This window comes from Streptomyces sp. NPDC107559, from assembly GCF_055657365.1.
The window spans coordinates 56,057-107,866 of sequence record NZ_JBVKBD010000024.1 but is presented as its reverse complement, the minus strand read 5'-3'; the positions used below and the strand labels follow the sequence as shown (position 1 = coordinate 107,866).

General features: G+C 71.6%; 48 protein-coding genes and 1 pseudogene (1 of these 49 running past the window's edge). 27 read left to right on the top strand and 22 right to left on the bottom strand.

What is annotated here, in order from left to right:
* From ACZ7OY_RS40030 to glgB, 7 genes are all read left to right on the top strand, one after another.
* The coding region (locus tag ACZ7OY_RS40030) for an alpha-glucosidase C-terminal domain-containing protein (RefSeq protein ID WP_472250472.1) at positions 1–385 on the top strand (385 nt) is incomplete at its 5' end.
* Between the two features lie 644 nt (positions 386–1,029).
* Positions 1,030–1,632, top strand: a complete 603-nt coding sequence (locus ACZ7OY_RS40025; protein WP_472250471.1) for a signal peptidase I — start codon at positions 1,030–1,032, stop codon at positions 1,630–1,632.
* A 132-nt stretch (positions 1,633–1,764) separates the two neighbouring features.
* A complete protein-coding gene (locus ACZ7OY_RS40020) occupies positions 1,765–2,313 on the top strand; it encodes a hypothetical protein (RefSeq protein WP_472250470.1) in 549 nt (182 codons plus the stop codon).
* A gap of 213 nt (positions 2,314–2,526) precedes the next feature.
* Positions 2,527–3,024, top strand: a complete 498-nt coding sequence (locus ACZ7OY_RS40015; protein ID WP_472250469.1) for a hypothetical protein — start codon at positions 2,527–2,529, stop codon at positions 3,022–3,024.
* A 150-nt stretch (positions 3,025–3,174) separates the two neighbouring features.
* Positions 3,175–3,828 carry a hypothetical protein gene (locus ACZ7OY_RS40010; protein ID WP_472250468.1) on the top strand — a complete coding sequence of 218 codons (654 nt, stop codon included), beginning with the start codon at positions 3,175–3,177 and terminating at the stop codon, positions 3,826–3,828.
* A 205-nt stretch (positions 3,829–4,033) separates the two neighbouring features.
* The gene (locus tag ACZ7OY_RS40005) at positions 4,034–5,464 is read left to right on the top strand and encodes a maltokinase N-terminal cap-like domain-containing protein (RefSeq protein ID WP_472250467.1); all 1,431 of its coding nucleotides are present in this window, start codon (positions 4,034–4,036) and stop codon (positions 5,462–5,464) included.
* 28 nt (positions 5,465–5,492) lie between these two features.
* Complete coding sequence (glgB, locus tag ACZ7OY_RS40000) at positions 5,493–8,012, top strand: 1,4-alpha-glucan branching enzyme (protein WP_472250466.1); 2,520 nt, start codon at positions 5,493–5,495, stop codon at positions 8,010–8,012.
* 102 nt (positions 8,013–8,114) lie between these two features.
* Here the strand turns inward: glgB and ACZ7OY_RS39995 are convergent, their stop codons facing one another.
* The 4 genes from ACZ7OY_RS39995 to ACZ7OY_RS39980 all read right to left on the bottom strand — a co-directional run bounded on the left by ACZ7OY_RS39995 (position 8,115) and on the right by ACZ7OY_RS39980 (position 11,837).
* Complete coding sequence (locus ACZ7OY_RS39995) at positions 8,115–10,337, bottom strand: HelD family protein (RefSeq protein WP_472250479.1); 2,223 nt, start codon at positions 10,335–10,337, stop codon at positions 8,115–8,117.
* 181 nt (positions 10,338–10,518) lie between these two features.
* Positions 10,519–10,833 (bottom strand): thioredoxin family protein, encoded by a 315-nt coding sequence (locus ACZ7OY_RS39990; protein WP_472250478.1) that lies wholly within the window; start codon positions 10,831–10,833, stop codon positions 10,519–10,521.
* A 14-nt stretch (positions 10,834–10,847) separates the two neighbouring features.
* Positions 10,848–11,276, bottom strand: coding sequence for a MerR family transcriptional regulator (locus ACZ7OY_RS39985; RefSeq protein ID WP_472250465.1), 429 nt, complete (start codon positions 11,274–11,276; stop codon positions 10,848–10,850).
* A gap of 45 nt (positions 11,277–11,321) precedes the next feature.
* A complete protein-coding gene (locus ACZ7OY_RS39980) occupies positions 11,322–11,837 on the bottom strand; it encodes an Lrp/AsnC family transcriptional regulator (protein WP_472250464.1) in 516 nt (171 codons plus the stop codon).
* Positions 11,838–11,972: 135 nt separating this feature from the next.
* Here ACZ7OY_RS39980 and ACZ7OY_RS39975 point away from each other — a divergent pair, with 135 nt between their 5' ends.
* Both ACZ7OY_RS39975 and ACZ7OY_RS39970 read left to right on the top strand, forming a co-directional pair.
* Positions 11,973–12,863, top strand: coding sequence for an NAD-dependent epimerase/dehydratase family protein (locus ACZ7OY_RS39975; protein WP_472250463.1), 891 nt, complete (start codon positions 11,973–11,975; stop codon positions 12,861–12,863).
* Between the two features lies 1 nt (position 12,864).
* A complete protein-coding gene (locus ACZ7OY_RS39970) occupies positions 12,865–13,806 on the top strand; it encodes an aldo/keto reductase (RefSeq protein ID WP_472250462.1) in 942 nt (313 codons plus the stop codon).
* Here the strand turns inward: ACZ7OY_RS39970 and ACZ7OY_RS39965 are convergent.
* Together ACZ7OY_RS39965 and ACZ7OY_RS39960 are read right to left on the bottom strand one after the other, a co-directional pair.
* The gene (locus tag ACZ7OY_RS39965; RefSeq protein ID WP_472250461.1) at positions 13,803–14,567 is read right to left on the bottom strand and encodes a DUF2127 domain-containing protein; all 765 of its coding nucleotides are present in this window, start codon (positions 14,565–14,567) and stop codon (positions 13,803–13,805) included. The two genes, ACZ7OY_RS39970 and ACZ7OY_RS39965, sit on opposite strands and share 4 nt — an antisense overlap.
* Positions 14,568–14,652: 85 nt before the next feature.
* Positions 14,653–16,464 (bottom strand): MFS transporter, encoded by a 1,812-nt coding sequence (locus ACZ7OY_RS39960; protein WP_472250460.1) that lies wholly within the window; start codon positions 16,462–16,464, stop codon positions 14,653–14,655.
* A 119-nt stretch (positions 16,465–16,583) separates the two neighbouring features.
* Here ACZ7OY_RS39960 and ACZ7OY_RS39955 point away from each other — a divergent pair, with 119 nt between their 5' ends.
* Entirely contained in the window at positions 16,584–17,222 is a 639-nt protein-coding gene (locus ACZ7OY_RS39955; protein WP_472250459.1) for a TetR/AcrR family transcriptional regulator, read from the top strand.
* A gap of 158 nt (positions 17,223–17,380) precedes the next feature.
* Here the strand turns inward: ACZ7OY_RS39955 and ACZ7OY_RS39950 are convergent, their stop codons facing one another.
* Positions 17,381–18,805 (bottom strand): cation:dicarboxylate symporter family transporter, encoded by a 1,425-nt coding sequence (locus ACZ7OY_RS39950; protein ID WP_472250477.1) that lies wholly within the window; start codon positions 18,803–18,805, stop codon positions 17,381–17,383.
* Positions 18,806–18,974: 169 nt separating this feature from the next.
* Between ACZ7OY_RS39950 and ACZ7OY_RS39945 the strand changes: the two genes are divergently transcribed.
* Complete coding sequence (locus ACZ7OY_RS39945; protein WP_472250458.1) at positions 18,975–20,621, top strand: sensor histidine kinase; 1,647 nt, start codon at positions 18,975–18,977, stop codon at positions 20,619–20,621.
* A 65-nt stretch (positions 20,622–20,686) separates the two neighbouring features.
* Positions 20,687–21,316 carry a response regulator gene (locus ACZ7OY_RS39940; RefSeq protein WP_472250476.1) on the top strand — a complete coding sequence of 210 codons (630 nt, stop codon included), beginning with the start codon at positions 20,687–20,689 and terminating at the stop codon, positions 21,314–21,316.
* Between the two features lie 317 nt (positions 21,317–21,633).
* Here the strand turns inward: ACZ7OY_RS39940 and ACZ7OY_RS39935 are convergent.
* Positions 21,634–22,170, bottom strand: a pseudogene (locus tag ACZ7OY_RS39935) (hypothetical protein); the annotation flags it as partial.
* Between the two features lie 63 nt (positions 22,171–22,233).
* Here ACZ7OY_RS39935 and ACZ7OY_RS39930 point away from each other — a divergent pair.
* Positions 22,234–23,091, top strand: coding sequence for a 5'-methylthioadenosine/S-adenosylhomocysteine nucleosidase (locus tag ACZ7OY_RS39930; RefSeq protein ID WP_472250457.1), 858 nt, complete (start codon positions 22,234–22,236; stop codon positions 23,089–23,091).
* Between the two features lie 290 nt (positions 23,092–23,381).
* Positions 23,382–24,134 (top strand): XRE family transcriptional regulator, encoded by a 753-nt coding sequence (locus tag ACZ7OY_RS39925; RefSeq protein ID WP_472250456.1) that lies wholly within the window; start codon positions 23,382–23,384, stop codon positions 24,132–24,134.
* On the opposite strand, the gene ACZ7OY_RS39920 is transcribed toward ACZ7OY_RS39925, so the two are convergent.
* Positions 24,131–25,156: an ATP-dependent 6-phosphofructokinase gene (locus ACZ7OY_RS39920; protein WP_472250455.1), complete on the bottom strand. Its 1,026-nt coding sequence runs from the start codon at positions 25,154–25,156 to the stop codon at positions 24,131–24,133. The genes ACZ7OY_RS39925 and ACZ7OY_RS39920 overlap by 4 nt on opposite strands.
* Before the next feature lie 283 nt (positions 25,157–25,439).
* On the opposite strand from ACZ7OY_RS39920, the gene pta reads away from it, so the two are divergent.
* From pta to pyk, 3 genes are all read left to right on the top strand, one after another.
* A complete protein-coding gene (gene pta, locus ACZ7OY_RS39915; RefSeq protein ID WP_472250454.1) occupies positions 25,440–27,572 on the top strand; it encodes a phosphate acetyltransferase in 2,133 nt (710 codons plus the stop codon).
* Positions 27,569–28,795 (top strand): acetate kinase, encoded by a 1,227-nt coding sequence (locus ACZ7OY_RS39910; protein WP_472250453.1) that lies wholly within the window; start codon positions 27,569–27,571, stop codon positions 28,793–28,795. Before pta ends, ACZ7OY_RS39910 begins: the two co-directional genes overlap by 4 nt.
* 84 nt (positions 28,796–28,879) lie before the next feature.
* Complete coding sequence (gene pyk, locus ACZ7OY_RS39905) at positions 28,880–30,304, top strand: pyruvate kinase (protein WP_472250452.1); 1,425 nt, start codon at positions 28,880–28,882, stop codon at positions 30,302–30,304.
* Positions 30,305–30,389: 85 nt separating this feature from the next.
* Here pyk and ACZ7OY_RS39900 read toward each other — a convergent pair whose 3' ends face one another.
* The 4 genes from ACZ7OY_RS39900 to ACZ7OY_RS39885 all read right to left on the bottom strand — a co-directional run bounded on the left by ACZ7OY_RS39900 (position 30,390) and on the right by ACZ7OY_RS39885 (position 34,751).
* Complete coding sequence (locus ACZ7OY_RS39900) at positions 30,390–31,730, bottom strand: hypothetical protein (RefSeq protein WP_472250451.1); 1,341 nt, start codon at positions 31,728–31,730, stop codon at positions 30,390–30,392.
* Positions 31,720–32,334, bottom strand: a complete 615-nt coding sequence (locus ACZ7OY_RS39895; RefSeq protein WP_472250450.1) for a DUF6114 domain-containing protein — start codon at positions 32,332–32,334, stop codon at positions 31,720–31,722. The genes ACZ7OY_RS39900 and ACZ7OY_RS39895 overlap by 11 nt, the downstream gene beginning before the upstream one ends.
* A gap of 114 nt (positions 32,335–32,448) precedes the next feature.
* Complete coding sequence (locus ACZ7OY_RS39890; RefSeq protein ID WP_472250449.1) at positions 32,449–33,111, bottom strand: DUF6230 family protein; 663 nt, start codon at positions 33,109–33,111, stop codon at positions 32,449–32,451.
* Positions 33,112–33,779: 668 nt separating this feature from the next.
* Complete coding sequence (locus tag ACZ7OY_RS39885) at positions 33,780–34,751, bottom strand: tetratricopeptide repeat protein (RefSeq protein WP_472250448.1); 972 nt, start codon at positions 34,749–34,751, stop codon at positions 33,780–33,782.
* A 232-nt stretch (positions 34,752–34,983) separates the two neighbouring features.
* Between ACZ7OY_RS39885 and ACZ7OY_RS39880 the strand changes: the two genes are divergently transcribed.
* A complete protein-coding gene (locus ACZ7OY_RS39880; protein WP_472250447.1) occupies positions 34,984–35,631 on the top strand; it encodes a TetR/AcrR family transcriptional regulator in 648 nt (215 codons plus the stop codon).
* Positions 35,632–35,737: 106 nt separating this feature from the next.
* Here ACZ7OY_RS39880 and ACZ7OY_RS39875 read toward each other — a convergent pair whose 3' ends face one another.
* From ACZ7OY_RS39875 to ACZ7OY_RS39860, 4 genes are all read right to left on the bottom strand, one after another.
* Positions 35,738–37,438, bottom strand: a complete 1,701-nt coding sequence (locus ACZ7OY_RS39875) for an acyl-CoA mutase large subunit family protein (protein WP_472250446.1) — start codon at positions 37,436–37,438, stop codon at positions 35,738–35,740.
* A 76-nt stretch (positions 37,439–37,514) separates the two neighbouring features.
* On the bottom strand, positions 37,515–37,853 hold the full coding sequence (locus tag ACZ7OY_RS39870; protein ID WP_472250445.1) for a DUF3817 domain-containing protein: 339 nt from the start codon (positions 37,851–37,853) through the stop codon (positions 37,515–37,517).
* An 89-nt stretch (positions 37,854–37,942) separates the two neighbouring features.
* The gene (locus ACZ7OY_RS39865) at positions 37,943–38,452 is read right to left on the bottom strand and encodes a MarR family winged helix-turn-helix transcriptional regulator (protein WP_351610536.1); all 510 of its coding nucleotides are present in this window, start codon (positions 38,450–38,452) and stop codon (positions 37,943–37,945) included.
* A gap of 11 nt (positions 38,453–38,463) precedes the next feature.
* A complete protein-coding gene (locus ACZ7OY_RS39860) occupies positions 38,464–39,765 on the bottom strand; it encodes an MFS transporter (RefSeq protein ID WP_472250444.1) in 1,302 nt (433 codons plus the stop codon).
* Positions 39,766–39,853: 88 nt separating this feature from the next.
* Here ACZ7OY_RS39860 and ACZ7OY_RS39855 point away from each other — a divergent pair, with 88 nt between their 5' ends.
* Complete coding sequence (locus tag ACZ7OY_RS39855; protein WP_472250443.1) at positions 39,854–40,834, top strand: ArsR/SmtB family transcription factor; 981 nt, start codon at positions 39,854–39,856, stop codon at positions 40,832–40,834.
* Between the two features lie 187 nt (positions 40,835–41,021).
* On the opposite strand, the gene ACZ7OY_RS39850 is transcribed toward ACZ7OY_RS39855, so the two are convergent.
* Positions 41,022–42,665 carry an FAD-dependent oxidoreductase gene (locus ACZ7OY_RS39850; RefSeq protein ID WP_472250442.1) on the bottom strand — a complete coding sequence of 548 codons (1,644 nt, stop codon included), beginning with the start codon at positions 42,663–42,665 and terminating at the stop codon, positions 41,022–41,024.
* A gap of 304 nt (positions 42,666–42,969) precedes the next feature.
* Here ACZ7OY_RS39850 and ACZ7OY_RS39845 point away from each other — a divergent pair, with 304 nt between their 5' ends.
* The 7 genes from ACZ7OY_RS39845 (at position 42,970) to ACZ7OY_RS39815 (ending at position 48,341) form a co-directional block, all read left to right on the top strand.
* Positions 42,970–44,124 carry a SchA/CurD-like domain-containing protein gene (locus tag ACZ7OY_RS39845; protein WP_472250441.1) on the top strand — a complete coding sequence of 385 codons (1,155 nt, stop codon included), beginning with the start codon at positions 42,970–42,972 and terminating at the stop codon, positions 44,122–44,124.
* 90 nt (positions 44,125–44,214) lie between these two features.
* Positions 44,215–44,658, top strand: a complete 444-nt coding sequence (locus ACZ7OY_RS39840) for a cupin domain-containing protein (protein WP_351610550.1) — start codon at positions 44,215–44,217, stop codon at positions 44,656–44,658.
* A complete protein-coding gene (locus tag ACZ7OY_RS39835) occupies positions 44,655–45,923 on the top strand; it encodes a beta-ketoacyl-[acyl-carrier-protein] synthase family protein (RefSeq protein WP_472250440.1) in 1,269 nt (422 codons plus the stop codon). The genes ACZ7OY_RS39840 and ACZ7OY_RS39835 overlap by 4 nt, the downstream gene beginning before the upstream one ends.
* Positions 45,920–47,167, top strand: coding sequence for a ketosynthase chain-length factor (locus tag ACZ7OY_RS39830; protein WP_472250439.1), 1,248 nt, complete (start codon positions 45,920–45,922; stop codon positions 47,165–47,167). Before ACZ7OY_RS39835 ends, ACZ7OY_RS39830 begins: the two co-directional genes overlap by 4 nt.
* Positions 47,168–47,183: 16 nt before the next feature.
* The gene (locus ACZ7OY_RS39825) at positions 47,184–47,441 is read left to right on the top strand and encodes an acyl carrier protein (RefSeq protein WP_351610558.1); all 258 of its coding nucleotides are present in this window, start codon (positions 47,184–47,186) and stop codon (positions 47,439–47,441) included.
* A 1-nt stretch (position 47,442) separates the two neighbouring features.
* Positions 47,443–47,922 carry an SRPBCC family protein gene (locus ACZ7OY_RS39820; protein ID WP_472250438.1) on the top strand — a complete coding sequence of 160 codons (480 nt, stop codon included), beginning with the start codon at positions 47,443–47,445 and terminating at the stop codon, positions 47,920–47,922.
* A gap of 86 nt (positions 47,923–48,008) precedes the next feature.
* Positions 48,009–48,341, top strand: coding sequence for a TcmI family type II polyketide cyclase (locus tag ACZ7OY_RS39815; RefSeq protein WP_351610564.1), 333 nt, complete (start codon positions 48,009–48,011; stop codon positions 48,339–48,341).
* Positions 48,342–48,406: 65 nt separating this feature from the next.
* Here ACZ7OY_RS39815 and ACZ7OY_RS39810 read toward each other — a convergent pair whose 3' ends face one another.
* From ACZ7OY_RS39810 to ACZ7OY_RS39795, 4 genes are all read right to left on the bottom strand, one after another.
* Positions 48,407–49,486: a methyltransferase gene (locus ACZ7OY_RS39810; RefSeq protein WP_351610567.1), complete on the bottom strand. Its 1,080-nt coding sequence runs from the start codon at positions 49,484–49,486 to the stop codon at positions 48,407–48,409.
* A gap of 55 nt (positions 49,487–49,541) precedes the next feature.
* Positions 49,542–50,609, bottom strand: coding sequence for a right-handed parallel beta-helix repeat-containing protein (locus ACZ7OY_RS39805; protein WP_472250437.1), 1,068 nt, complete (start codon positions 50,607–50,609; stop codon positions 49,542–49,544).
* Positions 50,610–50,840: 231 nt separating this feature from the next.
* Positions 50,841–51,134, bottom strand: coding sequence for an MTH1187 family thiamine-binding protein (locus ACZ7OY_RS39800; RefSeq protein WP_351610576.1), 294 nt, complete (start codon positions 51,132–51,134; stop codon positions 50,841–50,843).
* On the bottom strand, positions 51,131–51,475 hold the full coding sequence (locus ACZ7OY_RS39795) for a DUF3817 domain-containing protein (protein WP_351610579.1): 345 nt from the start codon (positions 51,473–51,475) through the stop codon (positions 51,131–51,133). Before ACZ7OY_RS39795 ends, ACZ7OY_RS39800 begins: the two co-directional genes overlap by 4 nt.
* A gap of 191 nt (positions 51,476–51,666) precedes the next feature.
* On the opposite strand from ACZ7OY_RS39795, the gene ACZ7OY_RS39790 reads away from it, so the two are divergent.
* Positions 51,667–51,810: the beginning of an AIM24 family protein gene (locus ACZ7OY_RS39790; RefSeq protein WP_472250475.1), read on the top strand. The gene runs 489 nt beyond the window's last position; the window shows 144 of its 633 coding nt (coding positions 1–144); it begins with the start codon at positions 51,667–51,669; its stop codon lies beyond the right edge, outside the window.

Below are 51,810 nucleotides of genomic sequence, written 5' to 3'. Positions count from 1 at the left end.
CTCGCCGTCGTCCCTGCTGCACTGGACCCGCCGCATGATCGAGATCCGCAAGCAGAATCCTGCCTTCGGACTGGGGTCCTACACCGAGCTCCAGTCGTCCAACCCGGCCGTCCTCGCCTTCCTGCGCGAGGCGCCCGCGGCCGAGGGCCAGGGGGACGACGTGGTGCTGTGCGTGCACAACTTCTCCCGCTTCGCCCAGCCGACCGAGCTGGACCTGCGCAAGTTCGGCGGACGGCATCCGGTCGAGCTCTTCGGCGGGGTGCGCTTCCCCGCCATCGGCGAACTGCCCTACCTGCTCACCCTCAGCGGGCACGGCTTCTACTGGTTCCGGCTGCGCAAGGACACCGTCCAGATCCCCAACCAAGGTGTCGAAAAAGCGCGTTGACAACCGTGCGCGGCGGACCCGGCGACTCGCCCGGTCCGCCGCGCCCCGGCGCCCTCACGCCCGGCCGGATCCCGACACATCGCCCGGAAGCCGCAATAGCGACCGTCTCGCCATCTTTAAACACTTGAAGTATTACGTTTCCATAACGCGACCTCCACACTTCTTCCACATCCTTCCCAGCATGCCCACACACCCCTAATCTGATCTTGGCCACCTCGACCTGGGGGCCACTCCCGGGGGGGAGTACAAGGCGTGCACACAGCATGGGGGTGGATGAGATTGGCCAGGCCAGGAGGCGCTTTATCAGCCGCCCAGCGGCTCGGCGGACCGGCACCCCGCACCTGCGGGTGACCTCCGCGGCCGATCGCACGCGAGCCGACTCCGTGTGCATCCTGTGAAGACACGGCGGCGGGACGACCCGGGAAACCCGCTCTGCTCCCGGGTACAGAGCCCGTCCCGCCGCCCTCGCCTCTCCGACGCTCGCTCGGACACGGCAATTCCGCAGACCTCGCGGCCCCTCCCCCAAGACCGGCGCAGGGGAATTCGTCAACCCCCGAACGGGTTCCCCTGCGTCACCTCGGTGACGCGCCGCCCATGGGGCCCGCAAGGCCCGTAAGACCGCCAATCGCCCGCAGGAGAAGACAGTGCAGCTGGCCGTACGCAAGGCGACGACGTCTCCCGACGAGACGCCGGCCGCCCCGCAGCCGCCCAAGCACCCTCACTGGACCCGCCGGGTTGTCTCAGCTCTGCTGAGCCTCCTGGTCGTCCTGCTCGCCGCCGGCTTCGCGGTGGCGGCGTACGCGGTCAAGTCCGGCAAGTGGGAGGCCAGTTCGGTCCTCAGCGGCAGCATGGAACCGAAACTGCCGACCGGAAGCGTCGTGATCGCCCAGCGGGAGCCGGTCAAGGCGCTGAAGGTCGGTGACGTCGTCATCTTCCACCGCCCGGACGAGCCGGAACGCCAGGTCGTCCACCGGATCGTGACGATCACGCCCTCCGCGCAGGGACCGGTCCTGGAGACCAAGGGCGACGCCAACGAGACCAAGGACCCCTGGCATGTCCGCCCCGACGGCGACACCGCCTGGATCGTCCGCCACGACGTGCCGTACGTCGGCTACGTCGTCACCTCGATCCACACCGAAACGGGCTTCCGGGTGCTGCTCGGCGCCGGCGCGCTGCTGATCGTGGGCGGCACGGTCGTCCTGCTGTGGCGCCCGAGGAAGCCCACCCCACAGACCACCACTCCATAGGGGCAACGGGATTCCTTCCCGTTCCGGGACACGACGCCGGGCGGTACCCAGCCAGTGGGCCGCCGGGGGGAGCCGTGTCCTGCCCGGGCGCAAGCCCGAACCTTCACCCATCCAACAGAAAGGCCCACCTCAGTGGCCATCTCCAACAAGAAGAAGGCGGTCGCGGCCGCCGCGATCGCCGTCGGCGGCATCGCCCTCATCGGCGCCGGCGCCGGCGCCACCTTCACCGACACGGTCACCGCGCAGACGGACGTGCGTTCCGGCCACGCCGACCTCAACATCGTCAAGACGGAGGGCACCACCTCGGCGTACGACGGTGTCGCCCCGCACGCCACCTACACCTGGGGTGGCACGTCCGCGTGGAACATCGTCAACGGCAACTACGCCGTCCTGAAGGGCGAGCAGCTCCTGGGCTCCTCCACCAGCCGTCTGGTCACCAACTTCACCGTCGAGAACGACGGCACCGCCGGTGCCGGTGTCGCGTTCGACATCGTGAAGAGCGGCGACCTCGGTGGCGCGCTGAACGTCAAGGTGACGCGCACCGACGTCACCACCGACTCGGCGTGGCTGAACAAGGGCGCCAAGGCCACCTACAAGGTGGAGATCGAGGTCAAGAACCTCGACAACTCCTGGCAGAACCTGACCGGTTCGGTTGCCGTCAAGGTCACCGCCTCCTCCTGATCCACCTCCGCGTGAGTGGGCCGGGGATCCGATCGCTTCCATCGACCGGATACCACGGCCCACCCCGCACACGCCCTGGTCCAGGGACCGCTCACCCGCCGCAGGATTGCCGTCCTGCGGCGGGTACGGGCGCTGCGGCCACCCTACGGGCGCACCGGCCGAGTCAGGCCGACACCCCCGCACATCGGAGCACCGCTCCGGAAAGGTCTTCACATGGCCATCTCCAACAAGACGAAGGCGATCGCCGCCGCCGCGATCCTGGCCGGCAGCATCGGTCTCGTGAGCATCGGCAGCAGCGCCCTGTTCACCGACACCGTGACCGCCGAGTCCACCTTCAAGGCCGGCACGGCCAAGATCGAGATCCAGGCCGACGGCTGGACGATCAGCGACAACGGCCACACGGCCACCCTCGCGGACACGCAGCTGATCAAGGCGTCGACGGCCGAGCTCGCCGTCCCGCTGAACAACTCGAACCTCACCGTCTGGAACAAGGGCGACATCCCCGTCACCTTCGCTCCGACCGTGGAGCGCACCGGCGACCTCAACCTCGACGTGTCGTACGTCCGCACCGGTGGCGACAACGGCGGCGGCAACGTGGTCGAGCCCGGCCAGTACGTCCAGTACCGCGTCGTCGTCAAGGCCACGAACCTCGGCAACGAGTCCTCCGGCAAGACGGCCCAGGTCACCTTCAAGGTCAACGCCAGCGCCTGAGCATCGCGCGTTCCAGGCAAGCCCCCAGCCCACCCGGCCCGGTCCGACCTCGTGTCGGCCGGGCCCGGTGGGCCACGGCGTTCACCGCCATGGCGCCCCTCCCACGGGGCGTAGACCCGACCCCAGCACAATCAGAAGGGCGCTACACCAATGGCCATCTCCGACCGGAGAAAGATCGCGGCGGCACTCGTGCTGGCCGCGGGCGGCATTGGCCTTGTCGGCGTGAGCAGCGGCGCCACGTTCTCCAGCACCGTGACAGGGTCCTTCACGGTGCAGGCGGACTTCCCTCCCACCCCGACGGCGACGGCCACGGCCACGGCCACCACCGAGCCGACTCCCGGGAAGTCCGACGACCCGGGGACGGAGAGCCCGAAACCCACGGACTCCGCGACCGCCAGTCCCACGCCGACGACCACGCTCACGCCCAAGTCCGTCAAGCTGAAGATCGAACCCGACGACAACAGCAACTGGTCCACGGACGAAACGGTCTGCGCGTACAAGAACGAGATCAAGGTCACCAATCTCACCGCCAAGAAGCTCGGGGTCTTCACGGCGTCCAACACCGGTGATGCCGATCTGACGGTCGCGGCGACCGTCACCCTGCCGTCCACGCTCAGCGGGAAGGTCACGGCAGAGATCAGGCTGGTCAAGGGAACGGCCGCGCTGAAGGGCGACCCGAAGGGCAAGGGCAAGGGCGACTCCGCGACGTACGAGTTCTGGCTCACGCCCAAGACGTCGGGCTACACCATCTCCAAGGACGAAGCGAAGAACATCAAGGTCACCTTCGTCGCCACCGCCGTCTGACCCGGACCCGCCGCTCGGTCCCACACGCGAGGGTGTCCCACGTCCGGTTGCCCGACCGGACGTGGGACACCCTTGTGTCATGTCCGCAGGAAATCCGCCGGACCGGCTCGGCTGAAAGGTCCCGGGTCGACGCGGTTTCCACCGCTCCGCCCGGGGCACGCATCAGTAACCGCCTCCCCTCGCCCCCGGGGAAAGGACGCGACCCATGTCGGAAGCCGTCACACGCACCGCGACCACTGGTCCCGGCCTCCTGGCGTCCCTGGACCCCTTGCTGCGCACCTGGTTGCCACGGCAGCGCTGGTTCGCCGGAAAGGGACGCCCGATCACCGGGTTCTCGCTGGTCAGCGCCACCGAGCTGCTGCCGTCCCACAGCCAGCTGGGCCTGCACCACCTGCTGGTACGCACCCACCAGCCACCCGTGCCGGGCGCCCGGACCGCTCCCGGCGACTGCTATCAGCTCCTGATAGGCGCCCGCGAGGCACTGCCGCCCCGGCTGGCACCGGCCCTGATCGGACACATGACCGCGGGGCCGCTGGCCGGCCGGACCGCGTACGAGGCCCTGTACGATCCCCAGCCCGCCGGTGTGCTCCTGGAGGCCCTGCGCTCCCGGGCCCGCATCGGCGGACTGCGTTTCGAGCGGGACCCCGGCCAGGAGATACGGACCGGCCTGGTGCCGCGGATGATGACCGCCGAGCAGTCCAACTCGTCGGTGGTCTACGGAGATACGTTCATCCTCAAGTTACTGCGCCGGGTCGTGCCGGGGGTCAACCCCGACCTCGAACTGCCGCTGGCCCTGGCCCGCGAGGGCTGCTCGCGGGTTCCGGCGCCCACGGCCTGGCTGCGGGCGGAGCTGTCCGGCGAGCCGTACGTCCTGGCGGTGCTCCAGCCCTTCGTGCAGGGCGCGTCGGACGGCTGGGAACTGGCGCTGCGCGAGCTCGCCAAGGGTGAGGACTTCGCCGCCGAGGCGCGGGCGTTGGGGCGCGCCACCGCCGAGGTGCACACGGCACTGGCCCGCGCGCTGCCCACGGTGACCCTGGGCCACACCCAGGTGCGGGCGCTGGCCGACGGCATGATCGAGCGGCTGGACGCGGCCGCGCAGGCGGTGCCCGCGCTGCGTCCGTACGTGTCCGGGCTGCGCGTCGCCTTCGAGGCACCGGCCGTTCTGGCGGCGGAGGGCCGGACCTGGACCGCCCAGCGCATCCACGGCGATCTGCACCTCGGGCAGTGCCTGCGCTCGCCCTCCCACGGCCCGGGCCACGGCGGCGCCCACCCGGCCGACGGCGGCGGGACGTGGTCCCTGATCGACTTCGAGGGCGAGCCGGCCAGGCCGCTGGCCGAGCGGCGGATGCCGCAACCCACGGTGCGGGACGTCGCGGGGATGCTGCGCTCCTTCGACTACGCCGAGCACTCCGTGAACCCGACCGTGCCGGGGTGGGCGGACGTCTGCCGGGCCGCCTACTGCACGGGGTACGCCGAGGGCGGCGCCCGTGACCCGCGCACCGATCCCGTACTGCTTCGGGCCTACGAGACGGACAAGGCCGTCTACGAGGTCCTCTACGAGGCCCGGCAGCGGCCCGACTGGCTTCCGGTCCCGCTGTCCGCGATACGCCGCCTCGCCGCACCCGACCCGTCCTGACCGCAACCTCGCCCAGGAGGCTCTGTCCGTGACCCCCAGCCCCCCGTCCAGCGGTTCACATCCGAAGAAGACGGCCGAGGAGCAGCCGACAGCGAAGAAGACGACGAAGGCGACCGCGAAGAAGACGACCGCGAAGGCGACGGCCAAGAAGGCGGCAGCGAAGAAGGCGACGGCGAAGAAGGCGGCGACCGCGACCGCGAAGAAGGCTGCGGCAGCCAAGAAGACGGCGGCGAAGAAGGCCGTCGCGAAACAGGCGGCCGTCCGGAAGGCCGCCACCGGGAAGGCCGCGGCCGTGCGCCAGGACGCCGCGCGAGAACCCGCCCCGCGGCCCGTCCCGGAGCCCGGTCCGCTCCCCCTGGCGTACTCCCCCGCCGTGGACGCGGGTGACCGCGAGCGTCTCCTGCACGGCACCCATCACGCCCCGCACTCCGTCCTGGGCGCCCACCCGGTGCCCGGCGGTGTCGCCTTCCGCGCCTTCCGGCCGTACGCGCTGAACGTGACGGTCGTGGCCGGGAACCTGCGCGCCGAACTGCACGACGACGGCGACGGGTTCTTCTCGGGCCTGCTCCCGCTCACCGAGATCCCGCGCTACCGCCTGCTGGTGGCGTACGAGGGGACGGTCCAGGACACCGAGGACGCCTACCGCTTCCTGCCCACGCTGGGCGAGCTGGACCTGCACCTGATAGGCGAGGGCCGGCACGAGCAGCTGTGGACCGCGCTCGGCGCCGAGCCGGTCACCCACCAGGACGTGACCGGGACCCGCTTCACGGTGTGGGCGCCGAACGCGCTCGGGGTACGGGTGACGGGCGGCTTCAACTTCTGGGACGGCACGGGACATCCGATGCGCTCGCTGGGCTCCTCGGGTGTCTGGGAGCTGTTCGTGCCGGGCATCGGCGAGGGCGAGCTGTACAAGTTCGAGATCACCCGCCCGGACGGGTCGCGGACCCTGCGGGCCGATCCGATGGCCCGCCGCACCCAGGTGCCGCCCGAGACCGCCTCGATCGTGACCGCCTCGCACTACGAGTGGGGCGACGCCGACTGGCTGGCGCACCGCGGGGACACTCCCCCGCACCGGGCCCCGCTGTCCGTCTACGAGGTGCATCTCGCCTCCTGGCGACCCGGCCTGACCTACCGTCAGCTCGCCGAGCAGCTGCCCGCGTACGTCCGGGACCTGGGCTTCACCCATGTGGAGCTGATGCCGGTGGCCGAGCACCCCTTCGGCGGCTCCTGGGGCTACCAGGTCACCGGTTTCTACGCGCCCACGGCCCGGCTGGGCACCCCGGACGACTTCCGGCACCTGGTGGACGCCCTGCACCGGGCGGGAATTGGTGTCCTGATGGACTGGGTGCCTGCCCACTTCCCGCGCGACGACTGGGCACTGGCCGAGTTCGACGGCCGCCCGCTCTACGAGCACGAGGACCCGCTGCGCTCCGCGCACCCCGACTGGGGAACGCTGGAGTTCGACTTCGGGCGCCGCGAGGTGCGCAACTTCCTGGTCGCCAACGCGGTGTACTGGTGCGAGGAGTTCCACATCGACGGGCTGCGGGTGGACGCGGTCGCCTCGATGCTCTACCTCGACTACTCGCGCGAGCCGGGCCAGTGGGTCCCGAACGAGCACGGCGGCCGGGAGAACCTGGACGCGGTGGCGTTCCTCCAGGAGATGAACGCGACGGTGTACCGGCGGGCGCCGGGGGTCGTCACCGTCGCGGAGGAGTCCACCGCCTGGGACGGGGTCACCCGCGCCACCCATCAGAAGGGGCCGGGCGGCTTCGGGGGCCTCGGCTTCGGGCTGAAGTGGAACATGGGGTGGATGCACGACTCGCTGGCGTACATGAGCCACGAGCCGGTGCACCGCAAGTACCACCACAACGAGATGACCTTCTCGATGGTGTACGCCTACAGCGAGAACTACGTCCTGCCCATCTCGCACGACGAGGTGGTGCACGGCAAGCGCTCACTGGTGTCGAAGATGCCGGGCGACTGGTGGCAGCAGCGCGCGAACCACCGCGCCTACCTCGGTTTCATGTGGGCCCATCCCGGCAAGCAACTGCTCTTCATGGGGCAGGAGTTCGCGCAGGGAGCGGAGTGGTCGGAGGCGCACGGCCCGGACTGGTGGCTGCTGGACCCGGCCTACGGGGCGGGGGCCGACCACCGCGGTGTGCGCGATCTGGTGCGTGATCTCAACACCGTCTACCGGGACACCCCGGCGCTGTGGCAGTGCGACACCGAACCGGCCGGGTTCCGGTGGATCGTCGGCGACGCGTCCGAGGACAACGTGGTCGCGTTCGTGCGCTACGACGCCGAGGGCGTCCCCCTGCTCGCGGTCTCCCACTTCTCCCCGGTGGTCCGCCACGACTACCGCCTCGGCGTCCCCGAGGACGTGCCCGCCTGGCACGAGGTCCTCAACACCGACGCGGCCCGGTACGGCGGGGGCGAGGTCGTCAACCCCGATCCGGTGAAGCCGGAGCCGCAGCCCTGGCACGGCCACCGGGCCAGCATCCGGCTGACCCTGCCGCCGCTCGCCACGGTGTGGCTGCGCCCGGCCTGAACGCCGCCGCGCACAGCCTCGTACGAGGGCCGCCGAGGGCCGGCCGGCGCGGTCGTGGACGGTGGGCGGCGCCCACCGCACACGTACCGCGCCGGCCGTGCCTCAGGCGGTGGCGCCGGCCAGCGCCTTCGGCAGCCGGCCCGTGTGCAGCACGCCCAGCCGCTGGGTGGCCCGCGTCAGTGCCACGTACAGGTCGCTCGTGCCGTACAGCGCCGGTTCCACCACCAGCACCGAGTCGAACTCGAGCCCCTTGGACTGCCTCGGGTCGAGCAGGACGACGGTCCGGGTCAGGTCCGGCTCCGCGCCTGCCGTCACCCCGTCCAGCCGGGCGGCCAGCCTGCGGTGCAGATGGCGCGGCGCGATCACCGCGAGCCGCCCCTCGGCCGGGATCAGCTCCGCCACCGCCTCGGCCACGGCGCCGGGCAGGTCGTCGGTGGCGCGCACCCAGGGCCGTACTCCTGTCGACCGCACCGAGCTCGGCGGCTCGAAGTCGGGCCGCTCGGCGCGCACCACGGCCGCCGCGAGCTCCATGATCTCGGCGGGGGTGCGGTAGTTGACGCCGAGCCGGGTGTGCTCCCAGCGGTCCTCGACGTACGGCTGGAGGATCTTCGACCAGGAACCGACACCGGCCGCCTCCGCGGTCTGAGCCGGGTCGCCGACCAGCGTCATCGACCGGGTGGGACAGCGCCGCATCAGCAGTCGCCATGCCATCGGCGACAGCTCCTGTGCCTCGTCGACGATGATGTGCCCGAACGCCCAGGTCCGGTCGGCCGCCGCGCGCTCGGCGGCGCTGCGGTGGTCGTCCTCCTCCTGCCGCTCGGCGAACCGCTCGGCGTCGATGATGTCGTGCGCGGACAGGACCTCGGAGTCCTCCTCGTCGATGTCCTCGAACTCGTAGGTGCGCGAGGCGTACGAGACGTCCAGCACGCCCTGCGCGTAGGCGACCTGCGTCTCCCGCTCGCGCTCGGCCCGCGCCCGCGCCACCCGCTCGTCCACGCCGAGCAGTTCGGCCGCCTCGTCGAGCAGCGGCACGTCCGCGACGGTCCACGCCCGCGTCACCGGGCGGCGGATCGCGTGGGCGTCCTCGTCGCTGACGTAGCCCACCGGGTCGGCGAGGAAGTCGGCTACCAGGCGCTGCGGGGTCAGCCGCGGCCACAGCTGGTCGATCGCGGCCCACACCTCGGGGTTCCCGGCGAGCTCGTCGCGGATCTGGGTGATGTCGGAGGCGTCCAGCAGGCTGCTGCCGTCGTACGGGTCGGTGCCCACGCGCTCGGCGTACAGCTCGGTCAGCGTGTTGAGGATGTGGCCCTCGAAGTGCTCGCGCGCCACGTTGTGCGGCAGCGCGGCGGACCGGGTGCGCTCGCGGGCGACCTTCACCAGGCCGTCGTCGAGCATCAGGACCTCGCGGTCGTGCCCGATCGCGATCACCGGGTCGGGCAGTGCCTGCCAGTCGCGCACGACCTCGGCGAGGACGTCCGCCATGTCCGCGCGGCCCTTCACCGCGGCCGCCTCCCGGGTGTCGCCGGCCGTCGCCCGTACCCCGGGGAACAGCTCGCCGACCGTGGCCAGCAGCACGCCGGTCTCGCCCAGCGCGGGCAGCACCTCGCCGATGTAGCCGAGGAAGGCCGGGTTGGGTCCGACGATCAGCACCGCACGCTTGGCGAGCAGCTCCCGGTGCTCGTAGAGCAGGTACGCGGCCCGGTGCAGCGCGACGGCCGTCTTGCCCGTGCCGGGCCCGCCCTCCACCACCAGCACACCGCGGTGCGGGGCCCGGATGATCTCGTCCTGTTCGGCCTGGATGGTCTGCACGATGTCGCCCATGCGGCCGGTGCGGGCCGCGCCCAGCGCCGCGAGGAGGACGGCGTCGCCGGCCGGGTCCTCGTGGCCGGTGCGGGTGGCGTCGCCGAGGTCGAGGATCTCGTCGTGCAGGGCGGTGACCCGGCGGCCGTCGGTGCTGATGTGCCGGCGGCGGCGCAGGCCCATCGGGGTGTGGCCGGTGGCCAGGTAGAAGGGGCGGGCGACGTCGGCCCGCCAGTCGATGAGGACCGGTGTGCGCTCGGCGTCGTCGGCGCGCAGACCGATCCGGCCGATGTGGTGGCGGACGCCGGAGGCCAGGTCGATCCGGCCGAAGCAGAGGGAGCCGTCCACGGCGTTCAGGGCGGCCAGCAGGCCCGAGCGCTCGGTGACCAGGATGTCCCGCTCCAGCCGGGCCTGCATGGGGGTGTTGCCCTGCGCGAGGGCGTCCGTGACGGAGGTCTCGGTGTCGCCGCGCAGCGCGTCGACCCGCGCGTACAGCCCGTCGATGAATTCCTGCTCGTGCTGCAATTCATCGTCCGGAAATTCGGTGTTTGACAATTCCGCTCCCGCCCGGATATACTGTGTCCAGTGAACTTCTCCGCGACTTGTTCATGCGAAGTCGCGAATCATCGAATATACACAAAGAAATCCCCCGGTGACAATTGCCCGGGGGATTTCTGCTGTGTGGGGGGATGTGATGCGGGGCGGGTCAGAGCACGTCGGCGAGCTCCTCCAGCAGCCGCCGCTTCGGCCGCGCGCCCACCATCGCCTTCACTGGCTCACCGCCGCGGAAGACCATGAAGGTCGGCATCGACAGGACCTTGTAGTGGTTGGTCGTCTCCGGGTTGTGGTCCACGTTGAGCTGCACCACCCGCAGCCGCTCCCCCTCCTCCGCGGCGAGCGCGCGCAGCACCGGCGCCATCTGTCGGCAGGGCGGGCACCAGTCGGCGGTGAACTCCACCAGCACCGGCAGGTCAGCGCCGAGCACCTCCGTCCCGAAATCCTCGTCCGTCACCTCGGGCACCTCGGCCGTCATGGTCACCGTCCTCGTCCTCCCAGCTCGCACACGGGCTCCGGACCCCCCGGAACCTGCGCCTCGGCGTCCAGCTCGGCCCGCGCCCGCTCGGCCCGCTCGAGCTGCCCTGCGACCTTCTCCCGCACCGCCCGCAGCTCCCCGACGAGCTCGTCCAGCTCCGCCAGCTTGCGCCGGTACACCGCGAGCGACGCCGGGCACGAGTCTCCCTCGGGATGGCCGGCCCGCAGACAGTCCACGAAGGGCCGGGTCTCCTCCAGCTCGAACCCGAAGTCCCGCAGCGTCCTGATCTGCCGCAGCAGCTTCAGGTCGCGGTCGTCGTAGGAGCGGTGCCCGTGGTCGTCGCGCCGCGCGGTCAGCAGGCCCCGCGACTCGTAGTACCGCAGCGTCCGCGTGGTGGTTCCGGCCCGTGCGGCCAGCTCGCCGATTCGCATACCGACGAACGTACGCCTTGACGCCGACGTCAAGGCAAGCGCGCGTCACGCGGGCGGCAGCAGCGGCTTCCGCCGCACCGGCGAGGAGAGCACGATCGAGGTCGTGGTGCGGCCCAGCGCGGAGGTCAGTTCGAGGATCTCCTCCAGGTGGACGGTGTCCCGGACGGCGGCCTTGAGGATCCAGCAGTCCTCCCCCACGACGTGATGGACCTCGGTGATCTCGGGGCGGTCCATCAGCTCCAGGGTGCGGGGGTGCTTGAGGGTGTAGCCGCCGTGCGGGTTGACCCGGATGAAGGCCTGGATGCCGTAGCCGAGCCGGGCCGGCACCACATGGGCGCCGTACCCGGTGACGGCGCCCGCCGCCTCCAGCCGCCGCACCCGCTCGGTGACCGCCGCCGGGCTCAGCCGCACCCGGCGGCCCAGCTCGCTGAGCTTGATCCGGCCGTCGGTCTGCAGGAGCAGCAGGATCTGCCGGTCCAGCTCGTCGAAGGCCGCCGACGTTTCGACGGCGGCGACCCGCGCATTCCGTGGTTCTTTCGGTACGGCCGCCCGATCTCCCACAACTCCCCCTTCAGCACCCGGCACTGCGCCAGCAGAATTATGGCCGTCGGGTTCCCGCGGACGGAACCGGTGACGGAACCGGTGGCGACAGCGGTGACGAAAACGACTGTGAGACGGTGTTTCGGGAGGGGTGTCATGCGTGACGTACTGGTCATCGGGGGGAACCGGTATTTCGGGAAGCGGCTGATCGACCGGCTGCTCGCCGCCGGGGACCGGGTCACGGTCCTCAACCGCGGTTCGGCCCCGCCACCCACCGGGGCGGTCCACCTGGTCGCCGACCGCGACGACGAGCGCGCGCTGGCCGAGGCGCTCGACGGGCGCGTGTTCGACGCCGTCGTCGACCAGGTCTGCTACACCCCGCGCCAGGCGGCGATCGCCCGCCGGGTCCTCTCCGGCCGCACCCGGCGCTATGTGATGACGTCGACGGTGGAGGTCTACGAACACCAGGACTCACCCACCGCCGTGACCGAGGACGCGGTCGATCCGCGCGAGGTCGTCGTGGATCCGGAACTACCCTGGGACGACCCGGAGTTCCTGGACGCGCACTACGGCGAGGGCAAGCGGCAGGCGGAGGCGGTCCTCGCGGCGGCGCCCGCCTTCCCGTACACGGCCGTCCGGGTGGCCCATGTGCTGGGCGGCGACGACGACTTCACCGGGCGCCTCGCCCACTACGCCGACCGGCTGCGCACCGGCGAGCCGATCGCCGTGCCGGCCACCAACCACCCGGCGACGTACATCCATGTCGAGGAGATCGCCGACTTCCTGTTCTGGGCGGTGGGCCAGGACTTCACCGGCCCGGTCAACGCGGCCTCGCACGGCACGCTCACCACCGACGAGATCGTGGCCCACATCCCGGGCGGCCCGGCCCGCTTCCGAAAGGTCGAGGCCGGCGAGGTCTCCCCGTTCTCCTTCTTCCGCTCCTACGGCATGGACAACTCCCGCGCCACCCGGCTCGGTTTCGCCTTCACCGACGCCAGGCAGTGGCTGCCCCAGGCCGTCGCGGAGACCCTCGGAAAGGACCACTGACATGCTTAGGCGCAGGCTCGGCGATCTCTCGGTGAGCGCGATCGGTCTCGGTGCGATGCCGCTGTCCATCGAGGGCCGCCCCGACGAGCGCCGCGCGTTGGCCACCGTGCACGCGGCGCTGGACGCGGGCGTCACCCTGCTGGACACCGCCGACTCCTACACCCTGCCGGACGCCGAACCCGGCCACAACGAGCTTCTGGTGGCCCGCGCACTCGCCGCGTACGGCGGTGACACCGCGGACGTGCTGGTGGCCACGAAGGGCGGCCGGGGCCGGACCCCCGACGGCGGCTGGACGGTGAACGGCACTCCGCGCCATCTGAAGGCGGCCGCCGAGGCCTCCCTCAAGCGCCTCGGCGTCGACGTGATCGGCCTCTACCAGCTGCACAAGCCCGACCCGGCCGTGCCCTTCGAGGAGTCCGTCGGCGCGCTGCGCGACCTGCTCGACGAGGGCAAGATCCGGCTGGCCGGGATCTCCAACACGGACGCGGACCAGATCCGCCGGGCGCGGGGGATCCTCGGCGACCGGCTGGTGTCGGTGCAGAACCGCTACTCCCCCGCCGTCCGCGACAGCGAGCCCGAACTGCGGCTGTGCGCGGAACTGGGCCTGGCGTTCCTGCCGTGGAGCCCGCTGGGCGGGATCTCCCGCAGCTCCCTGGACGGACCCCTACCGCGGGAGGGCGCGGACCCCGGCGCCGGGCGGGACCGTTTCGCCGCCTTCCACACGGTCGCCGCGGAGCGCGGGGTGACTCCCCAGCAGGTCTGCCTGGCCTGGCTCCTGACCCGGTCGCCCACCGTGCTCCCGATCCCGGGCGCGAGCCGTCCGGAGACGATCCGGGCGTCGGCGGCCGCGGCGGACCTGACGCTGACCGCCGAGGAGACGGCACGGCTGGACGCGGCGGTGGGAGCACCGGGACCGACCGACCACGTGGGAAGCGCCGTCTAGACCGGCACGCCCGCCGACTCCTCCACCTCCAGCAGCGAGGCGCTGCGGCGCTCCTCCTCGAACGCCCGGCGCCCGCCGCGCAGCCCGAACAGCCGCTTGGCGACGGCGATGTAGAGGACGGCGAGGATGTTGAGGACAAGCGTGGCGATCTTCAGCCAGCTGACGTGCTCGGTGAGTTCGTAGATCTCCAGCGGGAGGAAGGCGGCCGTGGCGACCACGGTCAGGTACTCCGCCCAGCGCTTGGCGTACCAGAGGCCGACCGCCTCGACGAGCTCGACCAGCGCGTAGACCAGCAGCAGCGCGGCCACCAGCAGCAGGGTGGACTGCTTGTAGCCGAACGTCTTCTGGATGGTGCCGACCACGGGCGAGTGGTCGAGGTCGTAGTGGAAGTGCCGGAAGACCGGCCGGAAGACGTCGAGGTACTCGTCGAAGAGCCGGCGCACCGCGTACCGGCTGTTGCTGAACTTCCACACGGCCGCGGCGACCAGCACGATGAACACCCCGCGCACGGCCCGCTCGATCGCGAGGAAGCGCAGGATGAACAGGTCGCGCAGCACCTTGCCGCGCGGGACGAGGGGCGCCTGGTCCGCGGAGCCCGAGCCGTGCGGCTCGCCGAGCACGAAGTCGCCGCAGCGCAGGCAGCGCCAGACCTCGCCGAGGGCGGTGTCCGCGCGCAGCCGCACCCGCAGCCGGGGGTCCTCCGGCGCGTACGTCACATGGCCGCGCCGAGCGCAGGTCCGCCGGTCCCAGTCGATCTTCATCCCCCGTGCCTCCACAGAACGTGCCGCGCCAGTCGGTCGGCGCGGCACGCTAGTGTAAGCGGTCAAGAAGAAGGTAAGAATCGGGTCAACGCGCCCCGGCGGCCGCGCGCTTCGGCTCCTTCTCCGCGTCGGTCCGCTCGGGCTTCTCCGCCATCGCTTCCTCCGCCTCCGCGTCGGCGTTCGCTGCGGTCTCGTCCGCCTGTTCCCCGCGGGTCTCCGCCGCCTGCTCCGTGCCGGTCGCGGCCGTCCGGGCCGTGTGCTCCGCCGTGGCCGACGCCTGCTTCGTCCGGCCCGGCAGCAGCGCGGCCACCAGGAGCGTGCCGACCCCGAGGACCACGGCGCCGATCAGACTGGTGTGAGCCACCGCGTCGGAGAAGGACGAGCCGACCGCGTCGGCCATCCGCCCGGCGCCCTGGGCGAGTTGCTCCGCCTGCGCCTTCAACTGGGCCGCCTGCTGCGGATCACCGGCCTGCGCCGCCTGGGCGGCGAGGGCACGGGCCTTGTCACCGATGCCCTGCGCGACCGCGTACCCCGCGCCCACCGAGTCCTGGGCGGTGGCGAGGGCGGACGCCGGGAGCCCGGCACCGGCCGTGGCGTCCGCGAGGTGGTCCGAGTACGAGGTGGCCAGCAGCGAACCGAGGATGGCGATGCCGAGCGAGCCGCCGAGCTCCAGCGAGGTGTCGTTCACGGCGCCGCCGACGCCCAGTTCGGACTCCGGGAAGGCACCCATGATCGCGTCCGTGCAGGGCGAGAGGGCGAGCCCGATCGCCAGGCCGAGGACGACGAGCGGGGCGACGAAGTCGCCGTAGCCGGAGCCCGCGTCCACCCGCGTGAGCAGGGCGAGGGCAGCCGTGCCGCCGACCATGCCCGCGCTCACCGTCCACTTCATGCCGACCCGCGGGGTGAGGTAGCCGGTCAGCGCCGAACCGACGAACACGGCACCGGCGAGCGGCAGCATGCGCGTGCCGGTCTCCAGGGCGTCGTAGCCGAGGACGAACTGGAGGTGCTGGGTGAGGTAGTAGAAGGCGCCGAAGACGGCCAGGAAGAACAGGGCCACCGCGAGGTTCGAGCCCGCGAAGCGGCGGTCGGCGAAGCGCCGCACGTCCAGGACCGGGCGCGGGTGGCGCAGCTCCCACAGGACGAAGGCGAGCAGGCCCGCACCGGCCGCCACCGCGGCCGTGACCGCCTTGACGCCCCAGCCGAAGTGCGGCCCCTGGATGATCATGTAGACGAGGGAGCCGATCCACACCACCGACAGCAGACCGCCGACGTAGTCGATGCGGCTGTGGTGCGCGGCCTTCGACGGCGGTACGAGGACCAAGGCGCCGACGATCGCCACGGCGGCGATCGGCACGTTGATCAGGAACGTGGAGGACCAGCCGTGGTCCGCCAGCAGCGCCCCGGCGACCAGCGGGCCGGCCGCGATGGCGAGACCCGCGGTGGCGGTCCACAGGGTGATCGCCTTGGCGCGTTCGGCGCGCGGGAAGGTCGCGGCGAGCAGGGACAGCGTGGCGGGCATGATCAGTGCCGCGCCGACGCCCATCACCGCACGGGCCGCGATGACCCCGGCGGCACTGCCGACGAGCGATCCCGCGACGGCGCCGCCGCCGAAGACGAGGAGACCGAGGACGAGCGCCCCGCGCCGGCTGTATTTGTCGCCGATCGCCCCGAGCAGCAGCATCAGCGCGGCGTACGGGACGGTGTAGCCGTCGATGACCCACTGGAGGTCGGCGCTGGACAGGCCGAGGTCCTGGGTCATGTCGGGCGCGGCGACGGTGAGGGCGGTGTTAGCCATCACGATGATCAGCAGGCTGAGGCAGAGCACGAGAAGCGCCCACCAGCGCCGGCGGTAGGGGCCCGCCATCCTTTCGACCGGTTCGGTCATGACGAGTCGCATGGGCGGGGTCGCCTTCCTCTTCCACTACGCGGCATCGAATTGCACAGCAGAGTGCAATTGCACAACGATGTGCAATCTACGACGTTGCACACCCCTGTGCAAGTCGACGGGAGTGCAGAATGGCTGACATGACCACGGGTAACACCAGTCGCGCCGACGCCAACCGCCGCCGCATCCTCGATGTCGCGCTGGCCGAGCTGCTGCGCGACCCCGACGCGTCCATGGACCAGATCGCGCGCGCCGCGGGCGTCGTACGACGGACGGTGTACGGGCACTTCCCCAGCCGTGAGGCGCTGATCAGCACGCTGGTCGACGGTGCCGTGGAGGCGGTGGAGGCCGCCTTCGCGGCCGGCCGCGACGGTGCCGACGACCCGGTGCAGGCACTGGCCCGCTCGACCCTCGTGGTCTGGGAGGTCGCCGACCGCTACCGCATCCTGGTCGCGCTGGCCCAGCGCAGCGTCACCGTGCAGGGCATCCGCGAACGGCTCGCCCCGGTCCGCGAGTCCTGTGCCGAGGTGCTCCGGCACGGGCTGGACCAGGGGGTCTTCAGCTCCCCGCTGCCGCCGGCGGCCCTGGCCTACGTACACGAGCAGATGCTGTTCGCGCTGATGGAGGCCGTGAACGACGGCCTGCTGAGAACGGAGGAGGCGGGCCGCTCCGCCGCGGTCACGATCCTGACCACGGCGGGCGTACCCGCCTCTCTTGCCACCGCACTGGTGACGGGGCTGAGCAAGGATCCCGGCGCCCGGAAGGGGTGATCCGGCCCGGTGGTCCGGACCCCCAGGTTCCGGACCCCCGGGGCCGGTGACCCGGAGGTCCGGCCGGTTCAGGCCGGGCCGGACCTCCGGAGTGCGTGTCCCCGGACACCGGTCGGGGGGATCAGGACCTGCGTCCGCCGGGGCGCCGTTTGGGGGGATCAGGCCGTGGCCGGCTCCCGCTCGCCGTCCCCGCGCTGCTCGGGCATGTCCGCCCCGGCCGGGGCGGTGCCGTGCTCGTCCAGCAGCGTCCGCTCGTCGAACGGCAGATCACCGGCGAGCACCCGCTGGACGCGGTCCCGGTCGATCTCCTTCGTCCAGGTGCCGACCAGCACGGTGGCGACGGCGTTGCCCGCGAAGTTCGTCAGCGCCCGGGCCTCGCTCATGAAGCGGTCGATGCCGACGATCAGGCCGACCCCGTCCACCAGCGCGGGCTTGTGCGACTGGAGGCCGCCGGCCAGCGTGGCCAGCCCGGCGCCGCTGACGCCCGCCGCACCCTTGGAGGCGAGCAGCAGGAACAGCAGCAGCGGGATCTGCTCGCCGATCGACATCGGCGTACCCAGGGCGTCGGCGATGTACAGCGACGCCATGGTCATGTAGATCATCGTGCCGTCGAGGTTGAACGAGTAGCCGGTCGGGACCGTGATGCCGACCACCGGCTTGCTGACGCCCAGGTGCTCCATCTTCGCGATCAGCCGCGGCAGCGCGGACTCGGAGGAGGAGGTGGACAGGATCAGCAGGAACTCCCGCGCCAGGTACTTGAACAGGCTGAGGACGTTCAGACCGGCGACGGCCCGCAGCAGCGCGCCGAGCACCACGAAGACGAACAGGAAGCAGGTGACGTAGAAGCCGAGCATCAGCACGGCGAGGCTCTTGAGCGCGTCCAGGCCCGCCGAGCCGACCACCGCGGCGATGGCGCCGAAGGCACCGATCGGCGCCGCCCACATCACCATGGCGAGGATCCGGAAGACGAGCCGCTGGATGTGCTCGACACCGCGCAGCACCGGCCGCCCGGCGGCGCCCATCGTCTGGAGCGCGAAACCGGCGAGCAGGGCGACCAGGAGCGTCTGGAGCACCTGGCCCTCGGTGAAGGCGGAGACGAAGGTGACCGGGATGATCGACAGGACGAACTCGACCGGCGGCAGCGCCTCGTCGGACACCTGACCGTGCCCGCTCGCCTTGATCGCGTCCGTCAGGTGCAGCCCGTCCCCCGGGTGCAGGACGTTGCCGACGAGCAGGCCGATGGCCAGCGCGACCAGCGACATCACCAGGAAGTAGCCGAGCGCGATACCGCCGACGGCACCGACCTTCGCGGCCTTGCGCACCGAGCCGATGCCCAGCACGATCGTGCAGAAGATGATCGGCGAGATCATCATCTTGATCAGGTTCACGAAGCCCGTGCCCAGCGGCTTGAGCTCGACCGCGAAGTCGGGGGCGGCCAGGCCCACGACGATGCCGAGGGCGACCGCGGCGATCACCGCGAGGTAGAGATAGTGGGTGCGGTCCCGCCTCGCGGCGGGTGCGGCAGGTGCCGTATCGGGGGTGCTGGCGGCCACGGCTGCCCTCCTTGACGTCTTCGTCGGCATCACCGGCGTGCGGCTCACGTCCGGTCGATCCCCGCAGCGGTGCGCTCCCGGGGGATCGGGGGCGCTTTTCGGGAGATCGGGGGAATGCCGTGACTATCCACCGGCCTGTGACGGCGGTCACCCTTCCGTTCATTGAGTTCACGCTCGGCGTGGCAGGCACACTGGCGGGATGCGCATATCCCTCCCGCGGCCCCGCAGCCTGGCCGGCCAGCTCCTCGCGATGCAGGCCGTGCTGATCGCGGTCGTCGTCGCCGGGTACGCGCTGTTCACCTGGATCAGCGACCGCGGCCAGGCCGAGGAGGCGGCGGGACGCCAGGCCACGGCGGTGGCCCGGTCGGTCGCCGACGCGCCCTCGGTGCGCGCGGCCGTCCTCGGCCCCGACCCCAGGGCGCAGCTCCAGCCGTACGCGCTGCGGGTCATGCGCGACACCGGGGTGGACTTCGTGACGATCATGGACCCGCGGGGCATCCGCTGGACCCACCCCGACGAGGAACAGATAGGCCGGCGCTTCCGCGGCAACACCGCCCCCGCGCTGAAGGGCGAGTCCTTCACCGAGACCTACACCGGCACCCTCGGCCCCTCGGTCCGCGCGGTCACCCCCATCGAGGACGACGACAAGCGGATCGTCGGACTGGTCAGCGCGGGGATCAAGGTCGAGGCGATCAGCGCCCGGGTCCAGGACCAGGTCACCGCGCTGCTCGGGGTCGCCGCGGGCGCGCTCGCGCTCGGCGCGATCGGTACGTACGTCATCAACGGCCGGCTGCGCCGCCACACCCACGGCATGAACGCGGCCGAGCTCAGCCGGATGCACGACTACCACCAGGCCGCCCTGCACGCCGTGCGCGAGGGCCTGCTGATGCTGGACGGGGCGTACCGGGTGGCGCTGATCAACGACGGCGGGCAGGAGCTGCTCGGCGTGCCGGGCGAGGCGGTGGGCCGGTCGGTGGCCGACCTGGGCCTGCCCGCGCCGCTGACCGGGGCGCTGCTGGCGTCGGAGCCGAGGGTGGACGAGGTGCATCTGACCGCGCGCCGGGTGCTGGTGGTCAACACCTCGCCGGTGTCCGGCGGCGAGCGTCGCGGGACGGTGGTCACCCTGCGCGATGTCACCGAACTCCAGTCCCTGATGGGCGAGCTGGACTCCGAGCGCGGCTTCAGCCAGGCGCTGCGCTCGCAGGCGCACGAGGCGGCCAACCGGCTGCACACGGTCGTGTCCCTCATCGAACTGGGCCGGGCGCAGGAGGCCGTGGAGTTCGCGACCGCCGAACTGGAACTGGCCCAGGCACTCACCGACCAGGTCGTGGCGGCGGTGAGCGAACCGGTGCTGGCGGCGCTGCTGCTGGGCAAGACCGCGCAGGCGAACGAGCGGGGCGTGGAACTGGTGGTGTCGCGGGACGGCGGCCTCGACGACGGACTGCTGCCGAGGACCCTGCCGGCGCGGGACCTGGTGACCATCCTCGGCAACCTCGTCGACAACGCCGTGGACGCGGCGCAGGGCAGCACTCCCGCGCGGGTGACGGTCACGGTGCGCGGCGACGCACGGGAACTGGTGCTGTGCGTCTCGGACACGGGGGCCGGGGTGGATCCGGCCCACGCGGGACTGGTCTTCCGGCGCGGGTTCTCCACGAAGCCGTCCGGCCCGCAGGGCCGCGGCCTTGGCCTGGCCCTCGTCCAGCAGGCGGTGACCCGGCACGAGGGGTCGCTGTCGGTGGCGGAGGCCGACGGGGGCGGCGCGCGGTTCGTGGTGCGGCTGCCGCTGCGCACCGGCGCCGGAGTGGCCGCCCTCGCCGGCGACCCGGACCGCGGGGGTGACGCGTGAGCGCCGGACAGCCCATCCGGGTCCTCGTGGTGGAGGACGACCCCGTCGCGGCGGACGCGCATGTGATGTACGTGAACCGGGTGCCGGGGTTCGTCGCCGTCGGCCAGGCGCGCACGGGCGCCGAGGCCCGGCGGCTGCTGGACCGCACGGCCGTGGACCTGCTGCTCCTGGACCTGCACCTGCCGGACGTGCACGGGCTGCGGCTGGCCCGGTCGCTGCGCGCGGCCGGCCATCACGCGGACGTCGTCGCGGTGACCTCCGCCCGTGATCTGGCGGTCGTACGCGAGGGGGTGTCGCTCGGGGTCGTGCAGTACGTCCTGAAGCCGTTCACCTTCGCGACCCTGCGGGACCGGCTGGTGCGGTACGCGGAGTTCCGGAGCGCGGCGGGCGAGGCGAGCGGACAGGACGAGGTCGACCGGGCCCTCGCCGCACTGCGGGCCCCGGCCCCGGCGGCCCTGCCGAAGGGCCTGAGCGGGCCGACCCTGGAGCGGGTGACGACGGCACTGCGCGAGGCCGAGGCGGGGTGCACGGCGGCGGGGGTCGCGGAGGCGGTGGGGATCTCGCGGATCACGGCCCGGCGCTATCTGGAGCACCTGGTGGAGTCCGGCCGAGCCGAACGCAGACCGCTCTACGGACAGGTGGGCCGCCCCGAACTGGTCTACCGCTGGCTCCCGGAAACGGCCCCGGGACGGTAGGACCGGTCCGGGGCCGGTCCGGGAGGGCAGGACCTGTCCGAGGCGGACCCGGGACGGAAGGGCCGGTCGGAGGAAGCCCCGGCACGGTACGGCCTGTCCGGGACGGCAGGGCCTGTCCGGGGCGAGCCCGGAACGGCAGGACCGGTCCGGGGCCGGTCAGGGACGGCAGGGCCGGTCAGGAGCGGCGCGTGCCGGGGGGCGGGCTTCGGTCCTTATACGGGGTTCGCTCCGGTCCCGGCGCTCGCGGCCGAACCGGCTCCCGCGGCGGCTCCGGCCCCCGCCCCCGCCCCCGCCCCCGCCCCCGATCCCGACCCCGACCCGAACGGCAGCGCGTACATCACCACGTACACCGCAAGACCGGCGACCGCGAGGGCCTCGGCCACCGAGACGGCCAGCAGGCCGACGGGCAGGTGCCCGCCGGTCCAGTACACGACCAGCGCGCCCAGCGGTACGACGCAGAAGGCGACCAGGTCGACCACGCACTGCACGACCTTGCGCGACACGCGCCGGGCGTCCCCGCGGTGGAAGGTCTCCCAGCCGAAGGCCTGTGCCCCCGCCTCCCCCGTGAGGGCGGCCAGCCGGGGCGCCAGCTCCCCGCGCACATAAGCCCCGATCGCCGAGATCTTCTCGTCGTTGACGAGATAGGTCCACCCCAGCACCACGCACACCGGCGGCAGCCCGAGCAGCATCGACGCCTGCTTGGCCTGCGCCGCCGCGGCGATCACGGCCGCGACCACCGCGAGCGTCACGTACAGCAGGTTGTCCCGGAACCCGATCCGCGCCTTCTGCTCGTCCTTGATGCACTCGTACTCGGCAAGCAGCAACTGCCCTGCCGTGACGTCCGACCCCGCCATCCCGCCCCTTCCCCCGATCCCGACACCCCGTCCCCGCGGGCGACTTGCCAGTACCTTAGAGGGATGCCGGAGACACGTCCCACCGTTGTGGTGCTCACCGCGCTCGCGCTCGAATACTCCGCCGTACGCGGGTACGTATCCGACCGGCAGGAGCGGGTCCACCCCGACAGCGGAACCCGCGTCGAACTCGGCCGGCTCGACGGCACGCCCTGGCGGGTGGCGCTCGCCGAACTGGGCGAAGGGCCGGTGAACGCCGCCGCGCTCACCACCCAGATCGTCACCTGGCTGCGCCCCGAGGCGGTGCTCTTCGTCGGGATCGCGGGCAGCCTCAAGCACGACATCGGCATCGGCGACGTCGTGGTCGGCACGAAGGTCTACGGCATCCACGGCGGCAAGCAGACCCCGCACGGCTTCGAGGTCCGCCCCGAGGCCTGGCCCGGCTCTAACGCGCTGGTGCAGGCGGCCCGTTCGGCGGTCCGGGACATGGCGGACGTGACCGCGCACTTCAAGCCGATCGCGGCCGGGGACGTGGTGCTCGCGGACGCCCGGTCCGAGATCGCCCGGCATCTGCGCGAGCACTTCGGCGACGCGGCGGCGATCGAGACGGAGGGGTCGGGGGCCGCGCACGCGGCCCATCTGAGCGGGCGGTCGGACGCCGTCGTGATCCGCGGGATCAGCGACCGCGCCGACGCCGGCAAGCGCAGGGCCGACGCCTCGGGTGCGCAGGAGCGGGCCGCGGCACAGGCCGCCTCGGTGGCGGTGGCGGTGCTGCGCAAGCACCGGCCCCGGGCCGTGCCGCCCGGCTCCGCGGGATCGCATGTCGACGGCGGTGCGGGCGGCCGCGGCGGGGACCACATCGACTTCCGCGGCGGAACCTTCTACGGCCCCGTCATCGGCAAGACGAGCGACGGACACCGCTAGGCCATGCCGACGAAGTCGCCCGGCAGGGAGGGAAGTTGCTGCCGCAGCAGGGACGGAAGTCGCCCGGCGAAAAGTGAAGTCGCCTGACGGACAGGTGAGTTGTTCGACGGAAGGTCAAGTCGCCGTATCAGCCGTCGAGTTGGCGAAACGGTCTTCAAGTAGCCCACCAGGTGGGGAAGTTGCCCAGCAGGTGGTGCGGGTACGCCCCGCGCGCCGTACCTTCCTACAATCCGTGATCCCGTCCCGACAACCCGTAGCCACCGCACCCGCCTCCCCCCTACGTTGTGGCCGTGCGCCGATCAACAGCCAGTCAGAGCCGACAGTCCGGCCCGCCCTTCGACGCCTCCGCCGCCCGTCGGCTGCGCACCGCACTCGGCATGGGCCCCGAGCACGTCGCCTACGGACTGCGCGCCTCGTACGGCCTGACGTACGTCACGCCCGATCTCGTGCTCGGCTGGGAACGCGGGCTGTCGACCCCCACGGGGTCCGAAGTCACGGCCCTGGCGGGCGTGTTGTGGTGTTCCTCCGGCGAGCTCGCCGGCCGGCCCAGGAGCCTGCGCGAACACCGCCTCGCGCGCGGTCTGTCCGCGGAGGACGTCGCACGGGCCGTCGGGCTCGAGTTCATCGCGTACTCGGGGATGGAGGAGAGCGACACCTGGCGCGGCACCGAACGGCAGGCCGCGCTGCTCGCCGGCCTGCTGGAGCTCACCCTGCCGGAGTTCGTCGCCGTCACCGGGCGCGAGCCGGGCCTGGCCCAGCTGCTGCGCGGCGCGGTCACGAGCCGCCGGGCGCCCCGGGTGCGGGCGGTGGCGCGTCTGGTGCCGGTGGACCGCCGTCCGCTGGAGGCCGCGCTGACGGCGCTGCGGGAGGGCTACCGCGAGGGGGCGGCCGTCGCATCGGACCCGTACGGCGGCGCGGCCGACGACCGGGGAGACGGCGGCCGGGAGTTCCTCGACCGGATCGTCGAGCACTTCTGGTGGGTCCTCGCCACCCTCCCGGACGAGTCCTGGGCGCGTCCGGGAGGTGCCGGGGAGAGGTCCTAGAAGACCGACTCCGTCTCGTCCATGCGGTCCGTGGGCACGGTCTTGAGCTCGGTGACCGCGTCCGCCAGCGGAACCATCCGGATGTCGGTCCCGCGCAGTGCCGTCATCTGCCCGAAGTCGCCCCGGTGCGCGGCCTCGACCGCGTGCCAGCCGAACCGCGTCGCGAGCACCCGGTCGTAGGCGGTCGGCGTGCCGCCGCGCTGGACATGGCCGAGGATGACCGGCCGGGCCTCCTTGCCCAGGCGCCGCTCCAGCTCGTACGCCAGCGCGGTGCCGATGCCCTGGAAGCGCTCGTGGCCGAACTGGTCGATCGCGCCCTTGCCGTAGTCCATGGTGCCCTCGGCCGGGTGGGCGCCCTCGGCCACGCACACCACGGCGAACTTCTTGCCGCGGGCGAACCGTTCCTCGACCATCTTCACCAGGTCGCCGGGGTCGAAGGGCCGCTCGGGCAGGCAGATGCCGTGCGCGCCCGCCGCCATGCCGGACTCCAGCGCGATCCAGCCCGCGTGTCGGCCCATGACCTCGACGACCATCACGCGCTGGTGCGACTCGGCCGTGGTCTTCAGCCGGTCCATCGCCTCGGTGGCGACGCCGACGGCCGTGTCGAACCCGAACGTGCGGTCGGTCGAGGAGATGTCGTTGTCGATGGTCTTGGGGACCCCGACGACCGGCAGACCGGCGTCGGAGAGCATCCGCGCCGCCGTGAGCGTGCCCTCGCCGCCGATCGGGATGAGCGCGTCGATACCGAAGTCGCGGGCGATGTCGGTGGCCTTCTCGCAGGCCTCGCGCAGCCGGTCGCGCTCCAGCCGGGAGGAGCCGAGAATGGTTCCGCCGCGAGCCAGGATGCCGCCGACGGCGTCGAGGTCGAGGTCGACGTGGTGGCCGTCGAGGAGACCGCGGAAGCCGTCCACGAAGCCGATGACGTCGTCGCCGTACTGCGTGACCGCTCGGTGCACGACCGACCGGATCACTGCGTTCAGGCCCGGGCAGTCGCCGCCTGCGGTGAGAACTCCGATACGCATCGTGCTGTGTCTCCTGCTCGCTTCTGTACACCGGTGAGCCGATCCGATTGTTTCATGGCCCTGAGACGATGTCGCTTTTCATGGCATCCGCTCATATTCATCCTGCCTGTACAGGTCGATACGACGGGACGGACCGGGACGAATCCTGGCGGGCGCCTTATAGAGCGCCCGGGGTATTGTCAAGAGGGTTCTGCTCGCCTCAGCGGGCCATCTTCCGCGCCACGAAGAGCACCCGGGCAGCTGACGCCATGCCACAGCCGACGCCATGAAACGGAGAGCACGCGTGACGCGCAGCGTGTACGTGACCGGGATCGACCGCGGGGACGGCCGCCAGGTCGTGGAGCTGGGAGTCATGGAGCTCCTGACCCGGCAGGTCGACCGAGTGGGCGTGTTCCGTCCGCTCGTCCACGAAGGACCGGACCGTCTGTTCGAACTGCTGCGGTCCCGGTACCGGCTCACCCAGGACCCGGCGTCCGTCTACGGCATGGACTACCACGAGGCGACCGCCCTCCAGGCCGAGCAGGGCACGGACGAACTGGTCTCCGTCCTCGTCGACCGGTTCCACCAGGTCGCCCGCGACTACGACGTCGTCCTGGTCCTCGGCACCGACTTCGCCGACACCCAGCTCCCGGACGAGCTCGCCCTCAACGCCCGGCTCGCCAACGAGTTCGGGGCCTCGGTCATCCCCGTCGTGGGCGGCCGCAACCAGTCGCCCGAGTCCGTGCGCGCCGAGACCCGCAACGCCTACCGGGCGTACGACGGGCTCGGCTGCGACGTCCTGGCGATGGTCACCAACCGGGTGGCCCGGGAGGACCGGGACGAGATCGCCGAGCGGCTCACGTCCCGGCTGCCGGTCCCCTGCTACGTCCTGCCCGACGAGCCGGCCCTGTCCGCCCCCACCGTCGCCCAGATCGCGCACGCCCTCGGCGCCAAGGTGATCCTCGGCGACGACTCGGGACTGGCCCGGGACGCCCTGGACTTCGTCTTCGGCGGTGCCATGCTGCCCAACCTCCTCACCGCCCTGACCCCGGGCTGCCTGCTGGTCACCCCCGGGGACCGCGCCGACCTCGTCGTCGGCACGCTGGCCGCGCACAGCGCCGGCACCCCGCCGATAGCGGGCATCCTGCTCACCCTCGACGAGGTGCCCAGCGGCGAGGTCCTCACCCTCGCCGCCCGCCTCGCCCCAGGCACCCCGGTGCTCTCGGTGCCCGGGAACAGCTTCCCCACCGCCGCCGCGCTCTTCTCCCTGGAGGGGAAGCTGAACGCGGCCACCCCGCGCAAGGCCGAGACCGCGCTCGGCGTGTTCGAGCGCCATGTCGACACCGCCGGGCTGCTGAGCCGGGTCTCCACGCCGAGCAGCGACCGGGTCACCCCGATGATGTTCGAGCACAAGCTGCTGGAGCAGGCCCGGTCCGACCGGCGCCGGGTGGTGCTGCCCGAGGGCACCGAGCCGCGGGTGCTGCACGCCGCCGAGGTGCTGCTGCGCCGGGGCGTGTGCGACCTCACCCTGCTCGGCCCCGTCGACCAGATCCGCAAGCAGGCCGCCGACCTCGGCATCGACCTGGGCGGTTGCTCTCTGATCGACCCGGCCACCAGCGAACTGCGCGAATCCTTCGCCGAGCACTACGCCCGGCTGCGCGCCCACAAGGGCGTGACCGTGGAGCTGGCGTACGACGTGGTCGCCGACGTCAACTACTTCGGGACGCTGATGGTGCAGGAGGGGCTCGCGGACGGCATGGTCTCCGGGTCCGTGCACTCCACGGCCGCCACCATCCGGCCCGCCTTCGAGATCATCAAGACCAGGCCGGACGCCGACATCGTCTCGTCCGTGTTCTTCATGTGCCTCGCCGACAAGGTCCTCGTCTACGGCGACTGCGCCGTGAACCCCGACCCGAACGCCGAGCAGCTGGCCGACATCGCCATCCAGGCCGCCGCCACCGCCGAGCGGTTCGGCGTCGAGCCGCGGATCGCGATGCTGTCGTACTCGACCGGCACGTCCGGCTCGGGCGCCGACGTCGACAAGGTGCGCGAGGCCACCACCCTGGTCCGCGCCCGGCGCCCCGACCTCAGGATCGAGGGGCCCATCCAGTACGACGCGGCCGTGGAGCCGACCGTCGCCGCGACCAAGCTGCCCGGGTCGGAGGTGGCCGGCCAGGCCAGCGTGCTGATCTTCCCGGACCTCAACACCGGCAACAACACCTACAAGGCCGTGCAGCGCTCGGCCGGCGCGATCGCCGTCGGCCCCGTGCTCCAGGGGCTGCGCAAGCCCGTCAACGACCTGTCCCGGGGCGCGCTGGTCCAGGACATCGTCAACACCGTGGCCATCACGGCGATCCAGGCCCAGATCCCCCAGCCGCTCCCCGGCCTGTCCGTGGACCTGCCCGGCGTCCCGAGCGAGAAGGCGACCGCCCAGTGACACCGACCCGAGTCCTCGTCCTCAACTCCGGCTCCTCGTCGGTGAAGTACCAGCTGCTGGACATGCGCGACGGCAGCCGGCTCGCGGTGGGCCTCGTCGAGCGCATCGGCGAGGGTTCCTCACGGCTGAGGCACACACCGCTGGCGACCGGCGAGCCGCGCGAGTGGGCCGGTTCGGTCGCCGACCACGCGGCCGCCCTCAAGGCCGTGGCGGAGGAACTGGCCAAGGACGGCCTCGGCCTCGACTCGCCCGAACTGGCCGCGATCGGGCACCGCGTGGTGCACGGCGGGCAGCGGTTCACCCGGCCGACGGTCGTGGACGACGAGGTGCTCACCGAGATCGAGCGGCTGATCCCGCTGGCGCCGCTGCACAACCCGGCCAACCTGATCGGCCTGCGCACGGCGCGGGCCCTGCGCCCCGACCTTCCGCAGGTCGCCGTCTTCGACACCGCCTTCCACACCACGATGCCCGAGTCGGCCGCCCGCTACGCGATCGACGTCGAGACCGCCGACGAGCACCGGATCCGGCGGTACGGGTTCCACGGGACCTCGCACGCCTATGTGTCCCGGGCGACGGCGGAACTCCTCGGCCGGGATCCCGAGGACGTGAACGTGATCGTGCTGCACCTGGGCAACGGGGCGTCCGCGTCCGCGGTGCGGGGCGGCAAGTGCGTGGACACCTCCATGGGGCTGACGCCGTTGGAGGGACTCGTGATGGGAACACGCTCCGGTGACGTGGATCCGGCGGTCATCTTCCATTTGATGCGTGTTGGCGAAATGTCCACGGACGAGATCGACACTCTCCTCAACAAGAGGAGCGGACTGGTCGGGCTGTGCGGTGACAACGACATGCGCGAGATCGACCGGAGGATCGGCGAGGGCGACGAACAGGCCCGGCTCGCCTTCGACATTTACATTCACCGGCTGAAGAAGTACATCGGCGCCTATTACGCCGTGCTCGGCACGGTGGACGCGATCACCTTCACCGCCGGGGTCGGCGAGAACGCGGCGTCCGTGCGCGAGGCCGCGATCTCGGGCCTGGAGTCACTGGGCGTGGCCGTCGACCCCGTGCTGAACGCCGTACGTGCCGCCGCACCCCGGCTGATCTCGCCCGCCGGCGCGCGGGTGGCGGTCGCCGTGGTGCCGACCGACGAGGAACTGGAGATCGCCACACAGACCTACGCGTTGGTCGGAAAGAACGGCCAGGCAATTACCGGCGAGTAATACACGCCTGAGCGCCGACCCGCCCATTTGTATCTTCCGCCAGACGGAATATTCCGGAGCGAAACAAACCGATAGGATCGCCCCATGCGCCGTTCGAAAATCGTCTGTACTCTCGGCCCCGCGGTCGACTCCCACGAGATGCTCGTCTCCATGATCGAGGCCGGCATGAACGTGGCCCGGTTCAATTTCAGCCACGGCAGCCATGCCGAGCACCAGGGGCGGTACGACCGCGTCCGGGCCGCCTCCAAGGAGACCGGCCGGGCCATCGGCGTCCTCGCCGACCTCCAGGGCCCGAAGATCCGTCTGGAGACCTTCGCCGAGGGCCCGGTGGAGCTGGAGCGCGGTGACGAGTTCGTCATCACGACCGAGGACGTCCCGGGTGACAAGCACATCTGCGGTACGACCTACAAGGGCCTGCCGGGCGACGTCTCGCACGGCGACCAGGTCCTGATCAACGACGGCAACGTCGAGCTGAAGGTGCTGGACGTCGAGGGTCCGCGGGTGCGGACGATCGTCATCGAGGGCGGTGTCGTCTCCGACCACAAGGGCATCAACCTGCCCGGCGCGGCCGTGAACGTGCCCGCGCTGAGCGAGAAGGACATCGACGACCTGCGCTTCGCCCTCCGCATGGGCTGCGACATGGTCGCGCTGTCCTTCGTCCGCGACGCCAAGGACGTCGAGGACGTCCACCGGGTGATGGACGAGGAGGGCCGCCGGGTCCCGGTCATCGCCAAGGTGGAGAAGCCGCAGGCGGTGCAGAACATGGACGCCGTCGTCGCGGCGTTCGACGCCGTCATGGTGGCCCGTGGCGACCTGGCCGTCGAGTACCCGCTCGAGAAGGTCCCCATGGTGCAGAAGCGCCTGATCGAGCTGTGCCGGCGCAACGCCAAGCCGGTGATCGTCGCGACCCAGATGATGGAGTCGATGATCACCAACTCCCGCCCGACCCGCGCCGAGGCCTCCGACGTCGCCAACGCGATCCTGGACGGCGCGGACGCGGTCATGCTGTCCGCGGAGTCGTCGGTGGGCGCGTACCCGGTCGAGACCGTCAAGACGATGTCGAAGATCGTCCAGGCGGCCGAGGAGGAGCTGCTGTCCAAGGGCCTGCAGCCCCTGGTCCCCGGCAAGAAGCCTCGCACGCAGGGCGGTTCGGTCGCCCGCGCCGCCTGCGAGATCGCCGACTTCCTCGGCGGCCGGGGCCTGGTGGCCTTCACCAAGTCCGGTGACACGGCCCGCCGGCTGTCCCGCTACCGCGCGACGCAGCCGATCCTCGCCTTCACCACCGACGAGGGCACCCGCAACCAGCTCACCCTGAGCTGGGGCGTCGAGTCGCACATCGTGCCGTTCGTGGGGAGCACCGACGAGATGGTCGACCTGGTCGACCAGGAGCTCGTCAAGCTCAACCGCTTCAGCAAGGGCGACATCGTCGTGATCACGGCCGGCTCGCCGCCCGGCGTCGCCGGCACCACGAACATGGTCCGCGTCCACCACCTGGGCGAGAGCGACTGACGGTCCGCGTCACAGGAGAGCGCCCCCTGCCGGTGAGGCAGGGGGCGCTCTCGTGTGCGGCTCCCGGACGGGTCTGCGACGACGCTCAGTCGATGTAGCTGTGCAGTCCGGGGACGGTGAGCGTGCCGCCGAACTGGCCGGCCTGGACGACCTTGGCGTCGGTGAAGAAGATCAGCGGGATGTCCAGCGGCGGCGGGCTGTCGGGGCTGAAGGTCACCGGGACCAGTCCGAACAGGTTGCCGGAGATGCTCTCGGTGTACATCACCGTGTCGCCGTCCGTGATGGTGGACTTCGAGCCCTTGGCCGCCTGCACGTGGTAGGTCTTGCCGGACGCCTTGTCCTTCACCGTCTGGTGCAGGTCGACGATGTCGGTGCCGCCCGAGATGACGTACTTCAGTACCTTCTTCTTCGTGCCGTCGGCCGTCCTGACCTCGACGATGCCCTTGTAGGAGGCACCCTTCAGGGTCAGCGCGCTGGAGCTCAGGTACCAGGGGTCGTCGGGCAGCGCGAGCTTGTTGTCGACACCGCTCTCATCCTCGGTGGCGACCGGGCAGTCGGCGACGTCCGTGCTGTTGCTCGGGGAGGGGCTCGCGGAGGGCGTGGCGCCGTCCTCGTCCTCGCCCTGGTCGTCGTCGGCCTTCTTGGCGTCGCCGACCGTCTCGGACACGGTGTCGGCGGCCTTCGTCGCGGTGTCGTCCACCGTGTCGACGGCCTTCTTGGTCGTCGCCTTGACGGTGTCCGACGCGCCCTTGTCCGACGCGCCCTTGTCCGTACCGTCGGCCGCCGTGGCGGAGGCCGAGGCGGTCGGGGTGGGCGTGGCGCTCCCGGTGTCGCTCTTGCCGCCGGTGAGCACGTCCTTGAGCGTGTCCCCGATGGTCTCCAGCAGGTTGCCGCTGGTCGCGGACGCCGAAGGAGTCGCCGTGGCGGTGTCGCCGCCGGACGCGGAGGTATCGCTCGCGGCGGACGTCTGGGACGGCGCAGGCTCGGCCTTGTCGTCGGAACCTGAATCCGACGAAGAGGACTTGCCCGAGGTGTCCGACTTGCCCGAGGAGTCGGCCGCGTCGGACGGCTTCGCCGCCGAGTCCTTGGCGTCGTCCTTCGCGGAGTCGGCCGACTCGGTGGCGCTCGCCGAGGCGGAGGGCGTCGGCGAGGCCGAGGCGGTGGAGTCCGCCATCGCCGCGACGCAGTCCTTGTACTCCTCGGCGGTCAGGCTCTTGGCAGCGGGCTGCTCGTCGGCGCGGGCGAGCGTCGGGGTGAGCCCCATGCCCATGAGGACCGCCGTCGGCATCGCCGCGATGGCCATCGCCTTGCCGGCCGGTACCTGGAACCTGGTGAACAGCGGCCTCTTGGGCGCCGCGTGGCGCGGCCCGGTTCTCACAAGCGACGCTTCCGCGTCCGTCTCGTGAGTCACCTCGTCAGCCGACACTGTGCCTCCCGTTCGCCCCGTTGGCCGAAATCGTTCCTGACAGATCGTTGGTCTCGCCCGTCACGTCGGCGTCCTTGGTGAACACCGGGCCTTCGCCGTACGGGGCTTCGTGCGCCGCGGCCTCGGGAGCGTCGTCACCGTCGGCGGCGCTCTCCGGGGAGTCGCCCGCACCGACGCCCGGCTCCTCGGCCGGCTCCGCCTCGGGCGGCGCGCCGGGCGCCCATGACACGGCCATCGCGCCGCCGATCAGGGCGAAGAGGAAACCGACGATGAAACCGCCGAAGTTGGACACCGGGAGGGACACCAGTCCGAGCAGGATCGCCGCGACACCCGCGAAGACCTGCACGTGCTTCTGGTACCAGAGGCTGAAGCCCAGGACGACGAGCAGCACACCGATGATCAGAGAACCGGCGCCCGCGGTGGTGGACATCGCCAGCGTCAGATGACCGAGGTGCAGGTGTGCGTACGGGAAGTACATGATCGGAATGCCGCCGAACATGACGAACAGCCCGGCCCAGAACGGGCGAGTTCCACGCCAGGCGCGGAACTGCTGCCTCCGGCGGGTGAAAAGGCCGGGTACGGCGGCAGGGGTCTCGGCGCTCATGGAAAACAGCTCCCTGGTGCGGCGTTGCTTGGTGGTGATGTGTACCGCGGGTGGAAGAGACCCGTGGAGAGTGGCGGGTGGGGCGCCGGCGGCCCCCCACCCGTCAACGTGTGCTCAGTAGCACGGGTGGGAACCCGTGGAGATCTTCATGCTGAGGCCGGGGAGCGTGAAGGTGCCGGCGGTGGTCGCCCACGCCGTCTGGTGCACGCCGTACAGGTCCGCCGTGTCCGCCTGCTGGGCGAAACCGTTGGGGTCGGCGTGCTCGTTGCCGCCCTTCATGCCCGGACCCTTGCCGCCCTTGTCCGCACCGGTGTTGCCGGCGGCCACACCGATGTCGATCCCGCCGAACACGGCCTTGTCGGCGCCGAGGTCCTCGACGTCGATGTACAGGTTGTCGGCCGAGACCTGCTTGTCCTCGGCCTTGCTGTCGCCTGCCCTCAGCGTCAGCGTGGCCGACCCGAAGAACGGGACGTTCGGCGTGACGACCGACTGGCACATGTTCTGGATGTGGGCACTCTTGAACGAGGACACCGCGACGGGGTGGACGTCGTCCCCGCTCTTGACGTCGGTCTCCAAGTCGATGGCACCGTACTGGACGAAGCCCTTGCCGTGGAGTTCGTCCGCCGTCACCTTGAACGACTGACCCGACACACTGAACGACGCGGCGAGCGCACCCTGCGCGAGGGCGATGCCTATACACGCCGTGGCGGCGACGCTGGGCACCATGACCACAGCGAACCGCTTCCATCTGGTCCCGCCACGCACCTGGGACTCCATATTTCCTCCTTCTCGGACGTACATCGCCTGCCCTCCGAATCGCCCTGTTCGGCGGCTCGGCCGAGCAGCGATGGGAGAAGTGCTACGTCCTCGGGAAGGAGAGCGCCCGGATCCGGCGGCGCTACCGCGCCTGGATCACCGGCGATCACCCCCGAGCGACAACCACTGGTCGCGCCTGACACACATCACGCACAACCCTGCCGGACAGGCTTCGCCCTGGGCGAAGACCCCCCTGTCCGAGAACCGGCGTCACTGCCGCCGGTTCTGCCCGGTGGGGACCCACCGTGTCCCGTGGGCCCGACCGGCTGTCGGGGGTACGGGAATGGACCGAGCGTCGCCGATCGTGGTGCATTCTGGCCGCCCGCACAAGGGGGTTCGTTACTGGCTAGTAACGGGGCGATAACCGTAGGACGACCCACAGGTCTCGTTCCGCGACGCTGGGTGGCACTTACGGGCAGTTCAGAGCCATCGATTTCAGGACAGATCCCGACAGAACAACGCCTGTGACTTACTGGAAGTAACAGCGGCCGCGATTACCAAGATTTGGTAAAGCGCGGCCGCCGTGGCGCCTCGATGGCGGAATTTTCACTCGGGCAACACTCGCCCCGACGTTTAGCGACAGGTCAGAACCGGGCCCGTACCCCGCCCGGGGACGACCCGCGCCCCCCTCAGAACAACGCCCGGGACAGCGCCCGGCGCGCCGTCGCGACCCGCGGGTCCTCGGCCCCGACGACCTCGAAGAGCTCCAGCAGCCGCAGCCGTACGGCCTCCCGGTCATCCCCCGCCGTCCGCTGCACGGTCTCGATCAGCCGCCCGAACGCGTCCTCGACATGCCCGCCGACCAGATCCAGGTCGGCCGCGGCGATCTGCGCCGCCGCGTCCTTCGGCCGCTCGGCCGCGTTCTTGCGCACCTCCTGCGGGTCGAGGTCCGCCACCCGCTGGAGCAACTCGGCCTGGGCGAGCCCGAGCTTGGCCTCCGGGTTGCCCGGGTCGTCGCTCAGCACGTTCTTGTACGCCTGGACGGCACCGCCCAGGTCACCCGAGTCCAGCGCCAGCACGGCGGCCTCCAGGAGTGCGTCGTACGGCCCCTCCTGCACCGCCGGGGCGGGCCCCCCGCCCGGCTCGGCGTCCGGGTCGACGGTCAGACCGGTCAGACCGAAGCGCTGCTCGGCGACCTGCACCAGCTGGTCGAGCGTCTGACGGATCTGCTCCTCGCCGGCCGCACCCTGGAAGAGGGGCAGCGCCTGTCCCGCCACCACGGCGAAGACGGCCGGGATCCCCTGGATCCCGAACTGCTGCATGAGCATCTGGTTGGCGTCGACGTCGATCTTGGCGAGCAGGAAGCGCCCGCCGTACTCGACCGCCAGGCGCTCCAGGACCGGGCTCAACTGCTTGCAGGGCTGGCACCACTCGGCCCAGAAGTCGATGACGACCGGAACCTCGGCGGAGCGCTGGAGGACATCGGTTTCGAAGGAGGCCTCGTCGACGTCGATGACGAGGTCGGCCGGGGAGACGGCTCCCGTCCCGCCGTGGCGGGCCGCTTCCGCGCGCGTCTGCTCGGCCTTGGCCTTGGCCTCCTGGGCCGCCTTCACCGCGGCGAGGTCGACGACGCCGCTCATGGACATGTTCCGTGGCTGCATGCGTCTATCCTCCCCCGTTCCCGCGCATGAGTGAAAAACGATGTGGCAGCCCGGTCCGGCTGTGTGCTGTTCGGCGCCGGGTCCCCACCCTGCGCCTGTGGTCGTCGCCCGTGTACGTCCGTCACAGGCTTTCGCTACGAGTCGTAGCGTAATGGCAGCCGGGGGGTACGCGACACCGATTTCCGGTGATCTCCCTCACGGCCGCACCGAACCGGCCGGTTATGGTCATGGGATGCACCGCCTCACCCCGTCCTGCGGCCGCCCCGGCCGCCCCGGCCGCCCCGGCCGCCCGCGCAACGCCGCCGCGGACGCCGCGATCCTGGCCGCGACCCGGCAGGCCCTGGTCGAACTGGGCTGGTCGAAGCTCGCGTTGGGGGACGTGGCGAGCCGCGCCGGGGTGGCGAAGACGACGCTCTACCGCCGCTGGGCCGGCAAGAACGAACTCGTGGTCGACGCCGTCGCCGAGCTCTTCGACGAACTCCGGCTGCCCGACCGCGGCTCCCTGGCCGCAGACATCGAGGGAGTGGTCCTCCAGTTCGCCGCGATCCTGGCCCGGCCCGAGGCCAAGAGCGGGCTGATGGCGGTGATCGCGGAGTCCACCCGCGACGACGCGCTGCGCGAACGCATCCGGACGTCGATCGTCGAACGCCAGAAGCGACTCGTCCTCGAAGGCCGCGCCCGCGCCCAGACCCGCGGCGAACTGCCCCCCGAGACGGACCCCGAGGAGGCCGCCCGCACGGTAGACCTGATCTTCGACGTGGTCGCGGGCGCGGTGGTGCACCGCACCCTGGTGAGCGCCGAACCGGCGGACGAGGAATGGGTACGGAGCTTCACCAGGGTGCTGCTGCTGGGCCTGACCGGCCCGCAGCAGTCCGCCTGAACGCGCACAGTCCGTCTCGCGCGCAGTCCGTCTCGCGCACAGTCCGTCTGAACGCGCACCCGCCCACCGGGCCCCGGCGACGGGGCACCGGCGGCCCGACGGGGCGTCAGAAGCCCGCGGGCTCCGTGTACACCCCCCACTCGTCCCGCAGCGCCCCGCAGATCTCCCCCAGGGTCGCCTCCGCCCGTACCGCGTCCAGCATCGGGCCGATCATGTTCGAGCCGTCGCGTGCGGCGGCGAGCATCGCCTGGAGCGCCGCCCGCACGGCCGCGTCGTCCCGTGCCGCCCTGCGGCCGGCGAGGGTGCGCACCTGCTCGCGCTCCACCTCGTGGCCGACCCGCAGGATCTCCAGGTCGCCGGTGACGGAGCCGGTGTGCACATTGACGCCGACGACCCGCTTCTCGCCCTTCTCCAGGGACTGCTGGTAGCGGAAGGCCGCCTCCGCGATCTCCCCGGTGAACCACCCGTCCTCGATCCCGCGCAGGATCCCGGAGGTGACCGGCCCGATGGGGTGCCGTCCGTCGGGGTGCGCCCGCAGCCCCCGCTCCTTGATCTGCTCGAAGATCTGCTCGGCGTCCGCCTCGATCCGGTCGGTGAGCTGCTCCACGTACCAGGAACCGCCCAGCGGGTCGGCCACGTTGGCGACGCCGGTCTCCTCCATGAGCACCTGCTGGGTGCGCAGCGCGATCTCCGCCGCCTGCGCGGAGGGCAGCGCGAGGGTCTCGTCCAGGGCGTTGGTGTGCAGCGAGTTGGTGCCGCCCAGCACCGCCGCCAGCGCCTCCACCGCCGTACGCACCACGTTGTTGTACGGCTGCTGCGCGGTCAGCGAGACACCCGCGGTCTGGGTGTGGAAGCGCAGCCACTGCGCCTTCTCGGACTTCGCGCCGTACACGTCCCGCAGCCAGCGCGCCCAGATCCGGCGGGCCGCACGGAACTTGGCGATCTCCTCGAAGAAATCGACGTGCGCGTCGAAGAAGAAGGACAGACCGGGGGCGAAGACGTCCACGTCGAGCCCGCGGCTCAGCCCGAGCTCCACGTATCCGAAGCCGTCGGCCAGCGTGTACGCCAGCTCCTGCGCGGCCGTCGAACCGGCCTCGCGGATGTGGTAGCCGGAGACGGACAGCGGCTTGTAGGCGGGAATGGCGGCCGCGCAGTGCTCCATCAGGTCGCCGATCAGGCGCAGATGCGGCTCGGGCCGGAAGAGCCACTCCTTCTGGGCGATGTACTCCTTGAAGATGTCCGTCTGGAGCGTGCCGTTGAGGACGGCCGGGTCCACGCCCTGCCGCTCGGCCGCGACCAGGTACATGCAGAACACCGGGACGGCCGGACCGCTGATCGTCATCGACGTGGTGACCTCGCCCAGCGGGATGTCCCGGAACAGGACCTCCATGTCGGCGGCGGAGTCGACGGCGACCCCGCAGTGCCCGACCTCGCCCAGCGAGCGCGGGTCGTCGGAGTCGCGGCCCATCAGGGTCGGCATGTCGAAGGCGACGGAGAGCCCGCCCCCGCCGTGGGCGAGGATCATCTTGTAGCGCTCGTTGGTCTGCTCGGCGTTGCCGAACCCGGCGAACTGCCGGATGGTCCAGGTGCGCCCCCGGTAGCCGGTCGGGTACAGCCCGCGGGTGAAGGGGTACTCCCCGGGCCAGCCGATCCGCTCGAAACCCCCGTAGTGGTCCCCGGGCCGGGGTCCGTACGCCGGCTCCACCGGGTCGCCCGAGAGCGTGGTGAAGTCGGCGTCCCGCTTGCGTGCGGCGTCGTACCGGGCCTGCCAGCGTCGGCGGCCCTCCTCGATCGCGTCGGCGTCCATACCTGCAAATTTACTAGGACGTCCTAGTAAGCGTCGATGGAGAACCGCCGCACGGACACCCGTACGGCGGTACCGGTTACGCCTTGGCGACGGCGGGGGAACCCTCCGCGACCGTCGGCTCCAGCTCGCGGCTGATCCCGCGCTCCACGAAGAAGGCGGCCGTGGGGATGGTCCCGGCCAGCAGCACCCACAGCTGCTTGCCGACCGGCCACTTCGCCTTGGAGCCGAGGTCGAAGGCGAAGACCAGGTAGACGACGTACAGCCAGCCGTGCGCGATCGCGACGACCCGGGTGACGTCCGCGGCGCCGTCGACGTCGAGGCCGTACTTGGCGATCATGGCGAGGCACAGCAGGACGAGCAGCACGCCGGTGACATAGGCCAGGACGCGGTAGCGCGTCAGCACGCTTTTCTTCATGCCGACGAGCGTAACCGTCCGTTCCGGGAGATCTTGTCCGGGGCCACGCTGGGGCCACGCCGGGGCCACCGGGTGGAATACCGGGTGGGTTACCGGTCGTCGAAGTCGTTCGCGGCGACCCGCAGGGGGCGCAGCAGCGCGAAGATCTCCGCGCACTCCTCGGCGTCGTACACCCCGAGCCCGAAGTCCATCGCCATCAGGTCGCGGGTGGCCGCCTCGACCACCTCGCGGCCCTTGGCGGTGATGGTGGCGAGGGTGCCGCGGCCGTCGTTGGGGTTGGGGCGCTTGTCCACCAGGCCGGAGCGCACCAGCCGGTCCACCGTGTTCGTCACCGACGTCGGATGCACCATGAGCCGCTCGCCGATCTTCGACATCGGCAGCTCACCCGCCTTGGAGAAGTTGAGCAGCACCAGCGCCTCGTAGCGCGCGAACGTCAGCTCGTAGGGCTTGACGACCGCGTCGACCTCGGCGAGCAGGATCTGGTGCGCGCGCATGATCGAGGTGATCGCGGCCATCGACGGCACACTTCCCCACCGCTGCTTCCACAGTTCGTCGGCGCGGGCGATGGGATCGAAGGGAAGGCTGAGGGGCTTCGGCACGTCGTCAGACATTACCCGTCGGTCATATCGCGGTCAGCCCTGTCTCGCCTTTCGGTCCGGCGGGCCTGCACGGCGAGCAGCGTGCAGCACACCGCGCCCAGCGCCCCGGCCCCCGCGACGGCCGCCCGCACGCCCGCCACCTCGGCCGCCGCACCGGCCAGCGCCATGCCCAGGCCCTGGAGCGTCATCAGTCCGGCGGTCAGCAGGGTCATCGCCCGGCCGCGCAGTTCCTCCGGCACGTCCCGCACCAGCCACTGGTCGACGCCGAGCGTGTACGCGGAGCCCGCGCCCGCGACGAGGAGCAGCAGCAGGGAGAGCGCCAGGCCGGGGTGGAGGGCGTAGCCGAGGTAGGGCAGCAGGGTGAGGCAGACCAGCGGCAGCGCGACGCGCTCGCGGGTGGCGGGCCGCAGCCGGGCGCCCGCGAACAGTTCCCCGGCGATCGTGCCGACCGGCAGGGCGCACATCAGCAGGCCCAGGCCGGTGGAGCCGGCGCCGAGGCCGTCGGCGTACGGCGCGGCCAGGGCTTCGGGTGCCACGGAGAACATCGGCGGCACCCAGGACAGCAGCAGCAGGACCCGTACCCGGCGGTCGGCGAGCACCTGCCGGGCCCCGCGCAGGGAGTCCCCCACCAGCGCGCCGGTGCCGCGGGCGCGGGCCGGGCGGCGCCGGGTGCCCAGCCGCAGCAGGGCCGCCGAGGCGAGGAAGGTGCCGACGGTGACCAGCAGCGCGTGGCGCGGGGAGACCACGGTGAGCAGCAGGCCGCCCAGTCCGTAGCCGACGAGCAGCGCGCTCTGCGCGACGATCCGCAGCAGGGAGCGGCCGAGGACGAACAGGTCGCCGTCGCCGAGGATGTCGGCGAGGGTGGCCATCCGGGTCCCGGAGAACACCGGTGAGACGACGGCGAGCACACAGCGCAGGGCCAGCAGTACGGCGATGGGCGCGCCCGGCGTCACCATCAGCGCCACGCAGCCGGCGCAGACGAGGTCGCACACCACCAGCACACGGCGGGCCGGGTGGCGGTCGGCGACCCCGGCGAGCAGGGTGCCGCCGATCAGGTAGGGCAGGAAGCCGAGCGCGAAGGCCAGTGCGCTCAGCAGGGGGGAGCCGGTCAGGTCGTAGACCAGGACGGACAGCGCGATCTCGGCGACGACCACGCCGAGCATGGACAGCAGGTGGGCGGCGAAGACGGCGCGGAACTCGCGGACCGCGAAGACCCGGGCGTATCCCGTGGGCGCGGGGGCGGCGGTCGGCTCGGGGGCGGCGGGCCCGGGGGTCTCCGGCAGTGTCGTCGTGGTCTGGGGTTCTTCCGGCATGGCAGCAGGGTGCGGTCCGGCGCGCGGACGGTCGTAGAGTTTCGGCTCAGACCGAATCGAAGGCCGGACGGGGAGAGGTGGTGGGGTCGTGCCGATGCGGCTGCACTTCGGCGAGGACGACTTCCTGCGCTGCCGGTTCGCGCTCTCGCCGCTGTGGGAGACGCAGGAGGCGGTGCGCACCCTCAAGCGGTCCGACCGGCACGGCTACCACGCGCACTGGCTGCGCCGGATCCGCGCGGCGGCCGACACGCTCGACCTGAGCGGGCTGTGGCTGGTGATGCCGCGCCGCGGCCACTCCCCCGACTGGCTGGGCGCGCCGCCGATCGGCCCCGCGGCCGGTTTCGAGGAGGAGATCGCCGCGGTGCGCGCCGCCGATCCGGAGGCGGCCCGCGCGGACACGGCCCGCTCCCTCGCGGACACCCCGGGCGCGCTCGACTCGCCGCGCGGCCGGGCCTGGCTGGCGGACCCGGCCCGCATGATCCGGGAGCTGTCGGACGCGCTGGAGGAGGTCTGGCACACCCTGCTGGCGCCGGACTGGCCCCGGCTGCGGGCGCTGCTGGAGGCGGACATCGCCTTCCACTCGCGCCGGCTGGCCGAGGTCGGTCTGGGCGGGCTGCTGCCGGAGGTCAACCGGCGCTGCGGCTGGCACGCCGGGACGCTGACCGTCGAGACGCACATCGAGTACGAGCGGCACCTCGGCGGGCAGGGGCTGGTGCTCATGCCGAGCGTGTTCAGCTGGCCGGACGTCATCAGCGGCTTCGAGCCGCCCTGGCAGCCGACGCTGGTCTACCCGGCGCGGGGCATCGGCGGGCTGTGGGCCGAGCCGGCCGACCGGCTGCCCGACGCGCTGGTCCGGCTGCTGGGCCGCGGCCGGGCCGCCGTGCTGACGGCGCTGGACGAGCCCGCCAGTACCTCGGCCCTCGCGCCCAGGCTGGGGCTCGCGCCGTCGTCGGTGTCCGCGCATCTGACCGCGCTGCGCGACGCGGGCCTGCTGACCGCGCGGCGGTACGGCCATCAGGTGCTGTACGAGCGGACACCCCTGGGAATCGCCCTCGCCTCGGGCGGCTGATCGCCCGCAGAGGGTGCCAGGGGTCCCGAGGGGAGTGCCCCTCGCCCCAGCACGCGCCCGCTGACCCGCGCCCGCTCGCCTCCGCCCGTGCCCGCGCCCGTGCCCGCGCCCGCGCCCGTGCCGGCGGACGAGCGTCCGTGCCACGTCGCTCGGACCAGGTGCTCGGGCCAGGTGCTCGAGCAGGCGCTCAGACCAGGTCGAGCAGCCCGGCCAGGAGGTCGTACAGGGTCTTCTCCGGGTAGGCCACCGCGTCCTGCGACCGCCACGCCACATATCCGTCGGGCCGGACCAGCACCGCGCCCCGCGGTGTCGTGCCGTGCAGCACGGACCAGTCCGTGCCGTCCTGGGGGGCGAGGTCGGCGAGCGGGCCCCGGCCGACGCGGTACGACTCCAGGCGTACCGCGAGCCGTTCGGCGACCCGCTGCGCCGCCGTGTGCCAGGCCGTGTCCTCGGCGCCGCTGAGCAGCACGAACGAGGTCTCGTACAGGTCGACGGTGGAGGTCCGCACGCCGGAGCGCAGCAGCCACATGTGCGGGGCGCGGCTGCCGGGCTCACCGGTCATCGCCATCTCGTCGGGCACCACCGGGCCCTCGGGGTCGGTGCCGACCACGGCGCCGCGGGGGTAGCGGTAGCCCAGGGCCACCTTCAGCACACCGCCCTGGCGGGCGCCGCCCGCGCCACCCGCGCCGGGGGCGGGGGCGTAGCCCGGGTGGCTGTGCTCCACCGAACGGGCCGCCGCCCGCGCGCTGGTGGCCAGGGCCACCGGCTTGCGCTCCGCCTCGTAGGACTCCAGCAGGCCGGGTCCCGCCCAGCCGTTGAGCACGGCGGCGAGCTTCCAGGCGAGGTTGTGCGCGTCCTGGATACCGGTGTTGGAGCCGAACGCGCCGGTCGGTGACATCTCGTGGGCGGAGTCCCCGGCGAGGAAGATCCGGCCGGCCGAGTAGCGCTCGGCGACCCGCTGCGCCGCGTGCCAGGGCGCCTTGCCGGTGATCCGCACGTCCAGGTCCGGGACGCCGACGGCCCGGCGGATGTGGGCGATGCAGCGCTCCTCGGTGAAGTCCTCCAGCGTCTCGCCGCGCTCGGGGTGCCAGGGCGCGTGGAAGACCCACTTCTCCACGTTGTCCACCGGCAACAGCGCGCCGTCCGCGTCCGGGGCGGTCAGGTAGCAGCAGATGAAGCGCCGGTCGCCGACCGCGTCCGCGAGCTTGAGGGAGTCGAAGGTGACGCTCACGTTGTGGAACAGGTCGCCCGGACCCGTCTGGCCGATGCCCAGCCCCTCCCGGACCGGGCTGCGCGGACCGTCGGCCGCGACGAGGTACTCGGCGCGCACGGTGGTGTGCTGCCCGCTGTCCCGGTTCTTCACGACCGCGGTGATCCCCTCGCCGTCCTGCCCGACGGAGATCAGCTCGGTGGAGAACCGGATGTCGCCGCCCAGGTCGCGGGCGCACTTGAGCAGCACCGGTTCCAGGTCGTTCTGGCTGCACAGGCACCAGCCGCTCGGGCTGAAGCGGGCCAGGCCGCCGCCCGGGTCGATCTCCTTGAACAGCCACTCGCCCGCGCCGCCGGTCAGGGAAGGGGCCTGGAGGATGCCGTGGTTGTCGGCCAGGGTCGAGGCGGCCTCGCGGATCTGCTGCTCGGCCCCGGCGACCCTGAACAGTTCCATCGTGCGCACGTTGTTGCCGCGGCCGCGAGGGTGTCTGGAGGTGCCCGCGTGCTTCTCGACGACCAGGTGCGGGATGCCGAGTCGGCCCAGGAACAGTGAGGCGGACAGTCCCACGAGGGACCCGCCCACGACGAGTACGGGTACGTGATGCTCGACTTCTTCGGTCATCAATGCCTCCAGCAGCGGACCCCGGCTACAGGGCTTCCATGGACCCCCGGCTACAGGGCTTCCATGCCCCGGCGGGAGGGGTTCGCTCGCCTCATTCACCCGACTGGTCACCCCGTACGTCACCCGCTTCGCCCGGGTGGTCACCCACGTGGTTCACGCGAGTCGCGCCGCCCTGCGGACCGAACCACGATCGGGGTCCGGGCCGTTCGCCGCTCCCGGCACCGGGAGCGCCCCGGAAAGTCACTGAGGAGATGTGTGCTGGATGTCAATCTCGGAACGTGTATCGGAACGTGTGTCGGAACGCGTGTCGGACCGTGTCTCGCGCCGGGCCTCGCAGCGGATCTCGGAGCGGGTGTCGCAGTCCGCCTTCGACGGCTCCCGGCTGCGGGTCATCCTGCTGCTGGACCTTCACGACGGCGCCCAGAAGCAGTTCCTGGAAGCCTACGAGCAGATGCGCAACCAGGTGGCCTCCGTCCCCGGCCACATCAGCGACCAGCTGTGCCAGTCGATCGAGAACCCCTCGCAGTGGCTGATCACCAGTGAGTGGGAGAGCGCGCCGCCGTTCCTCGCCTGGGTCAACAGCGAGGAGCACGTCGAGACGGTCCAGCCGCTGCACAGCTGCGTGCGCGACACCCGCTCGCTGCGCTTCAGCGTGCTGCGCGAGACGGGCAACGTCGCCCCGGCGCTGCCCGAGTCGGAGAAGGGCCGCTTCCAGGCTACGGCCCGGGTGGGCGACGGCGTGGTACGCCACGCCCTCACTTTCACCGTGAAGCCGGGCAGCGAGCGGATCGTCGCCGATCTCCTCGCCGGCTACTCCTCGCCGCGGGCGCAGGTCGACGAGAACACCCGGCTGCGCCGCACCTCGCTGTTCATGCACGGCAACCGGGTCGTGCGGGCCATCGAGGTGGAGGGCGACCTGATGGCCGCGCTGCGCCACGTGTCCCGGCAGCCCGAGGTCCGGGCGGTCGAGGAGGCCATCAACCCCTATCTGGAGCAGGACCGGGACCTCAGCGACCCGGGATCGGCCCGGCTCTTCTTCACCCGGGCGGCGCTGCCCGCGGTGCACCACGTGGCGGTCGGCGCCGGACAGCCCCAGGACGTCAAGCGGCACGCGCTGTTCTACCCGGCCAAGCAGGGCTCCGGTATGGCCCTGGCCCGGCTGCTGGCCCGCGAGGACGAGGCGGCGGCCGACGACCCGGCGAACCCCGTGCACTGCAGCACGATCTTCCAGCGCGACGACATCGTCGTGCGACTGGTCGACGTACGGGGCGACCTCGCGCACGACCCCGTCCTGACCCTCGGTCTCACGGGCGGCCGCAACGGAGCGGTCCTGAGCCGGCTGCTCGACGGCAACGCGCTCGGCGTCGACGGCGCGCCGGTCACCGAGCAGGACCTGGCCCGGTTCATCGAGCGGTCCGACATGAAGCTCGTCACCGACCGCACCGCGTCGGACGCCTGACGGCGGGTCCGGCCCGGTCAGCGGCCGGACACGCAGGCTCCGTCGGCACCGGCCGACGGGCCGGCCGTACCCACCAACCGGAGGAAACACATGACCACGCCCCGCCCACGCATCGTGGACCTGAGCGAGACCGAGCCCAACACCCGGCGCGGAGGTGACCTGCGCGCGATGCTCACGCCCACCGCGGTCGGCGCCAAGTCCGGCTTCATGGGGCTCGCCATCGTCCAGCCCGGCGACCGCATCGGCGAGCACTACCACCCGTACTCCGAGGAGTTCGTGTACGTCGTGAGCGGTCAGCTCGAAGTCGACCTGGACGGCGAGACCTTCCCGATCCGGGCCGACCAGGGCCTGCTGATCCCGATCAACATGCGCCACCGCTTCCGCAACGTGGGCAGCGTGGAGGCCCGGATGGTCTTCCACCTGGGCCCGCTGGCGCCGCGCCCCAAGCTCGGCCACGTCGACACCGAGGTGACCGAGGAGACGGAAGGAGCCTGCATGCACCTGACGCCCGAGCGAGTCGAGGCGGTGTCATGACCCGGCGCGTGGCGGTCACCGGCGTCGGCATCGTGGCCCCGGGCGGCGTGGGCGTACCGGCGTTCTGGGACCTCCTGGCGAACGGCCGCACCGCGACGAGGGGCATCACGCTCTTCGACCCGGCGGGTCTGCGTTCGCGTATCGCGGCCGAGGTCGACTTCGACCCGGCCGCCCACGGAATCGACGCGGCGACGACCGAGCGCGCCGACCGCTATGTCCAGTTCGCCATGGTGGCCGCCCGGGAGGCGGTCAGCGACGCGGGGCTCGACCCGGAGAAGGAGGATCCCTGGCGGATGGGGGTGTCCCTGGGCACCGCCGTGGGTGGCACCACGCGCCTGGAGAACGACTACGTGGCGGTCAGCGAGAAGGGCCGACGCTGGGATGTCGACCACCGCCGGGCGGCTCCTCATCTGCACCGCGCCTTCTCCCCGAGCGCCCTCGCCTCCGAGGTCGCCGAGCAGTTCGGGGCGCACGGTCCGGTGCAGACCGTCTCCACGGGCTGCACCTCGGGTCTCGACGCGATCGGCTACGCCTTCCACGCCGTACAGGAGGGCCGGGTCGACGTCTGTATAGCCGGCGCCTCGGACTCGCCGATCTCCCCGATCACGATGGCGTGCTTCGACGCCATCAAGGCGACCTCTCCGAACAACGACGACCCCGAGCACGCGTCCCGGCCGTTCGACAAGGACCGCAACGGGTTCGTCATGGGTGAGGGCGGAGCCGTCCTCGTCCTGGAGGAGCTCGAACACGCCCGCGCCCGCGGGGCCCGCGTGTACTGCGAGATCGGCGGCTACGCCACCTTCGGCAACGCCTACCACATGACCGGTCTCACCCGGGAGGGCCTGGAGATGGCGCGCGCCATCGACGACGCGCTCGCCCACGCCCGGCTGGACGGCTCGGACATCGACTACGTCAACGCCCACGGTTCCGGTACGCAGCAGAACGACCGGCACGAGACGGCCGCGGTGAAGCGGTCGCTGGGCGATCACGCCTACCGGACGCCGATGAGCTCGATCAAGTCGATGGTGGGCCACTCGCTGGGTGCCATCGGGGCGATCGAGGTGCTGGCCTGTGTGCTGGCCCTGGTCCACCAGGTCGTGCCGCCGACGGCGAACTACACGACCCCGGACCCCGAGTGCGACCTCGACTACGTGCCGCGCACCGCGCGCAAGGCGAAGCTGCGCAACGTGCTGTCCGTCGGCAGCGGCTTCGGCGGCTTCCAGTCCGCGGTGATTCTCACCCGGCCCGACGGGAGGACCCGATGACGTCACAGCGAGCCCGGCGCGCCGCCGTCACCGGCATAGGCGTCGTCGCCCCCAACGGGCTGAGCACCGAGACCTTCTGGAAGGCGACCCAGGAGGGCGTCAGCGTCCTGGACCGGGTGACCCGCGAAGGATGCGAGCACCTGCCCCTGCGGATCGCGGGCGAGGTCCGCGGCTTCGATCCCTCGGAACTGGTCGAGGAGCGGTTCCTCGTCCAGACGGACCGGTTCACCCACTTCGCGATGGCCGCGGCCGACGGCGCCCTGGCGGACGCCCGGCTGGGCCGCGCCGACACCGACCGGGATCCGTTCGCGGTCGGCGTGGTGACGGCCGCGGGCTCCGGCGGCGGCGAGTTCGGCCAGCGGGAACTCCAGCGGCTGTGGAGCCAGGGTCCCCGGTTCGTGGGTCCGTACCAGTCCATCGCCTGGTTCTACGCGGCGAGCACCGGCCAGGTGTCCATCCGCGGCGGGTTCAAGGGACCGTGCGGCGTGGTGGCCAGCGACGAGGCCGGTGGCCTGGACGCGCTGGCGCACGCGGCCCGCGCGGTGCGCCGGGGCACCGGCGTGGTCGTGACCGGGGCCGCCGAGGCCCCGCTGGCGCCGTACTCGATGGTCTGCCAGCTCGGCTACGACGACCTCAGCACCAGCGACGACCCGACTCACGCCTACCGGCCCTTCACGGCAGCCGCCTGCGGGTTCGTGCCCGCCGAGGGCGGCGCGATGATCGTGGTCGAGGACGAGGCGGCGGCGCGGGAGCGGGAGGCCACCGTCCGGGCGTTCATCGCCGGGCACGGGGCGACCTTCACCGGCGCGTCCCTCTGGGAGCGGTCCCGGGAGGGGCTGGCCCAGGCGATCCGGGTCGCGCTCGACGAGGCCCGGTGCGCCCCGGAGGAGGTCGACGTCGTGTTCGCGGACGCCTTCGGGACACCGGAGGCCGACCGTGCCGAGGCGCTGGCGATCGCCGACGTCCTGGGCGCGCACGGCCGGCGGGTGCCGGTGACGGCGCCCAAGACCGGGATCGGCCGGGCGTACTGCGGGGCGCCGGTGCTGGACGTCGCGGCGGCGGTGCTGGCCATGGAACACGGACTCGTACCGCCCACGCCGAACGTCTACGACCCCTGCCACGACCTCGACCTGGTGACCGGGCGGGCGCGTCCCGCACAGCTGCGCACCGCCCTGGTCGTCAGCCGGGGACTCATGGGCTCCAACGCGGCCCTCGTGCTGCGGCACGGCGCCCATGCCCTCTGAGAAGAAGGAGAGACAGATGGACGACCAACTGACCGCACGGGAACTGGCCGCGCTGATGAAGAAGGCGGCCGGCGTCACGGTGGTCGCCGACGAGCTGGAGCTCCGGCTCGACGCCGGCTTCGACGAGTTCGGGCTGGACTCGCTCGGCCTGCTCGGCATCGTCGGCGAGCTGGAGAACAACCACGCCATGGTGCTGCCGCCCGACGCGGAGCGCTGCCGGACCCCGCGCGAATTCCTCGACCTCGTCAACAGCAACGTAGTGGCAGGAGCCTGACATGGCAGGACACACCGAGAACGAGATCACCATCGCCGCTCCCCTGGATCTCGTCTGGGACATGACCAACGACATCGAGAACTGGACGGAGCTGTTCAGCGAGTACGCCTCCGTCGAGGTCCTGTCCCGGGAGAACGGCAAGACCACCTTCCGCCTCACCATGCACCCGGACGACAACGGCAAGGTCTGGAGCTGGGTGTCGGAGCGTGAGCCCGACCGGGAGCGGCTCATGGTCAGGGCCCGCCGGGTGGAGACCGGCCCGTTCGCCTACATGAACATCAAGTGGGTGTACGAGGAGACCCCGGCCGGTACCCGGATGCACTGGACGCAGGACTTCGAGATGAAGCCCGACGCACCCGTGGACGACGCCTGGATGACCGAGAACATCAACCGCAACTCGGTCGTCCAGCTCCAGCTCATCCGGGACAAGGTCGAGCAGCGCGCCCGCCGGCGCGCGCCCGCCTCCGTCACCCACGGCTGACCGGCCCCTCGTCCCCACCTGTCGGCCCGCGGACCGTCCGTCCGGACGGTCCGCCCGGCTCGCCGCCCCGAGAGGAACGCCCCCTGATGCACCAGACACTGATCGTGGCCCGGATGGCGCCGGGCTCGGCCCCGGACATCGCGAAGGTGTTCGCGGAGTCCGACGACGGCGAACTGCCGCACCTCATCGGCGTCACGCGCCGCACCCTGTTCCAGTTCGACGACGTGTACATGCACCTCGTGCAGGGCGAGCGCCCGCTCGGCCCCGCGATCGCGAAGGTGGCCGGCCATCCGGCCTTCAAGGAGATCAGCGACCGGCTCACCGCGTACGTGAGCGCGTACGACCCGGCGACCTGGCGCGGCCCGAAGGACGCGATGGCCCACGAGTTCTACCGCTGGGAGCGCGACGGCCGCTCCTGACGCGTCCGGCGTGACAAGGGTCCGCCCCCGGCATCGACCGGGGGCGGACCCTTGTCACGTCGGGATCAGGCGGGTACGACGCACTCGAACGCGTGCAGATACGCATTGACCGGCTGGATCTCGGCGACGGTCAGCCCGGCCTCCGTCATGCGGGCGACCAGGCTCTCCTTGGTGTGCTTGGCTCCCCCGACGTTGAGGAGCAGCAGCAGGTCCATGGAGGTGGTGAACTTCATCGACGGGGTGTCGTCGACGAGGTTCTCGATGATGACGACCCGGGTCCCGGGACGAGCCTTCGCCATCACGTTGCGCAGCGTCCTGCGGGTGCTGTCGTCGTCCCATTCCAGGATGTTCTTGATGATGTACAGGTCGGCCTCGACCGGGATGTCCTCACGGCAGTCCCCGCCGACGATCCGGGCCCGCTCGGCGAGCGCGCCGCCCACCCGCAGCCGGGCGTCCGCCTTCTCCACCACTCTCGGCAGATCGAGCAGGGTGCCGCGAACGTCCGGGTGCTTCTCCAGCAGGCTGGCCAGCACGTGCCCCTGACCGCCGCCGATGTCGGCGACCGTCGTCACGCCGGTGAGGTCGAGGAGCTCGGCGACGTCCCGCGCCGACTGCTCGCTGGACGTCGTCATGGCCTGGTTGAAGACGTGCGCGGAGTCCTGCGCGTCCTCGTGCAGGTAGTCGAAGAACCCCTTTCCGTAGAGCTCGTGGAAGACGCTGCCGCCCGAGCGCACCGCCTCGTCGAGCAGCGGCCAGGCGTCCCAGGTCCAGGGTTCGGTGCACCACAGGGAGATGTACCGGAGGCTGTGCGGGTCGTCCTCGCGCAGCAGCCGGGACATGCTGGTGTGGACGAACCGTCCGTCCTCGTTCTGCGCGAAGACGCCGTAGCAGGACAGGGCGCGCAGCAGGCGCAGCAGCGGCCGGGGCTCGACGCCGAGCTGGGCCGCGAGCTGCTCCGCGCTCGCGGGCTGCTCGCCGAGGGCGTCGGCGACGCCGAGCCTGGCCGCCGCCCGCACGGCCGCGGCGCAGGCGGCGCCGAAGACGAGCTCCCTCAGCCGCATGGCCGGGGCGGGCTGCTGCGGGGCCGTGGCGGGCTCTGCCACGGTGGCCGGAGTCTGCGCGGGGGCGGGACTCACAGTGGTCATGTACCGTCTCGATTCGCTTGGTTCGCTTGGTGCGGCAAGGGCACGGGTGGTCCGGTCAGCACATTCCGGCGGGCAGTGAGCGCCGGCACGTGTTGTGGGCGAACTTGTTTCCCTTTCCGGTGTCCCGGTTGGCCAGGTCGGCCGGCGAATTACCGTTCAGCACATTGCGCCGGATGATGTTGTTCTGGTTCGGCGCGCCCACGACACTCTTGAAGAGGACCACTCCGCCGGAGAACGGGGACTTCCCCACGTTGTGGTGGATCTCGTTGCGCTCGACGACCGACTTCTCGATTCCGGTGAGGACGATTCCGGCGCCCTGGATGAAGGGCAGCCGGGCGGTCTTCGGGCAGTACTTGTTGTTGTCGTGGACGTAGTTCCTGCGTACGAGGATTTTGCCGGTGCGCGGCTTGTTCTCGTCGCCGACCACGAACATGCCGCCGCAGTTGCGGTCCATGTCGTTGTTCTTGACCGTGACGTTGCGCAGCCGCCGGACCGTGATGCCGATGCGGTTGCCGGTCAGCCGGTTGTTGCGGACGACGGTGCCGTGCGTGTCGATGGCGCCCGCCTCGGTGCGGACCGTGTTGGAGAGGAAAAGGCCCGACTCGCCGTTCTTGCGGGCGACGTTGTGCGCGAACAGGCTGCGGACCGAGAGCTCCTCGGCGAAGCCCCAGTTGCCGTTCCGCTCCGAGGTCACATGGCGCACGGACAGCCTGTCGGTGCGCGAGGCCCACAGACCGTTCTTCTTGAAGCCGGTCAGCACGAGCCCCCGGATACGGGTGTCGACGACGGGCCTGGCGGCGGTGCCCTCCACGCAGATGCCGTTGCCGGCGGCCGCGCAGCCGTTGGCCGCCCGCTTCTTGTTCAAGGCCGGCTTCAGCACGGTCAGCGCGCCCGAACCACGCAGGACGAGGTGGGACTTCGTGATGCGGACGCTCTCGCGATAGGTGCCGGGCCTGATGTAGATGACGTCACCTGACCTCGCGACGTCGACCGCCCGCTGGATCGATTGCCCCGGACGCACCACATGGACCGACGAAGCGGCATCGGCCGTGGGAATACCGGCCAGTCCCGATGCGATCACCAGTGCGGTGCAGCCGAGATATCCGATGTGCTTTCTTTTCATGGGTCGAAGCTATGGTCCGCATTTCCGACCCGCCAGGTTCACCCACCTCTTTTACCGCGTTTGGAGCACGGACGGCGCAATCCCGAACCCGAAAGGCGGTGTCGGCGGGGACCGCTGAGGGTCCGTGAAACTCCTTGCGTGCCACGGGCACGGAAAAGCCCCGGCCGTCGGGGGTCGGGGCTTTTCCGTGGCTGTGTTCCGTGTCGCGTGCCGCGTGTCGCGTATCGCGTGCTACGCGGAGAGGTGGCGCTCCACCGTCTCCACCTTCGAGGTCAGCCCGTCCGTCACCCCGGGCCGGATGTCCGCCTTGAGGACCAGGGACACCCGCGGCGCCCGCTCCTCGACGGCGGCGACGGCGCGCCGGACGACGTCCATCACCTCGTCCCACTCGCCTTCGATCGAGGTGAACATGGCGTCGGTGCGGTGGGGCAGCCCGGACGCGCGGACCACCCGGACGGCGTCGGCGACGTACTCCCCGACCTCCTCGCCGACCCCGAGCGGGGTGACGGAAAAGGCGACGATCATGCGTTCACCACTCCTTCCTTGCGGGCCCGGGAGGCGATGACCGCGTCCTCGGCCTCGCGGCGCAGCCGGCGCTCGGCGAAGAAGCCGCCGGTCGGCAGGACCGACAGGACGAAGTAGAGCGCGGCGGTGCCCAGCGGCCACTTGGCGCGGTTCCAGGCGTCCGCCCAGAAGATCACGTAGAGGATGAACAGGACGCCGTGGACCGCTCCCATCACGGGCACCGCGTTGAAGTCGGTGGTGCGCTTGAGCACCGAGCAGACGAGCAGCAGCAGGAAGGAGATGGCCTCGGGGGCCGAGACGAGACGGAGGCGGCGGAGGGCGGTGGCGGTTTTGAGGTCCACGGGGCACCTTCGGTGGGAGACGAGGAGGTCACGGTTTGTGAACGCGCGCACAAGCGTCCGCCCATTGTGACAAACGGTCCGGCGCCGTCCGGGAGGGGGGCCGCACTTCCCCTAGGGGTGCATTCAGGGGCGTTCTCCGCCCCGGGGACCTGTCCGGGCGAGCGGGCGGCGGCTACCTTCGCAGCGTGGCGATGTTCCGAATGCAGGGCAGCAAGGTGCTCGCCGTCGACATGACCGGGGATGCCGTGAAGGCGAAGAACGGCTCGATGGTCGCGTACGACGGGCAGATGGCCTTCAAGAAGCTCAGTGGCGGCGGCGAGGGGCTGCGGGGGATG

Bases quoted from the DNA above. Each gene is read 5' to 3' on its own strand.
- ACZ7OY_RS40015 (WP_472250469.1), top strand. From the start codon at position 2,527: ATGGCCATCTCCAACAAGACGAAGGCGATCGCCGCCGCCGCGATCCTG.
- ACZ7OY_RS40010 (WP_472250468.1), top strand. From the start codon at position 3,175: ATGGCCATCTCCGACCGGAGAAAGATCGCGGCGGCACTCGTGCTGGCC.
- ACZ7OY_RS40005 (WP_472250467.1), top strand. From the start codon at position 4,034: ATGTCGGAAGCCGTCACACGCACCGCGACCACTGGTCCCGGCCTCCTG.
- ACZ7OY_RS39985 (WP_472250465.1), bottom strand. From the start codon at position 11,276: ATGCGAATCGGCGAGCTGGCCGCACGGGCCGGAACCACCACGCGGACG.
- ACZ7OY_RS39975 (WP_472250463.1), top strand. From the start codon at position 11,973: ATGCGTGACGTACTGGTCATCGGGGGGAACCGGTATTTCGGGAAGCGG.
- ACZ7OY_RS39970 (WP_472250462.1), top strand. From the start codon at position 12,865: ATGCTTAGGCGCAGGCTCGGCGATCTCTCGGTGAGCGCGATCGGTCTC.
- ACZ7OY_RS39965 (WP_472250461.1), bottom strand. From the start codon at position 14,567: ATGAAGATCGACTGGGACCGGCGGACCTGCGCTCGGCGCGGCCATGTG.
- ACZ7OY_RS39960 (WP_472250460.1), bottom strand. From the start codon at position 16,464: ATGCGACTCGTCATGACCGAACCGGTCGAAAGGATGGCGGGCCCCTAC.
- ACZ7OY_RS39955 (WP_472250459.1), top strand. From the start codon at position 16,584: ATGGCTGACATGACCACGGGTAACACCAGTCGCGCCGACGCCAACCGC.
- ACZ7OY_RS39950 (WP_472250477.1), bottom strand. From the start codon at position 18,805: ATGCCGACGAAGACGTCAAGGAGGGCAGCCGTGGCCGCCAGCACCCCC.
- ACZ7OY_RS39945 (WP_472250458.1), top strand. From the start codon at position 18,975: ATGCGCATATCCCTCCCGCGGCCCCGCAGCCTGGCCGGCCAGCTCCTC.
- ACZ7OY_RS39940 (WP_472250476.1), top strand. From the start codon at position 20,687: ATGTACGTGAACCGGGTGCCGGGGTTCGTCGCCGTCGGCCAGGCGCGC.
- ACZ7OY_RS39930 (WP_472250457.1), top strand. From the start codon at position 22,234: ATGCCGGAGACACGTCCCACCGTTGTGGTGCTCACCGCGCTCGCGCTC.
- ACZ7OY_RS39920 (WP_472250455.1), bottom strand. From the start codon at position 25,156: ATGCGTATCGGAGTTCTCACCGCAGGCGGCGACTGCCCGGGCCTGAAC.
- pyk (WP_472250452.1), top strand. From the start codon at position 28,880: ATGCGCCGTTCGAAAATCGTCTGTACTCTCGGCCCCGCGGTCGACTCC.
- ACZ7OY_RS39895 (WP_472250450.1), bottom strand. From the start codon at position 32,334: ATGAGCGCCGAGACCCCTGCCGCCGTACCCGGCCTTTTCACCCGCCGG.
- ACZ7OY_RS39890 (WP_472250449.1), bottom strand. From the start codon at position 33,111: ATGGAGTCCCAGGTGCGTGGCGGGACCAGATGGAAGCGGTTCGCTGTG.
- ACZ7OY_RS39885 (WP_472250448.1), bottom strand. From the start codon at position 34,751: ATGCAGCCACGGAACATGTCCATGAGCGGCGTCGTCGACCTCGCCGCG.
- ACZ7OY_RS39880 (WP_472250447.1), top strand. From the start codon at position 34,984: ATGCACCGCCTCACCCCGTCCTGCGGCCGCCCCGGCCGCCCCGGCCGC.
- ACZ7OY_RS39875 (WP_472250446.1), bottom strand. From the start codon at position 37,438: ATGGACGCCGACGCGATCGAGGAGGGCCGCCGACGCTGGCAGGCCCGG.
- ACZ7OY_RS39870 (WP_472250445.1), bottom strand. From the start codon at position 37,853: ATGAAGAAAAGCGTGCTGACGCGCTACCGCGTCCTGGCCTATGTCACC.
- ACZ7OY_RS39860 (WP_472250444.1), bottom strand. From the start codon at position 39,765: ATGCCGGAAGAACCCCAGACCACGACGACACTGCCGGAGACCCCCGGG.
- ACZ7OY_RS39850 (WP_472250442.1), bottom strand. From the start codon at position 42,665: ATGACCGAAGAAGTCGAGCATCACGTACCCGTACTCGTCGTGGGCGGG.
- ACZ7OY_RS39840 (WP_351610550.1), top strand. From the start codon at position 44,215: ATGACCACGCCCCGCCCACGCATCGTGGACCTGAGCGAGACCGAGCCC.
- ACZ7OY_RS39835 (WP_472250440.1), top strand. From the start codon at position 44,655: ATGACCCGGCGCGTGGCGGTCACCGGCGTCGGCATCGTGGCCCCGGGC.
- ACZ7OY_RS39830 (WP_472250439.1), top strand. From the start codon at position 45,920: ATGACGTCACAGCGAGCCCGGCGCGCCGCCGTCACCGGCATAGGCGTC.
- ACZ7OY_RS39825 (WP_351610558.1), top strand. From the start codon at position 47,184: ATGGACGACCAACTGACCGCACGGGAACTGGCCGCGCTGATGAAGAAG.
- ACZ7OY_RS39820 (WP_472250438.1), top strand. From the start codon at position 47,443: ATGGCAGGACACACCGAGAACGAGATCACCATCGCCGCTCCCCTGGAT.
- ACZ7OY_RS39815 (WP_351610564.1), top strand. From the start codon at position 48,009: ATGCACCAGACACTGATCGTGGCCCGGATGGCGCCGGGCTCGGCCCCG.
- ACZ7OY_RS39810 (WP_351610567.1), bottom strand. From the start codon at position 49,486: ATGACCACTGTGAGTCCCGCCCCCGCGCAGACTCCGGCCACCGTGGCA.
- ACZ7OY_RS39805 (WP_472250437.1), bottom strand. From the start codon at position 50,609: ATGAAAAGAAAGCACATCGGATATCTCGGCTGCACCGCACTGGTGATC.
- ACZ7OY_RS39800 (WP_351610576.1), bottom strand. From the start codon at position 51,134: ATGATCGTCGCCTTTTCCGTCACCCCGCTCGGGGTCGGCGAGGAGGTC.